This window comes from Enterobacter sp. DSM 30060, from assembly GCF_013375955.1.
In the GTDB taxonomy this organism is placed as follows: domain Bacteria; phylum Pseudomonadota; class Gammaproteobacteria; order Enterobacterales; family Enterobacteriaceae; genus Enterobacter; species Enterobacter intestinihominis.
Genome location: NZ_CP056118.1, coordinates 3,723,916 through 3,779,544 on the forward strand (window position 1 = coordinate 3,723,916; position 55,629 = coordinate 3,779,544).

The 55,629-nt window shown below is 54.6% G+C and carries 60 protein-coding genes, 2 tRNA genes and 5 pseudogenes (2 of these 67 cut by a window edge); 26 read left to right on the plus strand and 41 right to left on the minus strand.

What is annotated here, in order from left to right; all coding sequences use genetic code 11:
• The 11 genes and pseudogenes from HWQ15_RS17705 to HWQ15_RS17750 form a co-directional block, all read left to right on the plus strand.
• Positions 1-1,458 (plus strand): annotated as a pseudogene (locus HWQ15_RS17705) (ImcF-related family protein); it begins 1,775 nt to the left of the window's first position.
• 37 nt (positions 1,459-1,495) lie between these two features.
• Positions 1,496-1,676, plus strand: a pseudogene (locus tag HWQ15_RS23260) (type VI secretion system protein TssA); the annotation flags it as partial.
• Positions 1,677-1,733: 57 nt separating this feature from the next.
• Positions 1,734-2,021: a hypothetical protein gene (locus tag HWQ15_RS17710; RefSeq protein WP_139153402.1), complete on the plus strand. Its 288-nt coding sequence runs from the start codon at positions 1,734-1,736 to the stop codon at positions 2,019-2,021.
• On the plus strand, positions 1,963-2,475 hold the full coding sequence (locus HWQ15_RS17715) for a hypothetical protein (protein ID WP_139153403.1): 513 nt from the start codon (positions 1,963-1,965) through the stop codon (positions 2,473-2,475). Before HWQ15_RS17710 ends, HWQ15_RS17715 begins: the two co-directional genes overlap by 59 nt.
• A 13-nt stretch (positions 2,476-2,488) precedes the next feature.
• Positions 2,489-4,252 (plus strand): type VI secretion system baseplate subunit TssF, encoded by a 1,764-nt coding sequence (gene tssF / locus HWQ15_RS17720; protein ID WP_063149317.1) that lies wholly within the window; start codon positions 2,489-2,491, stop codon positions 4,250-4,252.
• Positions 4,207-5,301 (plus strand): type VI secretion system baseplate subunit TssG, encoded by a 1,095-nt coding sequence (gene tssG / locus HWQ15_RS17725; protein WP_074143609.1) that lies wholly within the window; start codon positions 4,207-4,209, stop codon positions 5,299-5,301. The genes tssF and tssG overlap by 46 nt, the downstream gene beginning before the upstream one ends.
• Positions 5,282-5,806 (plus strand): type VI secretion system lipoprotein TssJ, encoded by a 525-nt coding sequence (gene tssJ / locus HWQ15_RS17730; RefSeq protein ID WP_176587439.1) that lies wholly within the window; start codon positions 5,282-5,284, stop codon positions 5,804-5,806. The genes tssG and tssJ overlap by 20 nt, the downstream gene beginning before the upstream one ends.
• Entirely contained in the window at positions 5,806-6,249 is a 444-nt protein-coding gene (tssE, locus tag HWQ15_RS17735; RefSeq protein WP_038417027.1) for a type VI secretion system baseplate subunit TssE, read from the plus strand. The genes tssJ and tssE overlap by 1 nt, the downstream gene beginning before the upstream one ends.
• Before the next feature lie 334 nt (positions 6,250-6,583).
• Positions 6,584-6,979: a hypothetical protein gene (locus tag HWQ15_RS17740; RefSeq protein WP_063928376.1), complete on the plus strand. Its 396-nt coding sequence runs from the start codon at positions 6,584-6,586 to the stop codon at positions 6,977-6,979.
• Between the two features lie 84 nt (positions 6,980-7,063).
• Positions 7,064-7,183 (plus strand): annotated as a pseudogene (locus tag HWQ15_RS17745) (glycogen synthesis protein GlgS); the annotation flags it as partial.
• A 172-nt stretch (positions 7,184-7,355) separates the two neighbouring features.
• A complete protein-coding gene (locus HWQ15_RS17750; RefSeq protein ID WP_026080712.1) occupies positions 7,356-7,826 on the plus strand; it encodes an Hsp20 family protein in 471 nt (156 codons plus the stop codon).
• 304 nt (positions 7,827-8,130) lie between these two features.
• Here the strand turns inward: HWQ15_RS17750 and HWQ15_RS17755 are convergent.
• From HWQ15_RS17755 to mdtK, 3 genes are all read right to left on the minus strand, one after another.
• Positions 8,131-8,207, minus strand: a tRNA-Val gene (locus tag HWQ15_RS17755).
• A 4-nt stretch (positions 8,208-8,211) separates the two neighbouring features.
• Positions 8,212-8,288, minus strand: a tRNA-Val gene (locus HWQ15_RS17760).
• Positions 8,289-8,441: 153 nt separating this feature from the next.
• Positions 8,442-9,815 (minus strand): MdtK family multidrug efflux MATE transporter, encoded by a 1,374-nt coding sequence (gene mdtK / locus HWQ15_RS17765; protein ID WP_032622176.1) that lies wholly within the window; start codon positions 9,813-9,815, stop codon positions 8,442-8,444.
• A gap of 225 nt (positions 9,816-10,040) precedes the next feature.
• On the opposite strand from mdtK, the gene HWQ15_RS17770 reads away from it, so the two are divergent.
• A complete protein-coding gene (locus HWQ15_RS17770; RefSeq protein ID WP_063216403.1) occupies positions 10,041-10,682 on the plus strand; it encodes a riboflavin synthase in 642 nt (213 codons plus the stop codon).
• Positions 10,683-10,712: 30 nt separating this feature from the next.
• Here HWQ15_RS17770 and cfa read toward each other — a convergent pair whose 3' ends face one another.
• Positions 10,713-11,861, minus strand: coding sequence for a cyclopropane fatty acyl phospholipid synthase (cfa, locus tag HWQ15_RS17775; RefSeq protein WP_022647893.1), 1,149 nt, complete (start codon positions 11,859-11,861; stop codon positions 10,713-10,715).
• Positions 11,862-12,159: 298 nt separating this feature from the next.
• Complete coding sequence (punC, locus tag HWQ15_RS17780) at positions 12,160-13,359, minus strand: purine nucleoside transporter PunC (protein ID WP_023306000.1); 1,200 nt, start codon at positions 13,357-13,359, stop codon at positions 12,160-12,162.
• Between the two features lie 112 nt (positions 13,360-13,471).
• Here punC and punR point away from each other — a divergent pair, with 112 nt between their 5' ends.
• Positions 13,472-14,383: a DNA-binding transcriptional activator PunR gene (gene punR, locus HWQ15_RS17785; RefSeq protein ID WP_022647895.1), complete on the plus strand. Its 912-nt coding sequence runs from the start codon at positions 13,472-13,474 to the stop codon at positions 14,381-14,383.
• A gap of 17 nt (positions 14,384-14,400) precedes the next feature.
• Here punR and purR read toward each other — a convergent pair whose 3' ends face one another.
• Complete coding sequence (gene purR, locus HWQ15_RS17790; RefSeq protein ID WP_006809011.1) at positions 14,401-15,426, minus strand: HTH-type transcriptional repressor PurR; 1,026 nt, start codon at positions 15,424-15,426, stop codon at positions 14,401-14,403.
• 297 nt (positions 15,427-15,723) lie between these two features.
• On the opposite strand from purR, the gene HWQ15_RS17795 reads away from it, so the two are divergent.
• Positions 15,724-15,813 (plus strand): YnhF family membrane protein, encoded by a 90-nt coding sequence (locus tag HWQ15_RS17795; RefSeq protein WP_003857632.1) that lies wholly within the window; start codon positions 15,724-15,726, stop codon positions 15,811-15,813.
• A 160-nt stretch (positions 15,814-15,973) separates the two neighbouring features.
• Complete coding sequence (locus HWQ15_RS17800) at positions 15,974-17,140, plus strand: MFS transporter (protein ID WP_045622824.1); 1,167 nt, start codon at positions 15,974-15,976, stop codon at positions 17,138-17,140.
• Between the two features lie 37 nt (positions 17,141-17,177).
• Here HWQ15_RS17800 and sodB read toward each other — a convergent pair whose 3' ends face one another.
• Together sodB and HWQ15_RS17810 are read right to left on the minus strand one after the other, a co-directional pair.
• Entirely contained in the window at positions 17,178-17,759 is a 582-nt protein-coding gene (sodB, locus tag HWQ15_RS17805) for a superoxide dismutase [Fe] (RefSeq protein WP_017693553.1), read from the minus strand.
• A gap of 122 nt (positions 17,760-17,881) precedes the next feature.
• Positions 17,882-18,640 (minus strand): C40 family peptidase, encoded by a 759-nt coding sequence (locus HWQ15_RS17810; RefSeq protein ID WP_023299947.1) that lies wholly within the window; start codon positions 18,638-18,640, stop codon positions 17,882-17,884.
• A gap of 338 nt (positions 18,641-18,978) precedes the next feature.
• Here HWQ15_RS17810 and grxD point away from each other — a divergent pair, with 338 nt between their 5' ends.
• Positions 18,979-19,326 (plus strand): monothiol glutaredoxin 4, encoded by a 348-nt coding sequence (gene grxD, locus HWQ15_RS17815; protein ID WP_003832760.1) that lies wholly within the window; start codon positions 18,979-18,981, stop codon positions 19,324-19,326.
• Between the two features lie 78 nt (positions 19,327-19,404).
• On the opposite strand, the gene rnt is transcribed toward grxD, so the two are convergent.
• The 5 genes from rnt to eptA form a co-directional block, all read right to left on the minus strand.
• Complete coding sequence (rnt, locus tag HWQ15_RS17820) at positions 19,405-20,064, minus strand: ribonuclease T (RefSeq protein WP_003857625.1); 660 nt, start codon at positions 20,062-20,064, stop codon at positions 19,405-19,407.
• Between the two features lie 96 nt (positions 20,065-20,160).
• A complete protein-coding gene (gene gloA, locus HWQ15_RS17825; RefSeq protein ID WP_022647898.1) occupies positions 20,161-20,568 on the minus strand; it encodes a lactoylglutathione lyase in 408 nt (135 codons plus the stop codon).
• Positions 20,569-20,667: 99 nt separating this feature from the next.
• Positions 20,668-21,765, minus strand: coding sequence for an alkene reductase (locus HWQ15_RS17830; RefSeq protein WP_063149320.1), 1,098 nt, complete (start codon positions 21,763-21,765; stop codon positions 20,668-20,670).
• A gap of 53 nt (positions 21,766-21,818) precedes the next feature.
• Complete coding sequence (locus HWQ15_RS17835) at positions 21,819-22,418, minus strand: TetR/AcrR family transcriptional regulator (protein ID WP_063149321.1); 600 nt, start codon at positions 22,416-22,418, stop codon at positions 21,819-21,821.
• A 41-nt stretch (positions 22,419-22,459) separates the two neighbouring features.
• Positions 22,460-24,085, minus strand: a complete 1,626-nt coding sequence (gene eptA, locus HWQ15_RS17840; protein ID WP_063149322.1) for a phosphoethanolamine transferase EptA — start codon at positions 24,083-24,085, stop codon at positions 22,460-22,462.
• Positions 24,086-24,233: 148 nt separating this feature from the next.
• Here eptA and HWQ15_RS17845 point away from each other — a divergent pair, with 148 nt between their 5' ends.
• The 3 genes from HWQ15_RS17845 to sodC all read left to right on the plus strand — a co-directional run bounded on the left by HWQ15_RS17845 (position 24,234) and on the right by sodC (position 26,017).
• Entirely contained in the window at positions 24,234-24,473 is a 240-nt protein-coding gene (locus tag HWQ15_RS17845; RefSeq protein WP_023299951.1) for a DUF1289 domain-containing protein, read from the plus strand.
• 48 nt (positions 24,474-24,521) lie between these two features.
• The gene (locus tag HWQ15_RS17850) at positions 24,522-25,418 is read left to right on the plus strand and encodes an aldo/keto reductase family oxidoreductase (RefSeq protein WP_023299952.1); all 897 of its coding nucleotides are present in this window, start codon (positions 24,522-24,524) and stop codon (positions 25,416-25,418) included.
• Positions 25,419-25,498: 80 nt separating this feature from the next.
• Entirely contained in the window at positions 25,499-26,017 is a 519-nt protein-coding gene (gene sodC / locus HWQ15_RS17855; protein ID WP_022647904.1) for a superoxide dismutase [Cu-Zn] SodC, read from the plus strand.
• On the opposite strand, the gene HWQ15_RS17860 is transcribed toward sodC, so the two are convergent.
• Genes HWQ15_RS17860 through HWQ15_RS17870 form a run of 3 tightly spaced genes read right to left on the minus strand, consistent with a single transcriptional unit; the run spans position 25,996 to position 29,128 of the window.
• The gene (locus tag HWQ15_RS17860; protein ID WP_032677351.1) at positions 25,996-28,029 is read right to left on the minus strand and encodes an FUSC family protein; all 2,034 of its coding nucleotides are present in this window, start codon (positions 28,027-28,029) and stop codon (positions 25,996-25,998) included. The two genes, sodC and HWQ15_RS17860, sit on opposite strands and share 22 nt — an antisense overlap.
• Entirely contained in the window at positions 28,029-28,889 is an 861-nt protein-coding gene (locus tag HWQ15_RS17865; RefSeq protein WP_038417029.1) for an HlyD family secretion protein, read from the minus strand. The genes HWQ15_RS17860 and HWQ15_RS17865 overlap by 1 nt, the downstream gene beginning before the upstream one ends.
• Positions 28,890-28,891: 2 nt before the next feature.
• The gene (locus HWQ15_RS17870; RefSeq protein ID WP_022647907.1) at positions 28,892-29,128 is read right to left on the minus strand and encodes a DUF1656 domain-containing protein; all 237 of its coding nucleotides are present in this window, start codon (positions 29,126-29,128) and stop codon (positions 28,892-28,894) included.
• Between the two features lie 196 nt (positions 29,129-29,324).
• On the opposite strand from HWQ15_RS17870, the gene slyA reads away from it, so the two are divergent.
• The gene (gene slyA / locus HWQ15_RS17875) at positions 29,325-29,765 is read left to right on the plus strand and encodes a transcriptional regulator SlyA (protein WP_032623345.1); all 441 of its coding nucleotides are present in this window, start codon (positions 29,325-29,327) and stop codon (positions 29,763-29,765) included.
• 38 nt (positions 29,766-29,803) lie between these two features.
• Here slyA and HWQ15_RS17880 read toward each other — a convergent pair whose 3' ends face one another.
• Both HWQ15_RS17880 and slyB read right to left on the minus strand, forming a co-directional pair.
• The gene (locus HWQ15_RS17880) at positions 29,804-31,165 is read right to left on the minus strand and encodes a GGDEF domain-containing protein (protein WP_038415948.1); all 1,362 of its coding nucleotides are present in this window, start codon (positions 31,163-31,165) and stop codon (positions 29,804-29,806) included.
• A gap of 196 nt (positions 31,166-31,361) precedes the next feature.
• The gene (gene slyB, locus HWQ15_RS17885; protein ID WP_022647910.1) at positions 31,362-31,829 is read right to left on the minus strand and encodes an outer membrane lipoprotein SlyB; all 468 of its coding nucleotides are present in this window, start codon (positions 31,827-31,829) and stop codon (positions 31,362-31,364) included.
• Positions 31,830-32,084: 255 nt separating this feature from the next.
• On the opposite strand from slyB, the gene anmK reads away from it, so the two are divergent.
• The 5 genes from anmK to pdxY all read left to right on the plus strand — a co-directional run bounded on the left by anmK (position 32,085) and on the right by pdxY (position 36,667).
• A complete protein-coding gene (gene anmK / locus HWQ15_RS17890) occupies positions 32,085-33,209 on the plus strand; it encodes an anhydro-N-acetylmuramic acid kinase (protein WP_032624364.1) in 1,125 nt (374 codons plus the stop codon).
• A 93-nt stretch (positions 33,210-33,302) separates the two neighbouring features.
• Positions 33,303-33,626 carry a C-type lysozyme inhibitor gene (gene mliC, locus HWQ15_RS17895; protein WP_022647912.1) on the plus strand — a complete coding sequence of 108 codons (324 nt, stop codon included), beginning with the start codon at positions 33,303-33,305 and terminating at the stop codon, positions 33,624-33,626.
• Positions 33,627-33,683: 57 nt separating this feature from the next.
• A complete protein-coding gene (gene pdxH / locus HWQ15_RS17900; protein ID WP_023299958.1) occupies positions 33,684-34,340 on the plus strand; it encodes a pyridoxamine 5'-phosphate oxidase in 657 nt (218 codons plus the stop codon).
• A gap of 125 nt (positions 34,341-34,465) precedes the next feature.
• Entirely contained in the window at positions 34,466-35,740 is a 1,275-nt protein-coding gene (gene tyrS, locus HWQ15_RS17905) for a tyrosine--tRNA ligase (protein WP_022647913.1), read from the plus strand.
• A gap of 66 nt (positions 35,741-35,806) precedes the next feature.
• On the plus strand, positions 35,807-36,667 hold the full coding sequence (gene pdxY, locus HWQ15_RS17910; protein ID WP_063149324.1) for a pyridoxal kinase PdxY: 861 nt from the start codon (positions 35,807-35,809) through the stop codon (positions 36,665-36,667).
• A 60-nt stretch (positions 36,668-36,727) separates the two neighbouring features.
• On the opposite strand, the gene gstA is transcribed toward pdxY, so the two are convergent.
• The 12 genes from gstA to blr all read right to left on the minus strand — a co-directional run bounded on the left by gstA (position 36,728) and on the right by blr (position 46,907).
• On the minus strand, positions 36,728-37,333 hold the full coding sequence (gstA, locus tag HWQ15_RS17915) for a glutathione transferase GstA (protein WP_045308481.1): 606 nt from the start codon (positions 37,331-37,333) through the stop codon (positions 36,728-36,730).
• 105 nt (positions 37,334-37,438) lie between these two features.
• Complete coding sequence (dtpA, locus tag HWQ15_RS17920) at positions 37,439-38,947, minus strand: dipeptide/tripeptide permease DtpA (protein ID WP_023299961.1); 1,509 nt, start codon at positions 38,945-38,947, stop codon at positions 37,439-37,441.
• Positions 38,948-39,555: 608 nt separating this feature from the next.
• Positions 39,556-40,191 carry an endonuclease III gene (gene nth / locus HWQ15_RS17925; protein WP_023306010.1) on the minus strand — a complete coding sequence of 212 codons (636 nt, stop codon included), beginning with the start codon at positions 40,189-40,191 and terminating at the stop codon, positions 39,556-39,558.
• Entirely contained in the window at positions 40,188-40,874 is a 687-nt protein-coding gene (locus HWQ15_RS17930) for an electron transport complex subunit E (RefSeq protein ID WP_003857592.1), read from the minus strand. The genes nth and HWQ15_RS17930 overlap by 4 nt, the downstream gene beginning before the upstream one ends.
• Before the next feature lie 2 nt (positions 40,875-40,876).
• Positions 40,877-41,497, minus strand: coding sequence for an electron transport complex subunit RsxG (gene rsxG, locus HWQ15_RS17935; protein ID WP_038415952.1), 621 nt, complete (start codon positions 41,495-41,497; stop codon positions 40,877-40,879).
• A 10-nt stretch (positions 41,498-41,507) separates the two neighbouring features.
• On the minus strand, positions 41,508-42,560 hold the full coding sequence (gene rsxD, locus HWQ15_RS17940) for an electron transport complex subunit RsxD (protein ID WP_063149325.1): 1,053 nt from the start codon (positions 42,558-42,560) through the stop codon (positions 41,508-41,510).
• A complete protein-coding gene (gene rsxC, locus HWQ15_RS17945) occupies positions 42,561-44,582 on the minus strand; it encodes an electron transport complex subunit RsxC (RefSeq protein WP_023299963.1) in 2,022 nt (673 codons plus the stop codon). It abuts the gene before it with no gap.
• A complete protein-coding gene (gene rsxB / locus HWQ15_RS17950; protein ID WP_015570664.1) occupies positions 44,575-45,153 on the minus strand; it encodes an electron transport complex subunit RsxB in 579 nt (192 codons plus the stop codon). Before rsxB ends, rsxC begins: the two co-directional genes overlap by 8 nt.
• Positions 45,153-45,734, minus strand: coding sequence for an electron transport complex subunit RsxA (rsxA, locus tag HWQ15_RS17955; protein ID WP_022647920.1), 582 nt, complete (start codon positions 45,732-45,734; stop codon positions 45,153-45,155). The genes rsxB and rsxA overlap by 1 nt, the downstream gene beginning before the upstream one ends.
• A 76-nt stretch (positions 45,735-45,810) precedes the next feature.
• Entirely contained in the window at positions 45,811-46,251 is a 441-nt protein-coding gene (locus tag HWQ15_RS17960) for a DUF2569 domain-containing protein (protein ID WP_063149327.1), read from the minus strand.
• An 85-nt stretch (positions 46,252-46,336) separates the two neighbouring features.
• Positions 46,337-46,552 (minus strand): transcription modulator YdgT, encoded by a 216-nt coding sequence (gene ydgT / locus HWQ15_RS17965; protein WP_000217941.1) that lies wholly within the window; start codon positions 46,550-46,552, stop codon positions 46,337-46,339.
• 229 nt (positions 46,553-46,781) lie between these two features.
• Positions 46,782-46,907, minus strand: a complete 126-nt coding sequence (gene blr, locus HWQ15_RS17970) for a division septum protein Blr (protein ID WP_151884424.1) — start codon at positions 46,905-46,907, stop codon at positions 46,782-46,784.
• Between the two features lie 239 nt (positions 46,908-47,146).
• Here blr and HWQ15_RS17975 point away from each other — a divergent pair, with 239 nt between their 5' ends.
• A complete protein-coding gene (locus HWQ15_RS17975; protein WP_023306015.1) occupies positions 47,147-48,187 on the plus strand; it encodes an oxidoreductase in 1,041 nt (346 codons plus the stop codon).
• 56 nt (positions 48,188-48,243) lie between these two features.
• Here HWQ15_RS17975 and add read toward each other — a convergent pair whose 3' ends face one another.
• From add to HWQ15_RS23265, 11 genes and pseudogenes are all read right to left on the minus strand, one after another.
• Positions 48,244-49,242, minus strand: coding sequence for an adenosine deaminase (gene add / locus HWQ15_RS17980; protein WP_022647922.1), 999 nt, complete (start codon positions 49,240-49,242; stop codon positions 48,244-48,246).
• A gap of 96 nt (positions 49,243-49,338) precedes the next feature.
• The gene (locus tag HWQ15_RS17985; protein ID WP_063149328.1) at positions 49,339-50,511 is read right to left on the minus strand and encodes a MalY/PatB family protein; all 1,173 of its coding nucleotides are present in this window, start codon (positions 50,509-50,511) and stop codon (positions 49,339-49,341) included.
• A gap of 49 nt (positions 50,512-50,560) precedes the next feature.
• A pseudogene (gene malX / locus HWQ15_RS17990) lies at positions 50,561-51,967 on the minus strand (maltose/glucose-specific PTS transporter subunit IIBC); the annotation flags it as partial.
• Positions 51,968-52,011: 44 nt separating this feature from the next.
• Entirely contained in the window at positions 52,012-53,292 is a 1,281-nt protein-coding gene (locus HWQ15_RS17995; protein ID WP_023332828.1) for a site-specific integrase, read from the minus strand.
• A gap of 32 nt (positions 53,293-53,324) precedes the next feature.
• Positions 53,325-53,573 carry an excisionase family protein gene (locus tag HWQ15_RS18000; protein WP_022650951.1) on the minus strand — a complete coding sequence of 83 codons (249 nt, stop codon included), beginning with the start codon at positions 53,571-53,573 and terminating at the stop codon, positions 53,325-53,327.
• A gap of 114 nt (positions 53,574-53,687) precedes the next feature.
• Positions 53,688-53,960: pseudogene (locus tag HWQ15_RS18005) on the minus strand (DUF550 domain-containing protein); the annotation flags it as partial.
• A gap of 57 nt (positions 53,961-54,017) precedes the next feature.
• A complete protein-coding gene (locus HWQ15_RS18010) occupies positions 54,018-54,257 on the minus strand; it encodes a DUF4222 domain-containing protein (protein ID WP_063940193.1) in 240 nt (79 codons plus the stop codon).
• Positions 54,258-54,272: 15 nt separating this feature from the next.
• Positions 54,273-54,644 (minus strand): hypothetical protein, encoded by a 372-nt coding sequence (locus HWQ15_RS18015; protein WP_063945717.1) that lies wholly within the window; start codon positions 54,642-54,644, stop codon positions 54,273-54,275.
• Positions 54,644-54,862: a TraR/DksA family transcriptional regulator gene (locus tag HWQ15_RS18020; protein ID WP_063940195.1), complete on the minus strand. Its 219-nt coding sequence runs from the start codon at positions 54,860-54,862 to the stop codon at positions 54,644-54,646. Before HWQ15_RS18020 ends, HWQ15_RS18015 begins: the two co-directional genes overlap by 1 nt.
• A gap of 97 nt (positions 54,863-54,959) precedes the next feature.
• The gene (locus HWQ15_RS18025; RefSeq protein WP_063849973.1) at positions 54,960-55,178 is read right to left on the minus strand and encodes a hypothetical protein; all 219 of its coding nucleotides are present in this window, start codon (positions 55,176-55,178) and stop codon (positions 54,960-54,962) included.
• A protein-coding gene (locus HWQ15_RS23265; RefSeq protein WP_223862003.1) for a phage N-6-adenine-methyltransferase crosses the window boundary here: on the minus strand, positions 55,175-55,629 show its 3' portion. 148 nt of this gene lie beyond the right edge of the window; the window shows 455 of its 603 coding nt (coding positions 149-603); the start codon falls outside the window, past its right edge; its stop codon occupies positions 55,175-55,177. The genes HWQ15_RS18025 and HWQ15_RS23265 overlap by 4 nt, the downstream gene beginning before the upstream one ends.

Here is a 55,629-nt window from a genome sequence, read left to right on the forward strand (position 1 = left end):
TCATAAAATGCTCTCACAAGTGTCGAACCAATATGCCGATATGCGCCTGACGGACATGACCGGCGACACCGACGCCGCAAGCCTGTTCAGCACCGATGAGGTGGTGCCGGGGATGTTCACCCGTCAGGCGTGGGAGGAGGCGGTACAGCCTGCCATTGATAAGGTGGTGAATGAACGTCGCGAGGAGATGGACTGGGTGCTGAGCGACAGCAGACAGCCCGCCACGCAGCAGACCTCGCCGGAAGCCCTGAAGCAGCGACTCACCGCACGTTATTTTGCCGACTTCAGTACCGCCTGGCTCGATTTTCTCAACAGTCTGCGCTGGCAACGGGCAGTGACCCTGTCCGACGCCATTGACCAGCTCACCCTGATGGCGGATGTGCGCCAGTCACCGCTGGTGGCACTGATGAACACCCTGAATATCCAGGGGCGTACCGGTGAGACCGGCGAGGCGATATCCGATTCGCTGGTGAAATCGGCAAAAAATCTGCTCGGTGGCGATAAACAGCCGGCCATTGACCAGAGCGGCGGCGCGCGCGGTCCGCTGGAGGCGACCTTCGGCCCGGCACTGGCGTTGATTAACAGCCAGCAGAAAGGCGGCGGAAATACCGACCTGAGCCTGCAGACGTATCTGACCCGCGTCACCCAGGTGCGCCTGCGGCTACAGCAGGTGACCAACGCCGCTGATCCGCAGGCCATGACCCGGCTGCTTGCGCAGACGGTGTTTCAGGGAAAGGCGGTAGACTTAACCGAGACCCGCGACTACGGCAGTCTGGTGGCAGCGAGGTCTCCCTGCCGTTGCTGGCCAGATACCTCAATGCCGATTCCGGGCGCATCACCCGGTTTCTGCAGACTCGTCTTAACGGCGTGCTGCACAGGGAGGGGAGTCACTGGGTGCCGGACAGCATCAACGCCCAGGGGCTGACTTTCAATCCGGCTTTCCTCAGGGCGGTTGATACCCTGAGCCATATTTCAGATGTGGTGTTCACACGTGGAGAGGCGGGATTGTTCTTTGAACTGCGCCCGGGAACGGCGGATGGCATCATGGAGACGCGGCTGGTTATCGACAGCCAGAAGCTGACTTATATGAACCAGATGCCTGCCTGGAAGCGTTTTAACTGGCCTGCGGACACCGAAGCGCCGGGTGCGGCATTAAGCTGGATAAGCACTCAGGCCGGCACCCGGCAGTATGCAGATATGTCCGGGACATGGGGATGGATAAGGTTGCTGGACAAGGCGTCAGTCAGCGCTTACCCCGGCACGGGCAGCAGTTACAGTCTCACGTGGCAGGCGCAGGATGGCAGACCGCTAAACTACACCCTGCGCACTGAGGCGGGAGAGGGCCCGCTGGCCCTGCTGAAGCTGCGAAACTTCAACCTGCCGTTGCAGATATTCACCGTCAGCGAGCCTGCCGCTGACCCCCTGGCTGATGACCCCGACCCCACGGAAACGTACTGATGGCATCCGTTCATACACTGATTACAGCCTGCCAGGCCGCGCCATCACGCTCACGCAGTGGGCGCCAGAACTGCTGTTTGAGGTCAAAGCCCACCGCCTGAAGCTGCTCCGTATGAAGGGCCGGACGTAATAATACATATAAAGCACGCCTGAATCCGGAGATGGAACATCTGCTGGCGGGGCTGATTGCAACTGACGCTGCCAGAGCTACCGTGTAGTGCGGATAATTAAACAAACGTAACAAAAAAAATTATTATTAGGGATATACAACAATCATGCATTTGATTATGAAAATAATATTGTCGGTTATATTTATTCAGCTTTCAGGCTGTACAGCAATTCTTTGGGGAGAAAACAGTGTTGCTGACACAAAGATAAAAGAACGTACTTTGATTTCAGACGAGGTTACCGCTGCGTTTTATTATGAAAATCTCTCTGCTTCGGCTATTCAGGGAAAGACACAGGTCAGGGTAGAAATACCTCGGGATGGTGTCGCTTTCAAGGGTGAAAAAAAACATCTATATATTAACGACAGGGGCAAAAGAGTTACTTGCGCTGGATAAACTATCCACACAGGTAACGCTGGTTACCGGTTATGAGAAATTTGATGGTTTAAGGCTAAAACTGGATATGCCGCATGGAAATGACCTTGTCATGCATTTTTCCGATGCGCTTGTACTGCAGGTTAATGAAAGCGACAGCAACCTTACCACTCAGGATATTGATGACCTTAAAAAAACGGGGTTCTGGAATGAGGGTGGAAGGTATGTTAAGCAAATACGCCTGGAAGGGGTAATTATTCCCAGAGATAAGAACGACAGTCTGTTTAATAATAGCGAGAAATTGGTTAAAAAACATAATGTGGAATTTTATTCTACAGAAGACTCAACTCACTTTCATCCTCTGCGACTGGCAACAAACATCGTGTTAACACCCTTCACGGCCGTTGCGGATATTGTATTTTTCCCAATATCACTGCGTGTATTAGGGCTCATCACCCATCCTCCTGTACATTAATAGCCGGAAAATTATGGAAGATTTAACCCTGCGTTATTTTGACGCTGAAATGCGCTACCTGCGCGAGGCGGCGAAAGAGTTCGCGCAGACGCACCCCGACCGGGCGGCAATGCTCGACCTGGACAAGGCGGGCACACCTGACCCGTATGTTGAACGGCTGTTTGAGGGCTTCGCCTTCTCCATGGGACGTCTGCGCGAAAAGATAGATGACGACCTGCCGGAGTTGACCGAAAGTCTGGTGAGCATGCTGTGGCCGCACTACCTGCGTACCATCCCGTCCCTGTCGGTGGTGGTGCTGTCGCCGGATGTGCCGGCGATGAAAATGGCGGAAACGTTGTCCGCCGGGCTGGAAATCAGCTCCCGCCCGGTCGGTCCTAAAAACACTGTCTGCCGCTACCGCACCACCCGGGATCTGACGCTTAATCCGCTCGCGGTGGAGAAGGTCATTATGACCACGGAGCCTGACGGGCGTTCGCTCCTGCGGGTGCGTTTTGCCTGTAGTACGCAGGCGGACTGGCCGCAGACTGACCTCCGGCATCTGCCGTTGTATCTTGGCGAAGATAGGGTGACGGGCAGCAGCCTGCACCTCTGGCTGACAAAACGTCAGGCGGCGCTGTACATTCGCCTGCCGGGGCAGACGGAGCGGATCGCACTGGATGGTTATTTCTCGCCGGGCGGTTTTGCTGAGGAAGACCGGCTGTGGCCGAAGGGCGACAGCGCCTTCAGCGGTTACCAGTTGCTGCTGGAGTATTTCACCTTTCGCGAAAAGTTTATGTTCGTCCATCTTAACGGGCTGGAAAATATCACGCTCCCGGCGGGTACGGCGTACTTCGATATCGAGGTGGTGTTCAGCCAGGTATGGCAGAGCGATTTACCGGTAACAGACAGCAGCCTGCGCCTGCACTGCGTGCCGGTGATAAACCTGTTCACCCTGGAAGCTGACCCGCTGACCATTAGCGGGCTGGAGAGTGAATATCTGCTGCGCCCGAAACGTCTTCAGGACGGGCATACCGAGATTTACTCGGTGGACAGCGTCAACGGCTCCGGGCGTACCGGCGAAGCGCACTATGTGCCGTTCGCCAGTTTTCGCCATCAGGGCGGCATGATGCGTCGTCACGCACCGGAACGGTATTACCACACCCGCGTGAAGCGGGGCGTAACAGGTATGCACGATACCTGGCTGATACTGAGCGGCCAGCAGTGGGAAGCTGACCGGATGCTGGAGCGGGAAACGGTCTCGCTGCGCATCACTGGCACCAACGGCCAGTTACCGCGTCGGGCGTTGCAGAGCACGCTGCTGGACCGCTGTGAACAGGTCTATGACTCGCCCCTCACCGTGCGTAATCTGTGCAAGCCGACGCTGCCCGCATACCCGCCTGCGGAGGATCGCTTCCACTGGCGGGTGATGAGCCATCTGGGCTCCCGGTTTCTCAATATGATGAGCAGCGCTGAGGTGCTGCGCCGCACACTCTCGCTCTATAACTGGCGGGACGACGAGATGAACAACCGTCGCCTCGATGCCATCCTGGATGTCAGGCACCATCGCACTCAGCGCTTTGAGGACGGTTTTTTGCTGCGCGGGCTGGACGTGGAGGTGACGCTCGACAGCAATGGATTTACCGGAGAGGGCGATATCCATCTGTTTGGCGAACTGCTCAACCGTTTTTTTGCCCTGTATGCCGATATGAACCAGTTTAACCAGCTCACGCTGATTGTTCAGCCAGAAGGGAAATGTATCCGTTGGAAAGAGAATCACAGTCCGCGCCTGCCCGGCTGATGGCGCAGGTACGGCACCAGCTGCCGTATATGAATTTTTACCGCTTCTGCCAGCTGCTGGAACAGAGCCAGCCGGAGATGCCGGTGCCCGGCAGCGACTGGCGGGTGCGGCAGGAGCCGGTGCGTTTTCGCCCGCATCCGGGGATGGGGTTTCCGGCCGGTGAAATCCGGGGGATGGAAGACCCGGAACATCCGCACTTGCCGCCGTCGGTGCGCGTCACCTTTATGGGGCTGTACGGCGTGGAGTCGCCGCTGCCGACCCACTACACCGACGATATCGCTCAGCGACGGGAAGGGCACGACGCGACGCAGGATTTTCTGGATATTTTCAGTCACCGGCTGATTACCCAGTATTACCGCATCTGGCGAAAGTATTCGTACCCGGCCACCTTTCAGGCCGGAGGCGCTGACAACACGTCACAATACCTGCTGGGGCTGGCGGGGCTGGGGATACCCGGCTGCGCTCAGACAGCCGGTACGCCGCTGTCGCGATTTCTGGCGCTGCTGCCGGTGATGATGCTGCCGGGACGGACGGCGGAGGGGATGGCAGCTCTGGTGCGGCTGCTGGCGCCGGATACCCGCGCAACGGTGTACCACCACGACCGCTGCCGTATCCCGCTGAAGCAGCCGGTTGCGATGAGTACATGCCAGCTGGTCAGCCTGAAGCACCGACCGGTGATGGGCACGCACGCCACGGATGTGAACGGCCAGGTGCTGCTGCGTCTCTCCACCGACAACCCTGAAGAGGTCCGGGGCTGGCTGCCGGGCGGTGACCTGCATGCCGATCTGATGGCGCTGCTACACGTGTGGCTGGGCGCGCACCTGGATGTACGGATGCAGTTATGCGTTGCCCGACATTTGCTGCCGGATGCGCGGCTGTCCTGCAATGCGGAACAGACCGCGCAGGTCGGGCGCACGGCGGTGCTGCGTCCACTTAATGCGCAACAGAACAGAAACAACATTATCACCATTCACCTGGGACGCTTTCAGCGCGTCCGGGAAAACATTCAGCGAAGGAAGAACGATGAAGATGGCGATTACCGCTGGTAAGACTCTGGCTCTCACGCTGGCGACCCTGTTAACCGGCTGCGGGCTGACGCAGAAAGTGACGGACGGCACCGTCGCCGTCACGAAGTCCATTTTTTACAGACAGGTGAAAACCCTGCATCTGGATATTCAGACGCGCGAAGGGGTGAACAACAACGCGAAAGGGGCGTCGCTGGCAACGGTGGTGCGTATTTACCAGCTTAAAGAGCGTAAGGCGTTTGACAGTACTGATTATCCGTCACTGTTCGCCAGTGACAGTCAGGCTATTAAAGCCGACCTGGTGGCGGAAAAGGATATTCGCCTGCGCCCTGGCGAATCGGTGACGCTGGATATGCCGATGGAAGAGAGCGCGCAGGTTGTGGCGGTGGCGGGGATGTTTATGGCACCGGATCAGGTAAACGATACCTGGCGTATTACCCTGACCCGTGACGACCTTGACCCGGATAAGGCGCGGGTTATTGAAGTCAGTAATAACCGCCTGACGCTGAAACCGCTGGAGGGGGAATGATGCCGCGTCCGTCCCTGTATGACATGCTGTACGGCAACTTCGCCGGCGGGCTTGACCTGCACAGCGTAAGCGAGGAGAACCAGCTGATTATGTCGGTGCTGGATAACATGCAGCGTATCCTCAACTGTCGCGCCGGTACGCTGACCCACCTGCCGGACTACGGCCTGCCGGATATGACAAAAATCCTCCAGGGAATGCCCGGGACCGCCCACCAGCTGATTACCACACTGTCGGCCGTGCTGCTGAAATATGAGCCGCGCCTGAGCCGGATTAACGTGGTGATGCAGGAACAGATTCAGCCCGGAGAACTCCGCTACGCCATTGATGCGGAGCTGAAGGGGGTGGGGCTGGTGCGCTACGGCACGGAATTTATGCCCGAGGGCAGGGTATTAATCCGTCATCTGAAACAACAGCAGTATCTGGATAATACCGCCAGAGTGTGAGCCAATTTTGAAATTCAGCACGCATAACCACCTCCGCATCTTTTACCGACATCGCAAGGATGCCTATTGCAGAGTTTCGCCTGCGAAAATATCCACTTCAGGTAAATTGGGCGGGCAGGCAACATGAACGACCGGACATTTATTTTATCCTGGTCAGAAAAGATACATTAAAGAGTTATTTTTCAGTGGATTGATTTAGCACTTGTGCTGTGGCGGGTACTGAAATATTAATAATTTATTTCTTAGCCGTGAATCATTACATTTTATCTGGCAAAAAGGTCAATGGCTGAGGGGATATACCCTGAGTATGATGACGTCAATCATGGATACAGATATGAAAATGAAAATTTTCCTTCTTACGGTCAGTGTACTTTTTAACATGCAGGCTGATGCCGCCCGTGGAAGACAGCCCTGCTCTGGCTCAAAAGGTGGCATAGCACACTGTACATCGGATGGCCGTTTTGTCTGCAATGACGGAAGTCTGAGTCAGTCGAAGCGATTCTGTTCAGGTTATGGTGCCTCCGAACTGCCGCGGCAGGTAAAACCCTCGCCCTCCGCCAGGAAAGTGCAGACGAAAAAGAGAATAGCCGTGAAAGGCCAGGAGCAGCGTGTTGTAGATAACAATGCGCAGTTCGATACACAACCGCGGCAACCTACATGCGCCCCTCTCTATATGGCCAACAAGCCCGGATTCACCCATTTACCCATTTGTTCAGGAAATCAGTATTAATCCGCCAGTGAAAACGTTCTTTGTCTGTTATTCGAACTGATAAGACGCTTGCAGGTGGAAACCCACCTGAACGCGCTGGGCCAGCCAGTTGATATCGATGCCGTGACCGGCAATATGAGTTATGAACAGCAGGCATGGTTCCGGGAGCGATACGACCACTACCGAAAGCAGGCTGAGCGGGCGAGAGTAATAGAACTGCGATGATGTAACGAACAACGGGCTTAACGGCCCGTTGCGTTTTTTAGGTTCCAGCTACATTTTGCAGGCTCCTGAGGTTGAAATATTGTGCGGTAACCTCATATAGAAAGCGGGTAAGGAATACCTGCCCGTAAGACATGAACTTTTTGAATATTCTTTTTTACTGTTCAGGAGGTACATGATGACTCTAAGAGCTTTTCCCATGTTGAACGATCTCTCCGACTCTCTGTTTGCGGACCGTTTTAACCGTATCGATCGCCTTTTTAGCCAGCTAACCGGCAGTACGCCGTTGCCCTCCACGCCTTCTTACAATATCCGGCGGGTGGGTGATAACCGCTATGAACTGACGCTCAGCGTGCCGGGCTGGAAAGAGAGCGAACTGGAAATTGAAACCGTTGGCGGTCAGCTGAATATCAGCGGTAAACGTGAAGAGGAGAAAACCGAAAACGGTGAAGAAGGGTGGATCCATCGGGGTATCAGCCGCAGCGACTTCCGGGCCAGCTATAGTCTGCCGGAACATGTGAAAGTAACCGGCGCTTCGCTGGAAAACGGCTTGCTGGCGATTGAATTACACCAGGATATTCCGGAAGAAGAGAAACCGCAGCGAATCGCCATCAACAACAACCCGGCGATTGAACATAAGCCGTAATCGTTGACTGATGTTGTTTTCACGCCCGGCAAACGCCGGGCGTTTTGCTAACCTGATGGGGCGCTTTTCTGGCTACTGGCTATTTAAGTCGCGAATGCTGTAACGGTTTCTTGCTGCTGCACCAGGACCGCCTCCAGCTCCATTTTTTGAAGTCGTCAATGCTTTGCCTGGACGGATAAAAAATGTCTTATGCCATTCCGCTCTTTCGCGGCACGCGCGGGCTGGAGGTCACTTTCGATGTGCTTAAAAGGTTTGCTGCCCCTGCACGAGGCTGAACGGGAATGAAATGTGCGAGGAAACTGATTGGTGCGTCTGAATGGACTCGAACCATCGACCCCCACCATGTCAAGGTGGTGCTCTAACCAACTGAGCTACAGACGCATAATGGTGCGTTCAATTGGACTCGAACCAACGACCCCCACCATGTCAAGGTGGTGCTCTAACCAACTGAGCTATGAACGCATTGTGTTGTCGGTGACAACGGGGACGAATATTAGCGGCACAGCCCCAAGGTGGCAAGAGGGAAAATGCATTTTTCTCTCTGATTTCACGCGATTGCTTCATTACCGCGCAAAGTGAAGAGAAAGTAGCCGCCAGCCGGCGGCTACTGTGTCATTAACGCGCAGCGCGTTGCAAAATTACCGCAGACGACTGACGTTGCAGGAAGCGCATGCGCAGCATCATCATAATGGCTGCAGACGTTAAGCCGATGATAAAGCCCATCCAGAATCCGGCTGGCCCCATGCGATCCACCACCAGATCCGTGAGCGCCAGAATATACCCACTCGGCAGGCCCAGAACCCAGTAAGCGATAAAGGTGATAAAGAAGATGGAACGCGTATCTTTATACCCACGCAGCACGCCGCTGCCAATTACCTGGATGGAGTCAGAGATCTGGTAAATGGCCGCCAGCAGCATCAGGTGCGAGGCCAGAGTCACTACTTCCGGGTTGTCGTTATAGAGCAGGGCAATTTGCTCACGCAACAGCACGGTAAAGAGCGCGGTACAGACTGCCATGCAGACGCCGACGCCCAGCCCGGTGCGGGCTGCCGTTTGCGCATCCAGCGTCGAGCCTTGCCCCAGACGGAAGCCCACACGAATCGTCACCGCAGCAGCAAGGGACATCGGCAGGACGAACATCAAAGAGCTGAAGTTCAGGGCGATCTGGTGGCCTGCCACGTCAATAATCCCTAACGGCGAGACCAGCAGGGCGACAACGGCAAACAGCGTCACTTCAAAGAACAGCGCCAGCGCAATGGGCAGACCCAGTTGGGTAAGGCGGCTCATCATCGACCAGTCAGGCGTGCTAAAGGCGGTGTCGTTACGAATGTCGCGCATGGATCGCGCATGTTTAACGTAGGTGAGCATACAGCCGAACATCACCCAGTACACCGCAGCCGTCGCCACGCCACAACCCACGCCGCCGAGTTCCGGCATGCCAAAATGACCGTAGATGAAGATGTAGTTCACGGGAATGTTCACCAGCAAGCCGATAAAGCCCATCACCATGCCCGGCTTGGTTTTTGCCAGCCCTTCACACTGGTTACGAGCCACCTGGAAGAAGAGATAACCGGGCGCGCCCCAGAGCAAGGCGCGCAGATAACCGACTGCTTTATCTGCCAGCGCCGGGTCGATATTATGCATGGCGCGAATAATATACCCGGCGTTCCACAGGACGATCATAATCAGGACGGAGACACCCCCGGCCAGCCAGAAGCCCTGGCGCACCTGATGGGCTACGCGGTCGCGTCGACCGGAGCCGTTAAGCTGCGCGATAACGGGCGTCAGCGCCAGCAGCAGGCCGTGACCAAACAGAATGGCCGGGAGCCAGATTGAGGTTCCGATCGCCACGGCGGCCATATCGGTGGCGCTGTAACCACCGGCCATTACCGTATCCACAAATCCCATTGCGGTTTGGGCTACCTGCGCGACGATCACCGGTATGGCCAGTGCCAATAACTGACGCGCTTCGATCATATACTTCTGCACGTGTACACCTTTGTATTGTAGTTATTTGAGAGACTAAAAAGGCCGCCGTTACTGGCAGCAAGAAGAAAAAACAGAGGGATGCCAGCTATTGTAGCGGGGTTTAACTAATTATCTAGTGAAAAAATCGCCAGAAATTGCGCATCACTGGCAACCTGTTTTTTCAACTGTTATTGTGGTGGGATTATACGGTGTCATCGCCGTTCGGAATGAACAGGAGCTGTAAGCATGTTTACTGGTATTGTGCAGGGCACTGCCAAAGTGGTGTCCATTGATGAAAAACCGAATTTCCGCACTCACGTAGTTGAGCTGCCTGAATATATGCTCGACGGCATTGAAACCGGGGCGTCGATAGCGCATAACGGCTGCTGCCTGACGGTGACCGAAATTAACGGTAACCAGATAAGCTTTGATTTAATGAAAGAGACGCTGCGCATCACTAACCTGGGTGAGCTGGTGGTGGGGGATACCGTCAACGTTGAACGTGCGGCGAAATTCAGCGATGAGATTGGCGGGCATCTGATGTCCGGCCATATTATGACCACTGCAGAAGTGGCGAAAATCGTGACCTCGGAAAATAACCGTCAAATCTGGTTTAAGGTGCAGGATCCGTCATTAATGAAATACATCCTTTATAGAGGATTTATTGGCATCGATGGGATTAGTCTGACCGTCGGTGAAGTGACGCCAACGCGTTTTTGCGTGCATTTAATTCCTGAAACGCTGCAACGTACTACGCTTGGCGCAAAAAAACTGGGGCAGCGCGTAAATATCGAAATTGATCCGCAGACCCAGGCGGTCGTGGATACCGTTGAGCGCGTGCTGGCGGCGAAAGAGGCGGCGATAATAAAGGCCGTGGAAGAAGAATAAAAAATAACCCCGGTTACCCGGGGTTATTTTTCAGCGGGCCACGCGCAGGCCGTGCTCAATCCCACGACTAAACACCACCTGCCACAGCTGTATATCCCGCGCGCGGAACGCACCCGCGCAGGCATTCAGATAATAGCTAAACATCCGTTTGAATCGTTCCGAATAGTTGTCGGCGATTTCAGGCCATGCAGCCTGGAAACGTTCATGCCAGGCCATCAGCGTGGTGTCGTAATCTGCGCCGAAGTTATGCCAGTCTTCCACAATAAAATGCGGTTCGCTGGCGTTCGCTATCTGGCGAACAGAGGGTAAACAACCATTCGGGAAGATATATTTGTTGATCCAGGGATCCACATTGTTATCGGTGCGTTTAGAGCCGATGGTGTGTAGCAGGAAAATTCCGTCAGGCTTCAGGTTATGGTCGGCGACGTCGAAATAAGTCTTGTAGTTCTTTGGCCCCACGTGCTCGAACATACCCACGGAAACAATCCGATCGAACTGCTCATTCAGGTCGCGGTAATCCTGAAGCCGAATATCGACATCCAGACCCAGACACCGTTCCTGTGCCATCTTCTGCTGTTCAGCTGAAATCGTGACGCCGACTACGCTGACACCGTAATGTTTCGCCATAAACCAGGCAAGGCCGCCCCAACCACAGCCGATGTCCAGCACGCGCATGCCGGGCTGCAACTGCAACTTATCGCAAATCAGCTGTAGCTTATCCTGCTGCGCCTCTTCCAGGGTTGTCGCTTTTTTCCAGTATCCGCAGGAGTACTGCATTAACGGGTCGAGCATACGGCTGAACAGATCGTTGCCCAGGTCATAATGCTCTTTACCGACGATCCACGCGCGCTTTTTACTTTGCAGATTGAACAGGCGGGCGGAAGCGATACGTAACGTATCTTTGAAATGACGAGGGAGCTGATTTTCAAGACCGGCGCGTAAAACGCTGGAGAAGAACATATCCAGCCGCTCACACTCCCACCAGCCGTCCATATAGCTTTCACCCAGCCCTAACGATCCCTCCTGTAACACGCGTTTGAAAAAATCGGGATGTTTAATCTGGGGATCGGAGGGGGATGAGCCATTAATCGTAATGCCCGCACGTCCCAACAGTTCACTGACGATCCGGGACCAGTTATCGTCCGGAACGCTGACTTCTTCTATACACGATGAACTCATAGCTTCTCCATCACCTTGCTGTGATCAGAACCTTAAAACAGCGTAGACGCTTTTTTGGTTTGTGAGAAATCTCACGGTAAATGCCCGCGAGGCTAATATCCGACGTAGAACAGAGGAAGGGAGATAACCCTTGCCGAAATGCCTTCCATGGTAAAACGGGAGCGCTCCGGCTCCCGTTAACACTTAATATTTATCGTATTTAATCGAACCAAATTCAGTATAGGCCGCAAAATTTGGTGATTCAACAGAAAATTGTTAGCAACCTAATCACTGGTTTTTAACATAGTTTCCCGCGTAATCAGGCGTGCGACGTTTCTGTCTGCGCGTTTTCACTCTGCTCGCGATGGGCGGAGGACTGCATGCGATAACCCAATCCTGCCAGCACAACGGTGACCAGCATCACGCTGGTGGTGGTGAGCAGCGGGGTTGCAATCAACGCAGAGACCACGAGACTTGCCAGGAAGCACAGGCCAAGTTGCAGGGTATTTTGCAGCGCGGCAGCGCGGCCTGTCGCCTGCGGGAATGGACGCAGCGCCTGGGCTACAACGATAGGGTAGATGGCCCCGTTAGCGATCGCCATGACGCAGAACGGAATCAAAATTTCTGCAAGCCCGGCGCCGGGAATAAAGCCGACAGCCCAGGTCGCAATCACGCTTAGCGCATACAGCACCAGCAGCCAGGGCAGCATCTGCTGGCCTTCCCATTTTTGCAGCGCGGCGCGACAGCCATAGCCACCCACCAGGAAGGCGATGGTCTGTGGTATATAGCTCAGGCCGATAGCCGCCGGGCTGTAGCCCATGTCATGCAAAATGAACGGCGAACCGGTCAGCCAGGCAAAGAAGCTGGCAGAGCAGGCGGCATAAATCAGCACGTTACCGCGATAGGCTTTCGACCGCAGTAAAGAGGTAAAGGTGATGGGCTTCGCGTCCGGATGCGTCTCTTTTTTATGCGCAGGTTTAAGCCCGAACGCGGGCAGCATCAGGACCAGCGTGATCGCAAAGAGCGTGGCGAAAATGGCCTGCCAGTCGAAATGCGCCAGGATCCAGCTGCCCAGTAACGGGGCGAGTGCCGGAGACAGGCCGACCAGCGGCATGATGGTGGCGAAAATGCGGTTAGTGCGTGAGGCGGAGTAGTAATCGGTCACCAGCGCCTGCCAGGTGACCGCTGCGGCACAGACGCCGACCGCCTGAATAAAGCGCAACACCAATAACCAGGCGGCATCGCGGACCCACAGCATGCCCAGACAGCCTACGGCAAAAATCGCCAGTCCCAGCAACAGAACGGGCTTACGGCCAAAACGATCAGAGAGCGGTCCCCAGAGTAGTTGCGCAAAAGCAAAACCTGCAAGGAATAAACTCAAACTGGCGCTGATGGCGGCGGCAGGAGTTTGCAAATCTTCCTGCATCGCGGCGAAGGCGGGCAGATACATGTCGGTCGCCAAAAAGCCCAGCACGCTTAAGCCGCCGAGCCAGACTAAAAATCCTTTCCTGGGTTGCACTTTTTTTCTCCTGAGGAGGCAGGTGTACGTTGGCGCAGAGTGTAGGGAGTGCAAAGCGGCTTGTGAAACGCTAATATTTGGTGGGTGCATTCAAAAAATTTGCAGGCTAAAGATGTGGTCAGATTATTCCCTTGAAGTGGTTGATGCCGTGGCGCGTAACGGCAGCTTTACTGGTGCCGCCCAGGAGTTGCACCGCGTTCCCTCGGCTATCAGCTATACGGTGCGCCAGCTGGAAGCGTGGCTGGCAGTCCCGCTGTTCGAGCGGCGTCATCGCGACGTGGAGCTCACGCCTGCCGGCGCGTGGTTTTTGAAGGAAGGCCGGTCTGTTATCAAAAAAATGCAGATCACCCGTGAGCAGTGCCAGCAGATCGCCAACGGCTGGCGCGGACATCTCGCTATCGCGGTGGATAACATCGTTAAGCCGGAGCGGACCCGGCAGATGATCGTCGATTTCTATCGTCATTTTTCCGACGTCGAACTGCGTGTGTCGCAGGAAGTGTTCAACGGCGTATGGGATGCGCTGGCGGACGGCAGGGCGGAGATGGCGATTGGTGCAACCCAGGCGATCCCGGTTGGCGGGCGCTACGCGTTTCGCGACATGGGCATGCTGAGCTGGACCTGCGTGGTCGCGCGCGATCACCCGCTGGCGGCGCTGGACGGGCCGCTGAGTGATGACACCTTACGCAACTGGCCCTCGCTGGTGCTGGAAGATACCTCCCGCTCGCTGCCCAAGCGCATTACCTGGCTGCTGGATAATCAGCGCCGCGTGGTTGCGCCGGACTGGGAGTCGTCAGCCACCTGTCTGAGCGCGGGGCTGTGCGTTGGCATGGTGCCGGTGCATTTTGCGCGCCCGCGCATCGACGCGGGAGAGTGGGTGGCTCTGACGCTGGAAAACCCTTTCCCGGATGCTGCATGCTGTCTGACGTGGCAGCAAAACGACGTCTCGCCCGCCATGGCCTGGCTGCTGGATTATCTGGGAGACAGCGAAACGCTGAACCGGGAGTGGTTGCGGGGACCAGCGTAGCTGGCCCCATAAAGAGATTAACGTCGGTAGTCGCGGAACGGACCGTCGGCAACGGAACGGCGTTCAATCAGGCGCGGGTGGACCTCAATGGACTGGGACTGTTCTCGCTTGTTGACGATCCTGTCCATCAGCATATTGAAGGCCGTTTCACCCAGCGAATCTTTCGGCTGGTGAATGGTGGTCAGCGCCGGGGTAAAGAAACGGGCGTTGCGAACGTTATCATAGCCGATCACCGAGATGTCCTGCGGAACGCGCAGGCCGAGTTCATCCGCCGCGCAGAGCGCGCCCATTGCCATGATATCGCCGCCGCAGAACACAGCGGTAGGGCGATGCGGCTGGGAGACGATCTGCTGCATGGCGCGATAGCCCGACTCCGGCTCGAAGTCGCCCTGAACAATCCAGTTTTCCGGCACGGTGATCAGCGCCTCTTCCATCGCTTTCATGAAACCGGCCAGACGGCCAGCACCGGTGTTACGCTCCAGCGGGCCCGGGATCACGCCAATTTCACGATGCCCGCGTTCTACCAGATAACGCCCGGCCATGTAGCCGCCTTCAAAGGCGTTATCAATAACAGAGTCGGTGAAGTCTGCGCGCGCCTCGCCCCAGTCCATCACTACCATCGGAATGTGGCGATACTCTTCCAGCATGGAAAGCACCGACTCAGGGTATTCAGAACACATGACCAGCAGGCCGTCGACGCGCTTTTGCGCCATCATCGACAGGTAAGCGCGCTGTTTTTCAATGTTGTTCCACGCGTTGCCCAGAATCAGGGTATAGCCTTTCTGAAAGCAGTTTTTTTCAACGGCTTCGATGATTTCAGCAAAGTAAGCCGCTTCACTGCTGGTGGCCAGCAGGCCAATCGATTTGGTGTGATTAACCTTCAGGCTACGGGCGACCGCACTTGGCGAGTAGTGCAGTTCTTTGATTGCCGCCCAAACGGCATTACGCGTCTCTTCTGCGACGAAACGCGTTTTGTTAATAACATGTGATACGGTTGTAGTGGAAACGTTTGCGCGTTTTGCTACGTCTTTAATTGTTGCCATTAAATGTCACTCCAGACCATATCCTAAGCTCCTGAAAAAAATGAAGGTAAACGTTTGCCTTCTCTCACCCTTATTACGCAAACATGAGTTGCGACACGCCGGGAAAACGACACAGGACGTCAGGAGGGGGTCAGTGGCCGGTACGCTAATAAATTTAGCGTGGAATTTTGTCCTATCTTGATGAAAAGGGGAAGAGGTAAAGTGGATATCCGTTTAAATCCTGGAAGATTTTTGACCTGAACTGTGTAAAAATGAGCAAGCTCACTTTTCGTAGGGTGAATAAAAGGAGAAAAATTGATGAGTACCGATCTGAAGTTTTCGCTGTTTACCACCATTGTTGTTCTTGCCCTGATTGTTGCGGGTGGTTTAACCGCTGCGCTGCACTGATTTAGGTGGAGGGAGAGTCTTCTCCCTCCCTTGCCGCTATTGTTACCTCTCCGGCAAAAATCTTTTGCCAAAATGTTAACTTCTCATTTTTTGTGATTGATGTCATGCTTTTGCCTTCTTAGTCTGTGCCGGGTAACGGCACGGTATCCGGAGTCTTTTCATGAAAATCAATTTTCCCCTGCTGGCCCTGGCGATTGGCGCTTTTGGGATTGGCACCACTGAATTCTCCCCGATGGGGTTATTGCCTGTTATCGCCCGGGGTGTGGACGTCTCTATCCCTGCGGCCGGTATGTTGATTAGCGCCTATGCGATCGGCGTGATGGTGGGCGCACCGCTGATGACGCTGCTGCTTTCGCACCGCGCGCGACGCAATGCGCTGATTTTCCTGATGGCAATTTTTACTCTCGGAAATGTGCTTTCCGCGATTTCGCCGGATTACACCACGCTGATGCTTTCCCGTATTCTGACCAGCCTGAACCACGGCGCTTTCTTCGGGCTGGGCTCGGTTGTTGCAGCAAGCGTAGTGCCAAAACATAAGCAGGCCAGCGCGGTAGCCACTATGTTTATGGGCCTCACCATCGCTAATATCGGCGGCGTTCCCGCTGCCACCTGGCTGGGAGAAGCCATCGGCTGGCGTATGTCTTTCCTCGCAACCGCCGGACTGGGCGTGGTCGCGATGGTCGCGCTGTTCTTCTCGCTGCCCAAAGGGAGTGCCGGTGAGCGTCCGGAAGTACGTAAAGAGCTGGCGGTGCTGATGCGTCCTCAGGTGTTGTCCGCGCTGCTCACCACGGTGCTGGGGGCAGGGGCGATGTTTACGCTCTACACCTATATCTCCCCGGTGCTGCACGACATTACCCACGCAACGCCACTCTTTGTTACCGCGATGCTGGTGCTGATTGGTGTCGGGTTCTCGATTGGCAACTATCTCGGCGGGAAATTTGCCGACCGCTCCGTCAGCGGGACGCTGAAAGGTTTTTTAACGCTGCTGATTGTCATCATGGTGGCGATCCCGTGGCTGGCGCGTAACGAAGTGGGCGCCGCGGTTGCCATGGTGGTGTGGGGCGCCGCAACCTTTGCCGTGGTGCCGCCGTTGCAGATGCGCGTGATGCGTGTTGCGCATGAGGCGCCGGGGCTCTCATCATCCGTGAATATCGGTGCGTTTAACCTGGGAAATGCGCTGGGAGCCGCAGCGGGCGGGGCGGTGATTTCCGGTGGTTTAGGTTACAGCTTTGTGCCGGTGATGGGGGCGATCATCGCCGCACTCGGCTTGCTGCTGGTGTTGATGTCCGGGCGTAAACAGCCAGAAGCGGTGTGTACGGCGGAATAAATAAAAACGCAGAAGGGTTGCCCCTTCTGCGTGTCCCTTATGCGGCGAAGTTCTTCGCAACAAATTCCCAGTTAACCAGTGCCCAGAAATGTTCCAGGTAGTTCGGGCGCGCATTACGGTAATCAATGTAATAGGCGTGTTCCCATACGTCCACGGTCATCAGCGGCGTTGCGCTGGTGGTCAGAGGGGTACCCGCATTAGAAGTGGAAACGATAGCCAGTTTGCCATCAGCCTCTTTTACCAGCCAGGTCCAGCCGGAGCCAAAGTTTTTAACGGCTGCGTCAGTAAATTTAGCTTTGAAATCCGCGAAACTGCCGAACGCGGCGTTAATCGCTGCGGCCAGCTCACCGGTAGGTTCTCCGCCTGCATTTGGAGCCAGGCAGTGCCAGTAGAAGGTGTGGTTCCACACCTGAGCGGCGTTGTTGAATACGCCACCGTCTGAACTGCGCACAATCTCTTCCAGCGTTTTGCCTTCAAAATCGGTGCCCTTGATCAGGTTATTCAGGTTGGTGACATAGGTCTGGTGATGCTTGCCGTAATGGTACTCCAGGGTTTCCGCAGAAATGTGCGGAGCCAGGGCGTCTTTTGCATACGGTAGTGCAGGTAATTCGAACGACATTGCTACTCTCCTTATAGTTTTATACGTTGCCAATAACCCTACAGACAACAAGGACAGAATAGCAAATTGAAAGGGTATGCAAAAGAGGAACTTACCCCGCCACGGAGGCGGCAGGGCAGGGTCTAGCGAATGGTTTTTGGCGTCATCACTCGGCGCGCACCCACATAGTGGCGCACCCAGTAATCTTCACTGAGGGAGGTGATCTGAATGTCCTGACCGCTGCGCGGTGACTGGATAAATTTACCGTTACCCACATACACCCCAACGTGATCGGCCGTGCCGCGTCCCTGGGTGCGGAAGAACACCAGGTCGCCATTTTGCAGTTCGCCACGGTTTACAGGCGCGGCGTCGCGCAGATGGTACATCTCATTGGCGGTGCGTGGAATGCGAAACTTCACCAGATCTTTATAGGCATAATAAACCAGCCCACTACAGTCAAAACCGGTGCGCGGAGAGGTGCCACCCCAGCGATATGGTTTACCTATTTGCCCCATCAGTTTATTCATCGCCGTTTTTTGCGCTTTCTGCATACGCGCTTTATGCACGTCAGCCAGCTTCGTCACTTTGGCGCATTTCGTTTTATGGCCTTTGCGCACGGTGCATTTATCATTCACCAGGCTGGCGGTCGTGCGGGTGGTTTTGTGCGTGCCGGAACGGAGAGTTTTGGTTTTACTGGAGGCGGTCTTTTTGGTGTGAGCGGTGGTTTTCTTCTTTACTGTTTTGCTGGTGGTTTTTTTCTTACGTTCTGTGGTTTTTGCCAGATGCGTTTTTTGTACAGCAGAATGCCGCGCCTGTTCGGAGGCGTTCGCCGCTGGCGTAAATGAGAGTGTGGTAAACAGTAAAGCACAGAGCGTCATCGAGATTTTAGTTATCCGCGCCACTGGGCAGTCCCCTGATAAGTGCGAGCCAAAATACATACCCGCATGAGATTTACAAAACCAGTCGATTCTAATCCATAAAATCGGAATAAGTTAATAGCATTTTTCATTCAAAAAATGTGTTTCGTTAGCAAGTGCAAAAAAATTCACCATTCTGTCGCACTCTTGTTCGCTCCTTAAGCAAAACCGCACGGCGCGCAGCCTTAAACGTCATTATCAATGCAACTTTACGCGATAGCGGATAAAATAATGAGACGTGACAAAAATGTTATTTTCCGATGTCGGCCTGACCCGCTACAATGTCAGACTGATGCCGTAACAGAAGTTAAAGGAAGCAAGACATGAGCACCACTATTGAAAAAATTCAGCGCCAGATCGCTGAAAACCCGATTCTCCTGTACATGAAAGGTTCTCCGAAGCTGCCAAGCTGCGGCTTCTCCGCGCAAGCGGTTCAGGCGCTGTCCGCCTGTGGTGAGCGTTTTGCTTACGTTGATATCCTGCAAAACCCGGACATCCGCGCTGAGCTGCCAAAATACGCAAACTGGCCGACCTTCCCACAGCTGTGGGTTGACGGTGAACTGGTTGGCGGCTGTGATATTCTGATTGAAATGTATCAGCGCGGCGAACTGCAACAGCTGATCAAAGAGACTGCGGCGAAGTATAAAACCGAAGAGCCGGACGCAGAATAAGTTTTCTGCGGATATAAAAAAGCGACCACATTATGTTGGTCGCTTTTTTTTGTCCTGTGGGGCTGTTGATTACCCAGTCTACGATTGAAGATCGGCCTCGTCGCCCATCGGCAGCGGCCAGCCACCCAGACGTTTCCAGCGGTTGACGATCTCACAGAACAGCTCCGCCGTACGCTCGGTATCGTATAACGCGGAATGCGCCTGAGTGCCGTCAAACGCAATACCCGCCGTGATGCAGGCTTTAGAGAGCACGGTTTGCCCCAGCGCCAGGCCGCTCAGCGCGGCGGTGTCGAAGGTCACAAACGGATGGAATGGATTACGCTTTAGCGAGGCGCGCTCGGCGGCAGCCATGGTGAAGCTGTGATCGAACGTAGCGTTGTGGGCCACCATGATGGCGCGGCTACAGTCATTCTCTTTCATGCCTTTGCGCACCATTTTGAAAATGGCGTGCAGCGCCTCGTATTCGCTTACCGCCCCGCGCAGCGGGTTTGTCGGATCGATACCGTTAAAGGCCAGCGCCTCTGGCTGTAAGTTTGCGCCTTCAAAGGGTTCAACGTGGAAATGCAGCGTGGTGTCCGGTACAAGCCAGCCCTGTTCATCCATCTTCAGCGTGATGGCGGCAATTTCAAGCAGCGCATCGGTTTTAGCGTTAAATCCGGCTGTTTCTACATCAATGACAACGGGATAAAAACCACGAAAACGGTCGCACAGACCGGTAAATTGAGCGTTATCGGACATCAGGGTCTCTTACAAGGGGGAAAAAGCAGTGCGCATTATGGCAAATTTTGAGAGGGGATGCAGCAAAACAACGGGCGCATAGTGCGCCCTGCGGGATCAATTGCCCAGACCGCGACCAGCGTCTTTAGCTTCGATCAGTTCGATTTTATACCCGTCCGGATCTTCAACAAACGCAATCACGGTGGTGCCGCCTTTAACCGGACCGGCTTCACGGGTGACGTTACCGCCATTGCTGCGGATACGTTCGCAGGCTTCAGCCGCATTATCCACTTCCAGCGCGATGTGGCCGTAAGCCGTACCCAGCTCGTAGCTGTCCACGCCCCAGTTGTAGGTCAGCTCGATGACCGCTTCTTCAGATTCCGGGCCGTAACCGACAAACGCCAGAGAGTATTTATATTCCGGATTTTCGCTGGTGCGCAGCAGCTTCATGCCCAGAACGTTAGTGTAGAAATCGATGGAACGTTGCAGGTCGCCAACGCGCAGCATGGTGTGAAGTAGGCGCATAATTTCCTCATTAACCAGTGGAATGGATTATCTTTTTGAACAGAAACGATGTTTTAGTATAGCGGCGAAAGGTCGCCGCTATCAATGTACAAAGCGGGATTACAGTGAAGGGTAGTCGGTATAACCTTCCGCGCCGCCGCCATAGAAGCTTTCAGGGCGCTGCGGGTTCAGTTCGGCTTTCTTCTGCAAACGGGCAACCAGATCCGGGTTCGCAATGTAATCGCGGCCAAAGGCCACGGCGTCGATTAAACCTTTACCGATCAGATCCTCGGCTTTCTCTGCCGTATAAGCGCCCGCCCCGATAATCACGCCGTGGAAGCGCTCGCGAACTTTCTGTCGGAAGGCTTCGCTGTAGGGTTTGCCGCCTGCCCAGTCCGGCTCGGACATGTGCAGATACGCGATACCGCGTTTAGCCAGCTCTTCAATCAGATACAGCGCATCCGCTTCTTCGTTCGGACCGTTGTCGACGTTCTGGAAGGTACCAATTGGGGAAACTCGAATACCAATGCGATCTGCGCTCCACTCATTACACACGGCATCTACCACTTCAAGCACCAGACGCGCGCGGTTTTCAACGCTGCCGCCGTACTGGTCGGTACGCTGATTGGAAGACGGTGACAGGAACTGGTGCAGCAGGTAGCCGTGCGCAGAGTGCAGCTCAACCAGGTCGAAGCCCGCTTCACGGGCGTTGGCGACGGCCTGACGGAAATCATTCACGATACCCGGGATCTCGTCCAGCTCAAGCGCGCGTGGCGTGGTGGTGTCGACGCGAATAGCATTACCGTTTTCATCGCGCAGGGAAGTGCGGGTATTCGCATTCAGGGCAGAGGCAGAAACGGGCGCCTGACCGCCAGGCTGGATGCTGCTGTGCGAGATACGACCGGTGTGCCACAGCTGAACCGCAATACGGCCATCTTCAGCATGAACGCCTGCGGTGATTTTTTTCCACGCGGCGATCTGTTCCGGGCTGTGCAGACCCGGCGCACCGGCGTAGCCTTTAGCCTGGGCAGAAACCTGCGTGGCTTCGGAAATAATCAGGCCCGAGCTGGCGCGCTGACGGTAATACTCACCCATCAATGGCGTTGGGATATCTCCCGGCTCGATGCTGCGCAGACGGGTAAGTGGGGCCATAAACACGCGGTTTGGGGCAGTAACGGCACCCACTTTCAGTGGGGTAAATAGCTTTTCAGCGGACATAATGGCTCCTGAGTAGACCAGTCGACTAGTAAAAGGGTAAATAAAAACGCCGGCTACACGCCAGGCGCGGTAATACAGTTTTTCACATGCGCCAGCGCGCTTTCGAGCGGCACGGCGCTGCGAGACATTTTTGCCTGCAGGTTGGCGCCTAACCAGAGGGAATAGAGCACCTGCGCCTGCGTGAGCGGTTCACCGGAGAAGGAGAGCGTTGTTTCATCGCGGCCTTTTTCCAGCGCCTGAGCCAGCAGAGCGATTACGCCGCTGGCCCCTTTATCCATGGCGGTGCGCATATCTTCGGAGAGATCGCACACTTCGGCAGACAGTTTTACCGTCAGGCACCCGCTGATGATGCCCTGCTGACAGAACTGCGTCAGCGTTTCCTGATAGTAGTTCAGAACACGATCCCGGTAGTCACCTTCGCCGCTGGCGAAGTGGGCTGCCAGGCGCTGATGGTAGCTGGCGTAGTGCCGCTCCAGCATGGCTACGCCAAACGCCTCTTTGGATCGAAAATAGTGATAAAACGATCCCTTAGGCACTTCAGCGGTTTTTAATAACTCGCTCAGCCCCATACCGATAAACCCGCGATGCATGCAAAGGCGCTCGCCGGTAGCCAGCAAATGTTCTCGTGTATCGTGTTCTGTATGTCTGCTCATGCCCTTACTCTAATAGACCGTTCGGTCTAATGCAAGCCCGCTTAGCGACGACATTGCGACAAAATATCCAGCTGCGGCTGATAAACCACTGATTTCACGTCCATCATGCCCAGAACCGTGGCAAACAAATTGTCCTGTGAAACTGCCTCTTTTGCAGCATGGTTACGCAGGCAATCCGTGTTTACGCCGAAGTTTTTCGCATAGTCCGGGGAGAGCCAGAACATAAACGGAATATGCGTTTGCTGCTCCGGGGCCAGCATATACGGCGTACCGTGCAGGTAAATTCCGCTTTCGCCCAGCGATTCGCCGTGATCGGAGAGGTAAATGAGCGCTGTGTTCATACTGGCCTTCCGGGCTTTTAGCGCGTCGATGGTTCGGCTGAGCACGCTATCGGTATACAGAATCGAGTTGTCATAGGTATTGATCAGCGACTGATGATCGCAATCCTGAATTTCATTGGTATCGCAGGTTGGGGTGAATTTCCGGAAGCGGTCCGGGTAACGGTTGTAATAAGCCGGACCGTGGCTGCCCATCAGGTGTATCACCAGTACGGTATCCTGCTTTATTCCGTCCAGCACGTTGTCCAGGCGGTACAGGTTGACGTCATCGATACAGGATTTGTCCTTACAGAACTGATCCAGTTTCCACTGGGTCATATCCGTGTGCGGCACGCGGTCGCAGGCACCTTTACACCCGCCGTCATTGTCGCGCCACAGCAGGTTGAACCCGGCGTGGTTAAGCACATCGAGCAGTCCTTCCTGATGATGGGCGAGGTCCGCGTCATATTTTTTTCGCGTCATGCCGGAGAACATGCAGGGGACGGAAACGGCGGTTTCCGTGCCACAGGAGGAGGCCTGTGGGAAGTTGATGACATCCCGCTTTTTCAGCTCGGGGTTGGTTTCACGGGGGTAACCATTTAACGAATAGTTTGCAGCGCGGGAGGCTTCGCCCACCACCAAAACCAGCACGGTTTTCTTACGTTGGCCGGAAATCAGCGCCCCTTTATGGGCATCCTCGCCAATGCGGACCAGCGTCTGGTCGCCGGCAAACCAGCGCATTTTGCTGTACTTCACAACGGCGCTCACGTAGTTCGCCGGAGTGACCATTTTGACGATGCTTTTGTTATTGCGGAACAGCGAAGCATAGTCTTTATAGAACACTGCCGCGACGAGAATGATCACCAGCAGCGCACCGAGTATAGCGGCGAAACGTGTTAGCAGGGCATACCACCATTTTCCGGTTCGAATGCGCGTCAGGGCTAAGATGACGGAAGGGACCAGACCCGCGACGGCCAGCCACAGGATCAGCTGCGGCGTTACCAGGGCTGTCGCTTCCTGGGAGTTAGTCTCAAACACGTTCACAATCATGTTCTGATCGATAACCGCGCCATAGGTGTACATAAACCAGGTCGCGGCGGCGCATCCTATGGTCAGGGCAATCATGAGCGGCTTGCGAATAAAGGGAATATTCAGCAGGCTAAAAACAATGACCCAGCCGCAGAACAGAACCAGCGGCACACTGGCGGCAAAAAGCACGTCGTGCAGACGGGCAGGTGCGATGATTGACCAGCTGCGCTGGATAAACAGCGCATTGAACACGGTGAAGAAAAGCGCACAGGCGAGGGTAAATTTCGTATCGTTACAGTGTAACTTTTTAGTGAGCCACATGATGACCAGACCATTCGTTATATCAATGCGGCGAGTATAAGAAGGGAAGATTAGCGAAACCTTAATGCCCTGTTTGTGACGGACACTCCTTGCATGCAGGCCATTTAGGGTCTTCACTGTAGGGAATAATGACGTTCTGGAGGTAGGTGTGGCAGAGCAACTGGAATTTTTCCCTGTCCAGAGCCCGTGCCGGGGTATTTGCCAGGTTGATGAACGAGGATACTGCCGTGGCTGCATGCGCACACGCGATGAACGTTTTAACTGGCAAAATTTCAGCGACGCGCAAAAGCAGGAGGTCTTACGGCTCTGCCGACAACGTCTGCTGCGCAAAATTCGTGCAAACAAAGCGGTTGAAACCGAAGAACCTCAGCAACCTTCACTGTTTTAGCAGGGTAATTGCGTATACTGGTGACATGACTTCCTTGAGGAAAATGTTATGGTTCAGCGTATTACCCTTGCCCCGCAGGGCCCGGAATTCTCCCGATTCGTTATGGGCTACTGGCGCCTTATGGACTGGAATATGTCTCCGGTCCAGCTGGCGGACTTTATAGAAGAGCATCTCGATCTCGGGATCACCACCGTCGATCACGCTGATATTTATGGTGGCTATCAGTGCGAGGCCGCTTTTGGCGAAGCGCTGAAGCGTGCGCCAGCGCTGCGTGAACGTATGGAGATTGTGACCAAATGCGGTATTGCCACCACAGCAAAACCGGAGCATGCACTTGGGCATTACATCACTGACAGCGCGCATATCGTTAAAAGCGCTGAGCAGTCACTGGTCAACCTGGCCACCGATCGTATCGACCTGCTGCTGATCCACCGTCCCGATCCATTGATGGATGCGGATGAGGTTGCGGAAGCGTTCCTGACGCTACACCAGAGCGGCAAAGTGCGTCATTTTGGCGTGTCTAACTTCACCCCGGCACAGTTTGCGCTATTGCAGTCTCGCCTGCCGTTTACGCTGGCGACGAATCAGGTGGAGATTTCGCCTGTTCATCAGCCGCTGCTGCTGGATGGCACGCTCGACCAATTGCAACAGCTGCGCATCCGTCCAATGGCATGGTCCTGCCTGGGAGGCGGCCGCCTGTTTAACGATGAGGCCTTCCAGCCGCTGCGTAACGAGCTTGAAACGGTGGCCCGCGAACTGAATGCGGAGAGTATTGAGCAGGTGGTTTACGCCTGGATCCTGCGCCTGCCGTCTAAACCGCTGCCGATTATCGGCTCCGGCAAAATTGAGCGCGTCCGCGCTGCGCTGGTGGCTGAAGAGCTGGATATGTCGCGTCAGCAGTGGTTCCGCATCCGCAAGGCGGCTCTGGGCTACGACGTACCCTGAGTGCGTGGAGTCTGACTTTCCGGTGAAATCTGCGCCTCTGGTATAGACTTAAGGTGCAAAAAATAACCCGTGGAGGTCATATGAAGCGTTTTGCTCTGGCAGTGGTCACGCTGGTTGTTTGCGCAGGAGCGCAGGCAGCCAGCGAAGAAGTTGAAATGAATCTCGTCACTTCTCAGGGAGTAGGCCAGTCCATCGGGACGGTGAAAATCACCGAAACCGATAAAGGGCTGGAATTTGCTCCCGATCTCAAGGCCCTTCCACCCGGTGAACATGGTTTTCACGTTCATGCCAAAGGCAGCTGTCAACCTGCAATGAAAGAGGGGAAACCTTCAGCCGCTGAGGCCGCTGGGGGGCATCTGGATCCGCACAACTCTGGTAAGCATGAAGGCCCGGAAGGTATGGGGCACCTCGGCGATCTGCCGGTGCTGGTGGTGAATAACGACGGTAAAGCCACCGATCCGGTTGTTGCGCCCCGGCTGAAAAAGATTGACGAGGTCAAAGGCAAGGCGCTGATGGTCCATGTGGGCGGCGATAACATGTCCGATCAACCTAAACCGCTTGGCGGCGGCGGGGCGCGCTATGCCTGCGGCGTGATCTGATCGCCAATTGTTCCGGGTGGCGGCGCCTGTTCAAGCTGTGACAGGGAGCAGTGCAGCCGCCAGATAATGGACGCCAGATCGCGGGCCGCAGGCTGATGGTGGTGCGCCAGAGCGTCGCAAATACGCTGAAGCTCGGCGAGCGTGACGCTCAGGGGGCGTTGCTGAACTCCGCGCTCGCTCATCACATCGCGAAGCATGGAAATACAATTATCGCGGACCTGCGAAAGCGGGTCGGAACGCGTCTCCCAGGCACGCAGCTGCCACACCACGTGCGAACAGTTCAGCAGCACCACGCCCCAGCGCAGTAGCCAGCGACGGGAGAGGGAATCCTGGCTGTTGTTCAGCTGGCTGACATGATGGTAAACCAGCGATTCATACTCGCTTTCACGCAGATGCGGGCTGCGACTCAGTTGATCGACAAAACCCCTGCGCAGCTCACGAATATGCCTGCGGCTTTTACGCGCATCCGAGCCCGGGCGTAGCACGGCGAAAGCCAGCCACGCCAGCCCCACGCCGAGGATCTTCGCCAGGTTATCGTTGAGAAAATCAGCGTAATCGTAAACCGGAGGATTCGTTACAGAGATAAATGAGCCCATAAAAACAATCAACTGCCCCCACAGACCGGCCAGTTTTGGCATTTGCAGTTTGAGCAACTGCATGGTGGTTAACAGCGGGAAGAGAAACAGCAGAAATTGCCAGAGGTCGGTTATCTGCACCATCAAACCAAATTTCACCACGAAGCTGAACAGCGACAGCAGTACCAGCGTACGCAGCAGAAGCGTCAGGGAATTAAACGGGGAAGCGGCGACGGAATAGAGCACGCAGCTGATTGCCGCAAGCGTCAGGGCTGCACTGCCCGCATCCCATTGGGTGGTGATGGCCCATGCGCCCACGGCCGTCAACGCGCAAAACGTACGAAAACCGCTCCACAGCGCCTCCATTGCGTCGGTATGGCGCGCCAGAGCTGGGCTACCGGGAACGGAAAATTCGGTGACGGGCGTGGCATTTTCGACGGCTTTTAACCAGCGGCTGCTGCGCAGATACAGGCGGCAGAAATAGTTCAGACGCTGCCAGAAGGCGCGGTGCCGGTAATCATATTCATCCGTTGGGGCGAGCGGCGCGATAATGCGGGCCACGGTATAGATATCGGCATCCGGACGCGCAAGGGCGGCGAGCAGCGCCTCGATAACTTCCCGGGTATGGGCTGGCGGCGCAGGCCAGTTCAGCAACATCCGGCGAAGGCTCGAGATCGCACTCGTCATCCGCAATTGCTGGTGCAGTAAATAGTTCAGGAGCGTGTTCTGGCGACGAAAACGGTAGTGGCTCCAGAATGCCTGGATGCGTAACAGGTTCATGGTCAGGATCTGGCCGATGACCTTTTCGTGTGCTAGACGGATGTTATCGCTGCTATCAGGCTGCCAGAGCAGGCTGGCATGTTCCAGCAAACGCGCGTGCATCGTTTTAAGGGCGGTGATAAGCGTAGTGCCATCCGAGGTGCTGGGCAGGATCATCATCATGACGCCGCCGCACAGAATGCCGACCATCACTTCACATACGCGTGCCTGGGCGATGTCCCATAGCTCGGTGGTATCCAGCACGTTGACGACCGGAAAGGCGATAATGGCTGCGGTGTAACCTGCCAGTTGAAACGCGTACGCAACGTTGTTGGTAAAATGGGCGCAGGCCCAGGTGCACAGCCCCAGCCATGCCGACATGCTTAACAGAAAGAGCCAGGGATCGTTCAGGGTATGGCCGGCAAGAAGCAGTGCAGCGGTCGCACCCAGCAGGCTACCCGCCACGCGCCCGAGGCTTTTACTGATAACGCCCCCGACGGTAGGGAAGCTGACGACCGCCGCAGAGGTCATCGCCCAGTAAGGCTCATCCAGATTCAGATAATAGGCAACCGTAAGCGCAAGGCACATGGCGATGCCGTTACGCAGCGCGTAACGCCACTGCGGCCGTGTCGCTTTTATCCACGGCGTATTGCGCCAGGAGAAAGCTCCCAGGTTCATCATCGCGATCCGATGGCGACGGTGCAGGTTGTGCCAGAGACCAGAGTAATGTCTTTCGGCAGTTGCTCTAACTCGACGCGAACAGGCACCCGCTGAGCCAGACGCACCCACGGTACGTTGGGTTTGATGTCAGGCACCAGACCAGAATCGGTTTCCACGCTCTGATCGTAAATTGCCCGACCTATGCTACTAACGTGACCCTGTAACTTTTCTGCACCGCTGTAAAGCGTGATCCGGGCAGGCGCACCCTCGCGGATATGCCGCAGCTTGGTCTCTTCAAAATAACCTACAACATAGAAAGAGTGGCTATCTACCAGGGCAAAGACCGGCTGGCCTGTGGTGGCGTAATCCCCCACACGGGTCGACAGGCTCGTGATCCATCCATCCACCGGAGCTTTGACAACGGTCTGGGTCAGTTGCCACTCGGCCTGTTTCAGCGTTGCCTCTGCAACCTTCAGGCTGGCCTGCATGGCTTTTACATTGATATTGGCGGTATCGAGATCTTCCGCAGAGATGTAATTCCTCGACAGATGTCGGCGACGTTCGGCTTCGTTATTGGCTTTTGCCAGATCTGATTGAGCTTTTGCGAGCTGCGCCTGGGCATTGAGCACCGCAATGTGGAAAGGGGTCTCATCGATGCGGAATAACACATCGCCCGCATGAACGAACTGGTTGTCCTTCACCAGCAGCGCGCTGATACTGCCGGACACCTGTGGCGTGATGCTGACCTGTTCTGCGCGGATCTTGCCGTCACGCGTCCAGGGCGACTGCATGTAATAATTCCAGAGCCACCAGCCGGCCATAAGCGCCAGCGCTAAAACGAAAAGAGTGGAAAAATATTTTAACGTTTTCAATGCTATTCTCACCACACGGTTAACACGGCAAGGCCAAGACAGACGGAAAGGGTAAACAGGGAGAGATCCATTAACATCGGGTGCCAGATTTCACCGGAATACATCCAGTCGCGCAGCAGACGATGCGCAATGAGCCAGATCACAAAACCGACCATCACGGCTTTAAACAGTGGCGGAAAGTAGACCGATGCGCCGACAATCAGATCCTGGAGGGGCAACCCTGCGGAGAGGGAAAAGAACGTCACAAGCAGTGATCCTTTGCAGTGGGGTGAGGGCCACAATGGCATATTTCAATGCGATGGCGCATTACCGTTCAGTGTAAATCATCCTTTCAGGAATGATGAATACCGTGATTGCATTTGTTTTGGCAATACAAATACTGCAAACTATTCTAAAATCACTAAAATCACTATAATCACTTAGCAAGCTAATTATAAGGAGATGAAATTGGAATCGCCATTAGGTTCTGATCTGGCAAGGTTGGTACGCATCTGGCGTGCTCTGATTGACCATCGCCTGAAACCTCTGGAACTCACGCAGACGCACTGGGTTACGCTGCATAACATTCATCAGCTCCCGCCCGACCAGTCACAGATCCAACTGGCAAAAGCGATTGGCATTGAGCAGCCGTCACTGGTGCGCACTCTTGACCAACTGGAAGAGAAGGGACTTATCTCCCGACAAACCTGCGCCAGCGACCGTCGCGCCAAGCGGATCAAATTGACGGAAAAAGCGGCGCCGATTATTACTGAGATGGAAGCCGTCATCAGTAAAACGCGTGGGGAGATCCTTGAAGGTATTTCCCCCGCTGAGCTGGAGATGCTGATAGGACTCATCGCCCGTCTTGAGCAGAACATCCACGATCTGCAGTCTCGCGACTGACCGAACGTAAAGGCCTTGCGAAATCAAGGCCTTTCTTATTATCTGAACACCACCACCCGGTTGCGCCCTGTCTCTTTTGCCTCATACATGGCTTTATCCGCGCTCTCCACGCAGGTTTCCGCACTGGTTTCCGGCGAGGTTGCGGTGAATACGCCCATGCTGATGGTAATGGGTTCCGGCAGATGACCGCCGCTGCTGGCTTTATCAAACCCGCTCAGCTTGAGGCGAATGCGCTCGGCCACCTGCCGCGCGGCGTCTGAAGGGGTATTTGTCAGCATCAACACAAACTCTTCACCACCGATTCGGGCCGCGATATCCTGGGGGCGCACGGAATCAGTCAGCAGATTAGAGACGAACTGTAATACCTTATCGCCCTGCAAATGCCCGTAACAGTCGTTGATACGTTTGAAACGGTCAAGGTCGCTTACTACCACCGATACCGGGTGTGCCTCCGTTGCAGTGCTGAGGGCGTAGTTTAATGAATCATAAAAATAGCTGCGATTATAAAGACGGGTAAGCGGGTCGCGGATTGAATTTTGATATGACTGCTGGTATTTGACGTGCGAGTCACGATACAAATTAAAGACGTCGGAAAGCAAAATGAAAATAATCATTAATGTCGCGACAGTTTCGAATAACCGGGCGCGGTACCATGATACATCTTCTACGTATCCACCTAACAACAGCATTAACAGCGTGACGACATAACAGACGCATAAAAAATTGCCGCCCGCCCAGAACAAATTTCTTATCCGGGTCACGACCATCAGGGTGATTAATGTGACGACCCAAAGAATGACCAAAATGATGTTGATGGTCTGGCTCCAGAGAATCATGAACTGCCGGGTTTCATTATCCACAAGATCCAGGGTTAACGTCGTGGAATGGCTGGAATAGAACCACGCCAGCCAAAGCATGCAGCCCGTAAAGAGAGCCGATCCGACAACAATACCGATGTGGGTGCTTCGTGAAAGGGGGGAAACGCGAAGCGTATAAAGTAAGGCTGAGGCCATCATGAGCACCGCCATTAAGAGGTGTCGGAACATATAAAAGATCATCGCGTCATTATAGTTCGCCTCGTTGAACTGATAGAGATCCAGCCAACCTGGAAAACTGGATAGCGTACCCACCATCAGCAGTGCTGAACCGGCAAAGGCTGACGCAATCGGAACGAGATATAGCCGTTTTTTATCACACCAGTATTTCATTGCCATAAAACAGGCGATAAACAGATGGAATACCAGAAGAAAAATAGTGAGCGTAGGGAAAAATAGCGGAGAGAATGAAGGAACCCATTCAACAAGTTTTATAAAACAACCTTGTAACACGGCAATGATAAAAATGCACCCAAGTGCAAAGGCCACAAAGCGGTTCATTACAAATCGACAGTTCGCAAGCATAGAATGTTAAAAAATTAAAAAGAGGAAAAAGAGAATCAGACGAGTCTAAAGGAGGGAAATAAAAAATACTTTGAGCAGGAACAATATCAGAGGGAATTAATTATACGCCGTGTGAATGTATTTTTATAAATACATTTTTTAAAATGATAGTTTTTGTAAATGGATGCGGCCCGAAAGGACCGCATCCGTCGGGATATTAACGCGGGGAGACGGTGACCTGGCTACCGTTGCTTGCCAGTACAACACGCTGGCCTGCAGAGAAGCGAGTATTACCCTGTTTCTGCACAACCATAATGGTGCTGCCATCGTCTTTACGGATTTCCAGCTCAACGCCCTGAGTTTTGTTCATCGCACCCTGAACGCCCTGACCCGCTACGCCGCCTGCAACTGCGCCTGCTGCGGTAGCCAGAGAGCGACCGGTGCCGCCACCAATGGTGTTACCCAGGAAACCACCCAGCACAGCACCACCGATTGCGCCCACGACGTTCGTGTCATCACCACCCTGAATCTGAACAGGACGGGCATTAACGATAGTACCGTAGGTCACGTTCTGTACCTGTTTAGCTTCAGAAGCACTATATACGTCGCCGGAGAGTGAATTGTCGTTCACACAACCCGCCAGTGTTAAACCAATCAGCGAAACGCCCAGTACACGTAAAATCATTTGACTCTCCTGTTCACCAAAAAACGCCCGGTTGGGGCATCCGTTATGGCTAAATTATATGGCATTCCTGACCACAGTTCATATCTTTGCATGCCGAATAGATAAATTTTACCTGAACGGGGCTTAACGGGACATAAACAAAAACCGTCTGTGCTACAGGTCTGAGATTGTTAAAAAATATTATCACCGGATAGCAAAGCAGCGTTATTTATGATGGAGTGGTTGCACTTAGCCCATGTAACGTAAGGAAAGCGCATGAAATCGGGTCGCTATATCGGTGTGATGTCTGGTACCAGTCTTGACGGTGTGGATGTCGTTCTGGCCGCCATTGATGAAAACATGGTGGCGCAGCAGGCAAGCCTGACCTGGCCTATTCCGGTCTCGTTAAAAGAAGAGATCCTGAGCATCTGCCAGGGGCAACAGCTGACGCTTTCCCAACTGGGCCAACTGGATGTGCGTCTGGGGGCGCTGTTTGCTGATGCGGTATTGGCCCTGATGCAGCAAGAAAGACTTCATCCGCAGGATGTCGTGGCAATAGGCTGCCATGGGCAGACCGTCTGGCATGAACCTGTCGGCGAGGCGCCGCACACGATGCAAATTGGCGATAATAACCAGATTGTGGCAAAAACCGGCGTGACGGTGGTGGGGGATTTCCGTCGTCGCGATATGGCCCTCGGCGGGCAGGGGGCGCCGCTGGTTCCGGCATTTCATCAGGCGCTGCTGGCGCACCCGGTGGAGCGCAGAATGGTTCTGAACATTGGCGGGATTGCCAACCTGTCGATGCTCATTCCCGGGCAGCCCGTGCGTGGATACGATACCGGGCCCGGTAATATGCTGATGGATGCCTGGATCTGGCGTCAGAACGGTAAACCCTACGACAAAGACGCGCAGTGGGCCAGCCAGGGGAAAGTGATCCTTCCCTTGCTGCAAGCCCTTTTAAGCGATCCATTCTTTGCCCTGCCAGCGCCGAAAAGCACGGGGCGAGAGTATTTCAACTACGGCTGGCTTGAACGTCATCTGGCACGCTTCCCCGGCCTTGCGCCTCAGGATGTGCAGGCTACGCTGACTGAGCTTACCGCCGTGTCGATTTCTGAACAGGTGTTGCTCAGCGGCGGGTGCGAGCGTCTGCTGGTATGCGGAGGCGGAAGCCGCAACCCCCTCCTGATGGCACGCCTCGCCGCCCTGCTGCCGGGCACCGAAGTCACGACCACTGACGAAGCCGGGATCAGCGGAGACGACATGGAAGCGCTGGCCTTCGCCTGGCTTGCCTGGCGTACGGTTGCCGGTCTGCCCGGGAATTTACCCTCCGTAACCGGTGCGCGAGAGGCGAGCGTCCTCGGTGCTATTTTCCCGGCAAATCCGCGCCATAATCAGAGTTAACTGAAATTCAGCGGGAAGCATAACCCGTAAAATCGGGAAAAACAGGAGGGCGGTTAGGCCCTCCAGGACCAGGATAGTCTTCGGAATCTGCCCATGAAAAAACTTCTTCTCATTGCTGTACCTTTTCTTATGACCGGATGCAGCGTCTATAACCAGTTTGTTGAGCGTATGCAAACCGATACGCTGGAATATCGTTGTGATGAAAAACCGCTGACGGTGAAGCTGAACAACACTCGCCAGGAAGCCAGCTTTGTTTATGACAATAAGTTGTTGACGCTGAAGCAGGGGATGTCCGCCTCCGGGGCGCGTTACACGGATGGGATCTACGTCTTCTGGTCAAAAGGTGACAGCGCCACCGTCTATAAGCGAGACCGCATTGTGCTGAACAATTGTCAGCTGGAAAATCCGAAGCGTTGAGATTTTTGAAGGGGGCGCGCACAATAGCGCCACCCAACCTCACTTTCAGCTAACGCCATGTCAGAAAACGACGAACTACAGCAAATTGCGCATCTGCGCCGTGAATACACCAAAGGCGGTCTGCGCCGCCAGGATCTTCCCGCCGAACCGCTGGTGCTTTTTGAACGCTGGCTGAAACAGGCCTGCGAAGCGAAACTGGCCGACCCGACGGCGATGGTCGTTGCCACGGTTGATGAAAACGGTCAGCCGTATCAACGCATCGTTCTTCTTAAGCATTATGACGAGAAAGGGCTGGTGTTCTACACCAACCTTGGTAGTCGTAAAGCGCATCACCTGGAAAATAATCCGCGTATTAGCCTGCTCTTCCCGTGGCATATGCTTGAGCGCCAGGTGATGGTTACCGGCAAGGCAGAGCGCCTCTCTACGCTCGAAGTGGTGAAATATTTCCACAGCCGACCGCGCGACAGTCAGATTGGCGCCTGGGTTTCTAAACAGTCCAGCCGAATCTCGGCCCGCGGCGTACTTGAAAGTAAATTCCTCGAACTCAAACAGAAGTTTCAGCAGGGTGAAGTGCCGCTGCCGAGTTTCTGGGGCGGGTTCCGCATCCCCATTGAGCAGATGGAATTCTGGCAGGGCGGTGAGCACCGCCTGCACGACCGCTTTTTATACCAGCGCGACAACGGTGGCTGGAAAATAGACCGACTGGCACCGTAATCCCCAAAATTTGTTGATTTAAGCGCTAGCGCACACCGCGCTGGCGCTTTATTCTATGGTCCTTTCGCATCAGGCGAAAAGTCGTGTACCGGCAAAGGTGCAGTCGTTTATACATGGAGAATTTGATGGCAAGCAGTAACTTGATTAAACAATTGCAAGAGCGGGGCCTGGTGGCCCAGGTGACGGACGAGGAAGCGTTAGCAGAGCGACTGGCGCAAGGCCCGATCGCGCTCTATTGCGGCTTCGATCCCACCGCTGACAGCTTGCATTTGGGGCATCTTGTTCCATTGTTATGCCTGAAACGCTTCCAGATGGCGGGTCATAAGCCTGTTGCCCTGGTTGGCGGTGCGACTGGTCTGATTGGCGACCCAAGTTTCAAAGCCGCTGAGCGTAAGCTGAATACCGAAGACACCGTGCAGGAGTGGGTGGATAAGATCCGTAAACAGGTTGCACCGTTCCTGGATTTCAACTGTGGTGACAACGCTGCGATTGCGGCGAACAACTACGACTGGTTTGGTGGCATGAACGTGCTGACGTTCCTGCGTGACATCGGCAAACACTTCTCTGTTAACCAGATGATTAACAAAGAAGCGGTCAAGCAGCGTCTTAACCGTGACGATCAGGGTATCTCTTTCACCGAGTTCTCCTACAACCTGTTGCAGGGGTATGACTTCGCCTGCCTGAACAAGCTGCACGGCGTGTCGCTGCAAATTGGCGGTTCTGATCAGTGGGGTAACATCACCTCCGGTATCGATCTGACCCGTCGCCTTCACCAGAATCAGGTGTTTGGTCTGACCGTGCCGCTGATCACCAAAGCAGACGGTACCAAGTTTGGTAAAACCGAAGGCGGCGCAGTATGGCTTGATCCGAAGAAAACCAGCCCGTACAAATTCTACCAGTTCTGGATCAACACGGCGGATGCCGACGTTTATCGCTTCCTGAAATTCTTCACCTTTATGGATATCGAAGAAATCAATGCGCTGGAAGAAGAAGACAAGAACAGCGGTAAAGCACCGCGCGCCCAGTATGTGCTGGCCGACGAAGTGACCAAACTGGTTCACGGTGAAGAAGGTTTGGCAGCGGCGAAACGCATTACGGCGAGCCTGTTCAACGGGACCCTGAGCGATTTAAGCGAAGCGGATTTCGAACAGCTGGCGCAGGATGGCGTGCCGATGGTGGAGATGGAAAAAGGCGCCGATCTGATGCAGGCGCTGGTCGACTCCGAGCTCCAGCCGTCTCGCGGTCAGGCGCGTAAAACCATCGCCTCTAACGCGATCACCATTAATGGCGAAAAACAGGCCGATCCGGAATACACCTTTACCGAGAACGACCGTCTCTATGGTCGCTACACGCTGCTGCGTCGCGGTAAGAAAAATTACTGTCTGGTCTGCTGGAAGTAATTAAAAGTACGCAGGGGCGTGGGAAACCACGCCCCTTTTGTTTTGACAGGGTTTGGTAAGTACAACATGAAGAACATCCTCGCCATTCAGTCCCACGTTGTTTTTGGACATGCTGGCAACAGCGCTGCGGAATTCCCGATGCGCCGCCTCGGGGCCAACGTCTGGCCCCTCAATACCGTCCAGTTCTCGAATCACACCCAGTACGGTAAATGGACCGGCTGCGTGATGCCGCCGTCGCATCTGACGGAGATCGTTCAGGGGATTGCGGATATCGACCAGCTTAAACGCTGCGATGCCGTACTGAGCGGTTATCTGGGTTCGGCGGAGCAGGGGGAGCATATCCTGGGCATTGTGCGCCAGGTGAAAGCGGCAAACCCCGCGGCGAAATATTTCTGCGATCCGGTGATGGGGCATCCGGAAAAAGGCTGCATCGTCGCGCCGGGCGTTGCGGAGTTTCATGTCCGTCATGCATTGCCTGCCAGCGATATTATTGCGCCAAATCTGATTGAACTTGAGATCCTGTGCGAGCATCCGGTCAACAGCGTAGAAGAGGCTGTAAGCGCTTCTCGCGAGCTAATTGCTCAGGGGCCTGAGATTGTCCTGGTGAAGCACCTGGCACGCGCAGGGTTGAGCCAGGACCGTTTTGAAATGCTGTTGGTGACGAAGGATGAAGCCTGGCACATCAGTCGACCGCTGGTGGATTTCGGTACACGTCAGCCTGTCGGGGTTGGGGATGTGACCAGCGGTTTGCTGCTGGTGAAGCTATTGCAGGGCGCAAGCCTGCGCGATGCGCTGGAGCACGTAACCGCAGCCGTTTATGAAATCATGATTGCGACGAAGACGATGCAGGAATATGAGCTCCAGGTGGTCGCGGCGCAGGATCGCATCGCGAAGCCCGAGCATTATTTCAGCGCAACCCAATTGTAAGAGCAGGGATAGTGTAGGCCGGGTAAGCGCAGCGCCACCCGGCAATACAGCGCGCTCGGATTAATTCAACCCTTCTGCCTTCAGCGCCGCTGCAACCGCAGGGCGTGCCGCTACGCGTTCCATATACGACGCAATATGATCTAATCCTTCCAGGTTCAGCTTCACCGCGCGCGCCCAGCGCAGAACGGTAAACAGATACGCATCAGCAATGGTGAAACGCGCACCGCAGATCCACTGATCGTCTTTCAGTGATTCATTAATGTACTGCATCTTTTTCTCAAGTAACGCACGTACGGTCGGTTTGTACTCTTCCGGAGTATCCGGGCGGAACAGCGGCGTAAAGCCTTTGTGCAGCTCGGTCGCGATGTAGTTAAGCCACTCAAGGGTTTTATAGCGAGAGATACTGCCTGTTGGTGCCAGCAGCTGACGATCAGGCACGTTGTCGGCCAGGTACTGCATTATCGCCACGCCTTCGGTCAGCAGCGTACCATCATCCAGCAGCAGGGCCGGAACCTGCCCTTTTGGGTTAATCGCAAAAAAGTCACCCCCGTTTTCCAGGCGCTTTTTCATCAGGTCAACGCCGTCCAGCGTGAAATCCTTACCGCTCTCGCGAAGGGTGATATGCGAAGCAAGAGAGCAGGCGCCCGGTTTATAGAACAGTTTCATCGGTAACTCCTTTTTGCTGAGGTTCCCGCTATGTTAGTGCGCGTTCAGATAAAAAAAAAGCCGCTAATCAATTAGCGGCTTCTGTTCAGTCGTTTCCCGATGACATTACGCGTTCGCGGTGTTGGTCGCTTTAGCGGATTTGTCGTCGTCCTGCGTCATACGATTGAGTTTTGGTGCGGTGAGCAGCATCAGCACGGCAATTACGGCTGTCGCGATACCAATTTGCATGAACACGGTGCCGTAGACGTTCAGGGAGACCAGCGGGTCGGTAACGTTGTCCGGTACCGCCATCAGGTTCGCAATCTTACCTGCAATGATGGCTGCGCCAGCGGTCGTCAGGAACCAGCTACCCATGATGAAGCCCATCAGACGCTGAGGGACCAGCTGTGCAACCATCGCCAGGCCCAGACCGGAGATCATCAGTTCACCGATGGATTGCAGCGCATAGCTCAGGATCAGCCAGTTAACAGACACGATACCCGCGTCGGTCGCGAATTTCGTCCCCAGCGGCAGCACCAGGAATGCGCCAGAGCACAGCACCATACCGATCGCGAACTTGTGCGGCATCGGCAGACGGTCGCCCATCTTGTTATAGATAGCGGCCAGAATCGGGCTACCAATCATGATCCAGAACGGGTTCAGTGCCTGGTACTGCTCCGGCTCGAACGCGATACCCAGGATGGAGTGCTCAACGTTGCGGATTGCGAAGAAGTTCAGGGACGTTGGCATCTGGCTGTACAGGACGAAGAAGATAATCGCTTCCAGCATCAGGATGAACGCCACAATCATCTTACGACGTGCCGCACCCTGCATCGCGAAGGCTTCTTTAGCGAAGATAATCACGATACCCAGCGCAACCACGGCCAGTACGGCACGTGCAATACCCTGGTTGTGCAGCAGCCAAGTCGCGACAGCGGCCAGGATCACAATGCCGACGATGGTTGCCAGCAGTTTGCCCATATGCACGGGTTCGAAGTCTGGTTTAGAACCATAATCTTTAACCCAGCTGCGACAGAACAGGAAGTTCACAACGGTGATCAGCATACCCACGAAGCTCAGCGCAAACGCTACGCTCCAGCCGAATTTCGCGGCCAGCCATGGGGTTGCCAGCATAGAGAAGAATGAACCGATGTTGATGGACATGTAGTACATGGTAAATGCACCGTCCAGACGCGGATCATCTTTGTTGTAGCAAGTAGAAAGCAGGGAGGACGGGTTAGCCTTAAAGAGGCCGTTACCTACCGCGATGGTAGCCATGCCCATGTATACCACGCCCGCATCGTGCCCGGACCATGCAACCAGACCATAGCCAATCGCCAGAACCACGGCGCCCAGCATAATGACACGTTTCGTACCGAGGACTTTATCGCCTAACCAGCCGCCGATGGCGACCAGGCCATAGACCAGAGCGCTGAAGGACGAGAACAGCGTGATGGAATCGGCTTCGGACATACCCAGTTGCTTAACCAGGTAAACGGCCATAATCCCTTGCAGGCCGTAGTAGCCAAAACGCTCCCATAATTCGATAGAGAAAATGAGATAGAACGCTTTAGGCTGTTTGAAAGCGTTAAGACTTACGCTCTCATCTGTTGGTTTATTGTTTGCAGTAGACACATATACCTCTTTTTTTACATCCCATATTAACGGGGGTGTTCATAGCGTGATGACCGTAGTCCATCCGCTTTATAGTTATATTGGGAGGGGAAACGGCGGGTAATGTTCACTATCCAGCCCCATCTGGCAATACGTTTGTAATAATCTGTTACATATAACTGTGGCGGTATAATCATCGGTTCACGCAAATGTTATGCAGCGTTAAATTTCATCCGTTGAGAATTGGTGGTTTTTTTCACTGTAAATGACCCTGGTGAATGGCTGTATGGCGATATGTTCTGCTATTTTGGGTGAAAGGCAGTGATATAGCCCATATTATGAAAAATGACTGGTCTTATATGCGGTGAGTAATGGATGAGATCTTGTCTGGCAAAGGCGTGGAGAGGGTTTTAACAACAAAAATCCAACATCAAGTTATCAGAGTGATCGCGATCACAGATGTATAGAAATTTTTGGTGATGAAAAAACTATTAACCTGTTTGAGTGTTAAATATCCGCAGAATCGACAACACTTTATGGACAATGAGAGGGAAAATTACGGCCAAGGGAGAAGATATCAGAGCCCTTGTTTAATCTAAGGGCTTGAACAGTAACAAGTGGATGTACCTTCAGGGATAAACTTTTTCTTTGTATTCACAGAGATCTTCGATAATGCAGGAGCCGCAGCGTGGCTTACGTGCAATACAGGTATAGCGCCCGTGAAGGATTAGCCAGTGATGGCAATCCACCTTAAATTCCGCAGGGACCACTTTTAATAGCTTTTCTTCCACCTCTTCCACGTTTTTACCCGGCGCGAACCGGGTGCGATTAGAAACGCGGAAGATGTGAGTGTCCACGGCGATCGTCGGCCAGCCAAACGCCGTGTTGAGCACGACATTTGCCGTTTTACGCCCGACGCCTGGCAACGCTTCCAGCGCTGCGCGATCTTCCGGGACTTCACCGCCGTGCTGCTCAAGCAGGATCCGGCAGGTCTTAATGACGTTTTCGGCCTTACTGTTAAACAGGCCGATGGTCTTGATATAGGATTTTACCCCTTCAACCCCCAGCCCCAGCATGGCCTGCGGCGTATTGGCGACAGGGTAGAGCAGGGCCGTGGCTTTGTTGACGCTCACGTCAGTGGCCTGCGCAGAGAGCAGCACCGCGATCAACAGTTCAAACGGCGAGTTAAAATTCAGCTCTGTCGTTGGATGAGGATTCTCATCGCGCAGGCGCGTCAGGATCGCAATGCGTTTCTCTTTATTCATACTGCTTTCTCGGGGATCCCTTCCTGTACGCTGCGTTCAGCGGCGCGGCGTTTACGTTTTTCGTCAATCAGGTATTTTAACGCCAGCATCATTCCAAGGCCAATGAATGCGCCTGGCGGTAGCATGGCCAGCAGGAACGGGGTGTCCGTATGGAACACCTCGATACGCAGCGATTTCGCCCAGCCGCCAAGCAGCGCGTCCGCACCGTCGAAGAGCGTACCGTTGCCCAGAATTTCACGCAGAGAGCCGAGGACGAACATGGCGGCAGTCGCGCCCATGCCGATGGAAAACCCATCCAGCGCGGAAATTGCCGGGTTGTTTTTCACCGCGAAGGCTTCAGCGCGTCCCACGACAATACAGTTAGTCACGATAAGCGGAATGAAGATCCCGAGCGACTGGTACAGGCCAAATGCGTAGGCGTTAATCAGCATTTGCACGACGCTGACCACCGATGCAATGATCATGACATAAATCGGAATACGGATTTCCGATGGCGTCCAGCGGCGCAAAACAGAAATGGAGAAGTTGGTCAGGGTCAGCACCAGCGTGGTCGCCAGCCCCAGCCCGAGCGCGTTGGTGGCGGTAGACGTCACCGCCAGCAGCGGGCACAATCCCAACAGCTGTACCAATGCCGAGTTGTTCTTCCAGAGTCCCTGGACGATAACCTCTTTAACCTGGCTCATGGTCACTCCTCACAGGCGGAAAGATGATTGATCTGCGCGGGCAGCGTTTCGGCATACAGACCGGCGCGTTTGACGGCGTTGACGACCGCGCGGGGCGTAATCGTGGCGCCCGTGAACTGGTCAAACTCACCGCCATCTTTTTTCACCGCGAAAGCAGGATCGTCCTCGCCATGAATCATCTTACCGGCAAAGTGTAAAATCCAGTCGCTCAGGCGTGTTTCAATTTTGTCGCCAAGGCCCGGCGTTTCGTGATGTTCCGTCACGCGCGTACCCAGCACGGTGCCGGAAAAATCGCTGCCTACCAGCAGCTGAATTGCGCCAGAGTAACCGTCCGGCGCGGTGGCTTCCATGATGGCACCCACCGGGTTCTCGCCCTTACGGGCAATATAAACGCGGTGTGTTCCTTTACCGAGCTGCGGGGCCTGCACGACAAAGCAGCTTTTTTGCAGGTTATTATCATAGAAGTCTGATGGGATCACCTGATCGAACAACGCCTTTTGCTGCTTCATTGCCTGCTCTTCAATGGTGCTTTTCGTCAGTTCATTTACCAGCGCGGTCAGCCCGGTGAGGGCGGCGGCGAAGATCGCCAGCGTGACGCCGTGTTTTTGCATAGTCTTTAGCATGGCGTAACCCTTAGCGATGACCGTACACGCGTGGACGCGTGTAGTAGTCGATGAGCGGAACGGTGATGTTAGCCAGCAGTACGGCAAATGCCACGCCGTCCGGATAGCCACCAAAGCTGCGAATAAGCCAGACCAGCAAGCCCGCCAGCGCGCCGAAAATCAGACGACCTCGGTTGGTGGTAGAGGCGGTGACCGGATCGGTCAGAATAAAGAATGCCCCGAGCATGGTCGCGCCGGAGAGCAGATGGAGCTGCGGGCTGGCCAGTGACTCAGGTGAGATGACCCAGCCGAGCATTGAACAGACGGCCAGCGTCACCAGGAAGCTCACCGGAATATGCCAGCGGATCGCTTTTTGTTGCAGCAGGAAGGCACCGCCCAACAGGTAGGCCAGATTGACCCACTGCCAGCCCGCACCCGCCAGTACGCCGCTGTAAATAGACGATTTCATCACCTGCTCGACGCTGTGGCCGGCACGCAGGGAGGTTTTGAAGGTATCGAGCGGGGTGGCCTGGCTGATGCCATCCACGCCCATGCGAAGCGCGTTCATATCCGCGCCCATCGCGGTGTGGCCAGTAAAGATAACGTTCAGGGCATCCATAAAGCCGGGCACCGTGGCGGCGATCTCATGCGGCGGCAGCCAGCTGGTCATCTGTACCGGGAAGGAGATCAGTAGCACCACGTAACCAATCATTGCCGGGTTAAACGGGTTATGGCCCAGCCCACCGTACAGCTGCTTGGCGATGATCACCGCAAATACCGTACCCAATACTACCATCCACCACGGGGCGAACGGGGGAATGCTGATGGCAAGCAACAGGCCGGTCAACAGGGCGGAGTTATCGCTCAGGATGCGAGTCACCTCCATTTTGCGCAGCTTCAGGATCGCTGCTTCCGCTGCGACGGCACTGGCGCAACCCAGAACTAACTGGAAAAGCGTACCCCAGCCGAAAAACCAACACTGTACGGCAATACCTGGCAACGCGGCCAGGCACACCAGCATCATAATACGCGATGTCTGGCGCTGGTTATGGGTATAAGGGGAACTTGCAATTCTGAAAACCATTTAATCCTCGTTAACGGCTTGCTGCGCGGCTTTCTTTGCCTGAACACGCGCAATCGCGGCGGCGACTGCGGCTTTGCGTGGATCGTCGTTGGCGGCCGCAGGCCGTTCGTCCTGCTGTGCCGCTTTTCGTGCTTTGGCACGGGCGATGGCCGCTTCAACGGCGGCTTTACGTGGGTCGACAGGCGCTTCACTCTCTTCGGCAGGCTGAAGCTGTGCCGCTTTACGTGCTTTGGCGCGGGCGATAGCGGCTTCAACGGCCGCCTTGCGCGGATCGGTCGCTTCCTGTTCAACCACCACTGTCTGCTGACCGGCTTTACGGGCTTTTGCCCTGGCGATAGCCGCTTCCACCGCCGCTTTACGCGGGTCTGTGTCGGCTTCCGGTTTGGCGTTTTGCGCCTTCTCCGCCTGACGTGCACGCGCTTCGGCTTTACGCGCTTCGCGGGCGGCAATCGCTTCGCTATTGTCCGGCTTTTGGCCAGCCACGATCGCTACCGGCTGAGCGGCAGTCGCGTTCTTCTCCCGCACACGGGCGAGGGCAGCGTTAATCGCATCCTGATCTTTCGCCGCAGGCTGCACGGCAGCCTGCTTATGGCGTTCCTGACGGGCTTGTTTCTCGCGCTCCAGTCGCGCCTGGCGCGCTTCAAAGCGGGCCTTCGCCTCAGCGGCACGTTTTTCTTCCATGGAGATAGCGTAGATTTCGGCTTTCTCCTGACGGAAGTACTGCACCAGCGGAATATTGCTTGGGCAGACCCAGGCACAGGCACCGCATTCAATACAGTCAGCCAGGTTATGCGCCTGGGCTTTATCGTGCAGCTGGCCTTTGCTGTACCAGTACAACTGCTGCGGCAGCAAGTCTGCCGGACACGCATCCGCGCAGGCGCTACAGCGTATACAACCTTTCTCTTCCTGCGTTTCGCCCATCTCCGTTGGGGAAGGGGCGAGCAGGCAGTTGGTAATCTTCACCACTGGCACATCCAGCCACGGCAGGGTAAAGCCCATCAGCGGGCCGCCCATAATGACCATCTGCTCGCTCCCCGGGCAGAAGCCAGCCTGTTCCAGCAGATGATGCACCGGCGTACCCAGACGCGCCCAGACGTTGCCGGGACGGGAGACGGACTCGCCGGTCAGCGTGACGACGCGTTCGGTCAATGGCTCTCCGTCAATCACCGCACGTTTCACCGCGTAGGCAGTACCCACGTTTTGCATCAGCACGCCGATATCGGACGAACGGCCCCCGTGGGGGACCTGTTTTCCGGTCAGGATCTGCGTCAGCTGCTTCGCCCCGCCGGACGGGTATTTGGTCGGGATCACGCGCAGGGCGATATCATGGCTGTCCGCCAGTACCGCACGTAGCATTGAAATGGCCTGCGGTTTATTGTCCTCAATACCGATCAGCACTTCGCGGGGTTGCAGGATATGCGCAAGAATGCGAATACCTTCCACCACCTGCGCGGCACAGTCCTGCATCAGACGATCATCGGCGGTGATGTACGGTTCGCACTCGGCGGCGTTAATAATCAGCGTTTCGATTTTATCGCCGCCGCCGTGAAGCTTGGCGCCGGTCGGGAAGCCAGCGCCTCCAAGACCTGCTACGCCAAACTGATGAATGCGTTCAATCAGCGCTTCACGGCTGCGGGAACGGTAGTCGCTCCAGCCGTCACGATCGATCCAGCGATCTTCCCCGTCGGCTTCAATGATGACGCTCAGCTCAGACAACGCCGAGGGATGGGCAACGGTATGGGGGGCAACAGCCACCACCTTGCCCGAAGTCGGGGCATGTATCGGCAACATACGTCCACGACCAAAGGTCAGCGGCTGGCCGCGAAGGACGGTATCGCCTTCTTTCACGCACAGCTCGCCTTCCGCGCCGATGTGCTGTTTCAATGGCATCACGTAGCGGGTCGCCAGCGGAATTTGACGCAGCGGCGTACCGTTTGACTGGGTTTTCATTTCCGGGGGATGGATACCGCCGTCGAAGTCCCAGATCTTCTCTTTTCTGAAAGCAGAAAATAACTTAAGCATGTTGTTCCACAGGAATATTGCGAACCGGAATGGTCTGAAGATCCCATTTCCAGCTTTCGGTCGTCGTTTCAACCGGGCGGAGTTCTATACACTGCGTCGGGCAGGGGGCCACGCAGAGGTTACAGCCGGTGCACAGGTCCGCCACAACGGTGTGCATGGCGCGGGTTGCGCCTACAATGGCGTCGACAGGGCACGCCTGAATACATTTGGTGCAGCCGATGCAGTTGGCTTCGTCGATAACAGCAAGGGCACGAACGGGCTCCTGCGCCTGTTCATCGCCGTCGACAGGCTGCGGATCGACGTTCAGCAGGGCAGCTATTTTAAGCATGACCGCTTCGCCACCCGGCGCGCAGCGGTTGATCTTTTCTCCCTGCACGCCCACCGCCTCAGCGTAAGGACGGCAGCCAGGGTAGCCGCACTGCCCACACTGGCTCTGCGGCAAAAGCTCATCAATTTTTTCAACCACCGGATCGTCCTCTACCGCAAACCGGCGGGAGGCATAACCCAGAATGATGCCAAAGACGAGTCCCAGTACGCTGATGGACGCGATGGCAATCCAGATAGCACTCATTACAACTTCACCAGACCACTAAAGCCCATAAAGGCCAGAGACATTAAACCTGCGGTCACCAGAGCGATGGCGTTACCGCGAAACGGCGCGGGAATATCCGCCGCTGCCAGACGCTCGCGAATCGACGCGAATAGGACCATAACAAAAGAGAAACCGACCGCCGCGGAAAAACCGTACAGCGCCGACTGCATGAAATTATGCCCAAGGTTGATGTTGAGCAGCGCCACGCCCAGCACAGCACAGTTGGTGGTGATGAGGGGCAGAAAAATACCCAACAGGCGATACAGGGCAGGGCTGGTTTTACGCACTACCATTTCGGTAAATTGCACCACCACCGCAATGACCAGAATAAAGGACAAGGTGCGCAGGTAGAGCATGTCCAGCGGGATCAGGATCCAGGTATCAATCAGCCATGCGCAAATGGAGGCCATCGTCATCACGAAGGTGGTGGCCAGCCCCATGCCCATTGCCGTCTCCAGCTTTTTGGAGACCCCCATAAACGGGCACAGGCCAAGGAACTTCACCAGTACGAAGTTATTAACCAGCACAGTTCCGACAAAGAGCAGTAAGTAATCGGTCATTATTTAGCCTGAAATAAAAGAGCCGCCTATTATCGGATAAACGACAACAGGCCACAACAGGTTAACTGTAAGGTTATTACGGGTTAACGAAGGTCTTCTTAACGCGCGTCGACCGCTTGAAATAGGGCACCAGAAGCGCCGTCGCAAGCAACGGAAAGAGTAGCTGGCGAACCGCCAGTGCGTCAGAAACTGGCGAAAAAGCGAACGCTTTGACGGCAAGCAGCACGGAGACCAGCAGCCAGATAATGTAATGTTTCGGCACGCTTCTGCGGCGTTTGAAGAAGGCGATGGTCAGCCAAAGCGTGTAGTACCACATCGCGAGTGCGAAAACGAACGACACAAACCACGTCGCAATATTGAGCGCGCTCTGAGACATCAGTGTCTGGATAGCATGAGGAGTAACCAGTGCAGTGGTGTAAAGCAACAGCGCCAGCGAAGCGCTTAATAAAGCCACCAGCAGCCATGCCAGCGGGGCGATTAACCAGCCCCCAATTCTCTCTCCAGGCAATGCGGTCATACGCTCTCCCATAGTCTGCGCGAAATGTTATACAGAAATTTGCAGGGCGGAGAGTATATAACATTTCACGCCGAAGGCTACTTTCTTATACAACGTAACGCCAGACAGATTTAGGTACTTCCCCCACGTTGAACAGACGACCGCCAGAGACGAGTTCGGCGCGACGATGGTCAGCCGCGCGGTACATATTGATGATGTCCTGATTATCCGACAGCGTGTAGTTCAGATGGTCAAACAGTTTTTCCAGGCTTTCGAGGGAATTGATCTTGCGAAATTTTAATAAATAGTCCTGAACTGTCATATTAATAAGTTTCCATATAAAAGGGTAATACCCATAAAGGTAATGCGTTCGAATAATAAACGGATTAATAAAGACGTAAACTGTCCACTCGGGTAACGCGACGAAATTAGGAGTTTTCTTTGCGAAGATTCAGGCATCAGCAGATGCCTGGAAGAGAAGGGTAACCCCGTTCATTACGGCTGGCAATACGTTCCATGACGTAATGTGTCACGCTTTATGACGATGCGGCTTACTTTTGTTGAGCAACAGTAACAGGCTCCGGCGGCTGGTAGTTATCGATATGGCTGGCAATGCCGAGCAACACGACTGAAACGCCAAGGACAATCCATCCCGCTAATTCAATGATTCGATTAATTATTGATGACATATTTTGTGTTTGTAATTTATCCATAAATACAGATTACAAATGTTACAGCGGCCTTTTCGACAGAGCAAGCGCTTTGGGAACGATTCCCGGGCCCCATATACACACTTTAAAGCGAGGTAACAAAAAAAGCTGTCGCGAGATGCTATTTTAACTCACAGGGCACATTATTAATCTGTGCGTTAAGCACAAGGCCAGTGATAAATAAGCGCACAGCGAGGGGGCATACGATGAGTGAAAACATCCGCGTCGGTCTTATTGGCTACGGGTACGCAAGCAAAACCTTTCATGCGCCGCTGGTTGCCGGCACGCCGGGAATGGAACTGGCGGCTATCACAAGCAGCGATGAAACCAAAGTCCATGCCGACTGGCCAGCCGTGCCGGTGGTAACGGAGCCTAAGCATCTGTTTAACGATCCTAATATTGACCTTATTGTCATTCCCACCCCTAACGACACCCATTTCCCCCTGGCGAAAGCGGCGCTGGAGGCTGGCAAACATGTCGTTGTCGATAAGCCTTTTACCGTGACGTTGTCACAGGCGCGCGAGCTGGATGCGCTGGCGCGAAGCCTGGGTCGGTTATTGTCGGTCTTTCACAACCGGCGCTGGGATAGTGATTTCCTGACGATCAAAGCGCTGATAAACGAAGGCACGCTCGGCGAAATTGCTTTTTTTGAGTCTCACTTCGATCGTTATCGTCCGCAGGTGCGAGATCGCTGGCGCGAGCAGGCGGGACCGGGCAGCGGCATCTGGTATGACTTAGCGCCGCATCTTCTCGATCAGGCCGTTCATCTGTTTGGTCTGCCCGTAAGCATGACGGTCGATTTAGCGCAGCTCAGGCCGGGGGCGCAGACCACCGACTATTTCCACGCCGTTTTGAGTTATCCGCAGCGGCGCATTGTGCTGCACGGGACAATGCTTGCGGCGGCGGAATCGGCCCGCTATATCCTTCACGGGGCGCGCGGCAGCTATGTGAAGTTCGGCCTGGATCCGCAGGAAGAGCGCCTCAAAAATGGCGAACGCTTACCGCAGGAGGACTGGGGCTACGACATGCGGGACGGGGTGGTGACGCGTGCGGAGGGTGAGGTACTGGTTGAAGAGACGGTGTTGACCCAGCCTGGGAACTATCCGGCGTATTACGCCGCAATTCGTGACGCGCTGAACGGTTCAGGTGAAAATCCGGTTCCGGCGAGCCAGGCAATCCAGATTATGGAGCTCATCGAGCTGGGGATCGAATCCGCCAAACATCGCGCAACGCTCTGTCTGGCATAAGTGCCAAACGCTTTCGTAGGCCGGGTAAGCGCAGCGCCACCCGGCAGTAAAGAGGACTACTGAGCAACTTTATCGCGCAGCGCCTGTTTCTCTTCAGGCGTCAGGAAGGCGATCTCCAGCCCGTTGATTTGCGCCTGACGGATCTGCTCGCGGCTCAGCCCGGCCTGCGGCGCGGCGATGTTGTATTCGTGAATAATATCTACGCCCTGAACCGCCGGATCGTCCGTGTTCAGTGAAGCCAGCACCCCGTGTTCAAGGAAGGTTTTCAGCGGGTGTTGCGCCAGCGACGCCACTGTACTGGTCTGAATATTTGAGGTCAGGCAGGATTCGATTCCAATACGTTGTTCAGCGAGGAAATCCATCAGCGCGCGATCTTCAATGGCTTTCACACCGTGACCAATACGTTCCGCACCCAGTTCACGAATGGCCTGCCAGATGCTTTCCGGCCCCGCGGCTTCGCCAGCATGAACGGTAATATGCCATCCTGCATCACGTGCGCGGTTGAAATGAGACAGGAACAGGCTGCCCGGGAAGCCCAACTCATCACCGGCCAGGTCGATGGCGGTGATCTGGTCGCGATGCGCCAGTAACGCTTCCAGCTCCTGAAGACAGGCCGCTTCACCGAAGGTACGGCTCATAATGCCGATCAAACGCGCCTGAACGTCAAAGGTTTTGCAACCTTCACGCACGCCCTCAATGACCGCTTCAACCACGCCCGCTACGGGGAGACTGTGGGTCATCGCCATATAACCCGGAGAGAAACGCAGTTCGACATAGTGCAGGCCGTTGCGAGCGGCATCTTCGATGTTTTCAAAGGCGACACGGCGACAGGCATCGAGCGAGGCCAGCATTTTCACGCCCCAGTCAAGCTTGCTCAGAAAACTTACCAGATCCGGCTCGTTCGACGTCACCTGGACATGGGGGATCAGGGTTTCAAGCGTTTCGGCAGGAAGCGTTAAATTGAACTGGCGACCAAGATCGAGAATAGTTTGGGCACGAATGTTCCCGTCGAGGTGGCGGTGAATATCAGTTAAAGGCAGGCGTGTATCAATCATGGTCGCACTCTTTGCTGGTTAAAGTGCGCCATATTATAAAAACAAAACGGGGGAAAAAGCTATTTGCGCAAGGGAATATTCCGTTGCGCAAATTATTTACAGTAGAGTGTTGATGCCAGCGATAAGGCGCTGAACGCCCTGTTCAAGCTTACTACGCGGACAACCAGCGTTCAGTCGCACATAGCCTTTTCCTTCATCCCCATAAGTATATCCCGGCATGATGGCCACTTTTTGCTGTTCAATCAGCACGTTTTGCAGCGTATTGTCATCAATACCGAGTGGGCTGAGATCAATCCAGGCCAGATAGGTGGCCTCTGGCGGTTGCCAGTTGAGTGTCGGAAATGCAGCATTCAGTTCGTCAGCAATGTAGCACAGGTTTTCTTCGAGATAGGTCCGCAGCGCGTCCAGCCAGGGTTCGCCCTGCCGGTAAGCAGCAATGTGCGCGGTCAGCGCCAGCACGGAAGGGGAAGAGAGTCCGTCCCGCCCTTTTAAGGCATTCAGATAGGCGTTACGGCTGTCGTCATCGGCGATAAGCCCCCAGGCGCCCGTCAGTGCCGGAATATTGAAGCTTTTGGAACCCGAGGTCAGCAGCGCCCATTTACCGCGTGCAACCTCATTCCACGGGGTATGGCGATGCGTGCCCCATACCATGTCCATATGAATTTCGTCGCTGATTACCGCCACATCATGACGGCTGCAAAGCGTTGCAATAGTGGCCAGCTCTTCCCGCGTCCAGACTTTGCCGGTTGGATTTTGCGGGCTACACAGCAGCAGAACCGTGTTTTCCGGTTTTGCCAGCGCCGCTTCCAGCGCGGCCATATTGCCGTCCCAGCCACGCGCCGTTTTCTGCATCGGCACGGAAACAACGGTACGCTGGTTGCCTTCAATGGCTTTATAAAAGGCATCGTAAGCCGGGGTATGAACCACCACGCCGTCGCCAGGCGCGGACCATATGCGGATCAGCTCCGAGACTATATAAATGACCGACGGCCCATACACTACGGTTTCGGTATCAATCTGACTGTTAAAGCGTTGCCGGAACCAGTGCGCCACGGCAGCCAGAAATTCGTCATTTTTCCAGCGGCTGTAGCCAAACACGCCGTGGTTGATGCGCTGGTGCAGCGCATCGGTAATACAGGGAGCGGTAGCGAAATCCATATCAGAGATGGTGAAGGGCAGCAGGTCGGCAGCCCCAAAACGGTCAGCGACATAATCCCACTGGGTACACCAGGTGCCGTGTCGATCCACGACGGTAGAAAAATCAAACATGACGGTGCTCCGTAAAGTAAAACCCCCTCATGACGAGGGGGGCGAGGCATCAGGCTTCGACGGTTCGCATCAGGGTTGCCAGCTCATCCTTCACTGACTGTACCTGCGGGCCAATGACGACCTGCAAATTGTGTTGATTTAACTGTACCACGCCGATAGCCCGGTTAGCTTTAAGTGCATTGGTATCCACTTTGGACATGTCCGCCACAGACAAACGCAGGCGGGTGATGCAGTTATCCAGAGAGGTAATGTTATCCGCACCGCCCAGCGCCGCCAGAATAGCCGGCGTGTTATATCCGGATTTCCCAACGGTACCGGCCACTGCCTGTTCAACGCTGGTGGCCGTATCGGTATCGCGGCCAGGCGTTTTCAGGTTAAAGCGGGTGATGGCGAAGCGGAAGATCCCGTAGTAAACCGCGAACCAGATGGCGGCCACAACCGGCACCAGGTACCACTTGGTGGACAGGCCGTGCAGGATACCGAATACCACGAAGTCAATCACGTTACCGTCAGTGTTACCGATGGTTACACCGAGCACAGCCATCACGGTGAAGCCCAGGCCTGTCAGTACGGCGTGGATGAGGTACAGCACCGGTGCCACGAACAGGAACAGGAACTCGATAGGTTCTGTCGTACCGCCCACCACGCAGGCAATAACGCCGGAGATCAGCAGGCCTTTAATTTTATGACGATTTTCCGGGCGGGCGCAGTGGTACATCGCCAGCGCAGCGCCCGGCAGGCCGCCGAGGAAGGCAGGCATTTTCCCCTGAGAGAGGAAACGCGTCGCACTTTCAGAGAAGCCGTGCGTGGTCGGGCAGCTCAGCTGGGCCTGGAAGATGGTCAGCGCGCCGCTAACGGAATGACCGCAAACGTCCATAGTGCCGCCTGCTTCAGTAAAACGGATCAGGGCAACCAGGATGTGCTGTAAACCAAATGGCAGCAGCAGACGTTCACCCGTACCGAAAATCATCGGGCCGAAATCACCCGCGCCGTTGATAATGCGGCCAATACCGGTGATCCCCATGGCAAAAACCGGCCAAATCAGAGGGATGAACAGACCAAACAGACCCATCACAACCAGCGTAATGATTGGCACAAAGCGGGTGCCGCCGAAGAAGGCCAGCGCATCGGGCAGGCGGATGTTATGAAAGCGCTCGTGCAGCATCCAGATGATCACTCCCGCGATCACGGCTCCAAGGATCCCGGTATCGATGGACTGAATTCCAATCACGCTCTGAATGTTATTGGCTTTCAGTACCACCGCGTCGGTCGTGGGCAGGATCCCTTTGGCGGTCAGCCAGAAGTTAACCGCAAGGTTCATGACCGCATAGCCAACGAAGCCCGCAAACGCCGCCACGCCTTTGTTTTCGCGCGCCAGACCCAGAGGAATGGCGATACAGAACATTACCGGCAGGAAGCTAAAGGCAAAAGAGCCGACCTTGCTCATCCAGATGAATCATGATTGAAGTGATATTAATATGTTAAATCAGATAGTTAAGGTTATGCGGTTTTTCTATGGGGCATCGGTGGGGCATTTTGAGTAAATGATGCGTTCAAAATGCCCACCTGGTCATGGTTATTCTCGGTCATCCATTTACCGTAAACCGTGAATAGCATTTGCGCTGACGAATGGCCCATCTGGTGCGCAACGAAATTTGGGTTCGCTCCGGCGACCAGTGCCCAGCACGCATATGTGTTCCTGGTTTCATAAGACCGTCTTTGTCGGACGCCTGCACGACGCAGGGCAGTGCGCCAGGCTGAATTAATGGATCCTGGGACGTAGCACATCGTCTTCTTACCGTTCATTGAAGTAATGGACGGCGAGAATATAAAGGTGCATTCATCGGTTCTCTTTTTTTTGTATTCCCGTAGGCTGACGCTTACCTTGTGGGATGCCATCATTCTGGTCAGTGGCATTTGCGCCTTGAGTGCATCAATTGCTGGCTGGGTCAGCTGTATTGTTCGAATCCCGGCGTTGGTTTTTGGCAGGGTGAAGTTTCCCTTCAGGGAATAGTTCCGTGACACTGTAACAGTCCAGTTGACAGTATCCACATCCTCCCAGGATAACGCGCTTAGTTCGCCATGCCTGACGCCTGTATTTACCGCAAAGATAACCATATTCTGAAACTGTAGCGTTGGGCAGGCCGCAACCACTCTCTGATACTCATCAGAAGTAAGAGGATCTGGAATGGGTCTTTCTTTTGCGAGAGGGGTAATACCTGCCATCAGATCGGTTTTCAGGTAGCCACTTTTGAAAGCAAAGCTCAGCATCCCGCCAAGGCATGCCATATAGCTATTGACTGTAGGAACGCTTCTTCCCTTTTTGGGTGGATGATTTAGACCATGTCTGGTCTTCTGCCAGCCGTTCAGTAGCTCCTTCCTGGCACTAAGGATATCTTCAGTGTTCAGGCTGCCGATATACCTGTGCTCACCAATTGTTTCGATAGTGGTTGTGAGGTGGCAATCGTAACGCCTCAACGTCCCGAGGCTAAGCTCCATCTCTTTAAGCCCAAGCCATTTCGATTTCAGTTCAAGTAGTGAGATTTGCTTTCTGACAGTGCTGAATTTCTCTGCGTTCGATGAATCAGGGAATTGCGAGGCATAATTGAATGTGCCTGTCTTTATCGCAAAGCAGACTGAAGCCCGAAGTTCGCCTGCCATTTTCCTGTTTTTTGGCGTGTCAGGAACGCCGAGATTTTCCCTGACACGCTTCCCCTGATATATGAACCATATGCGTAACGATTCGCCATGAACCTCTACGCCTGTTGGGTATGCTGCCATAATCATTCCTCGTTTGATGTGCCAAAGGACATTTAAGCAGATATTCTCCGGCGTTTCGCTGGGCTTTGGTGCTCGATCCAGTGGTTTATCTCATCGCGGTTATACATGATTGGGCTGTTTTGCTTAGGTGCCATATCAGGGGCAACATGGCGATAATGCTTTCCCTCCATCCAGGTAGACCGGCGGGCATGCTGAATCATGTGCTTTGACATGCCGGTTGTCGCAGTTAAAAGTTCCTCTGTGACCCATTTATTCGGTACCAACTGAATAATGTCGCTCATGGTTTTCTCCAGGCAAAAAGAAGCCGCCCGTAGGCGGCAATAACATCAAGGGATGTGAGGCAGTGCTTTCGCACCCAATAGCCAGCTCATAACTGGCTATCAGTTGCGTCATGGTTTGATGTGGAGGCGCGGCTCGCCGTCTTTCGGCTCCGGCCACTGGCGCGCCATATTCACCTTCAGCTTTTCTTCCAGCGCCGCGGTGATTTGCTCATCGGTGATGCCTGCGCGCCGCTGCGCGTCCCAAAGCAGGAACTGCATATCAGCCCACTCGCTGAGGTCGCCAGGAGCGGCGGCAGCTTCCAGCGCTTCTTTCGAAAGGTGTTTCAACGGCCCGATGGGTCCGACATTACCGAAGGTCTTTTCTGACCATTCAGCGTGGCGCCGCCGGATCAGGTTTCTGGTGAACTGTGATTTCTTCGATTCGTAAGGTTTCACGCTCTCTCCTCATGCCGCGCGCTGGGCACGCAGCGATTTAATGTGCTCGCTCGTCTCCAGTTCGGCGCGTATCTGCGCCGCCTCACGGTGATCGAGGTGCTCAAAGTCATTGGTGAATCGGTCGATTGAAGCGGTGTTGATCCGGCCCTGTCGCCAGTAGCGGACTATTTCTGATGTGACTGAATGGATTATTACCGGCCAACCGGAATTGTCAGAGTAAATCTGACCACGTTGAATTAGCTGGAACATTGGTTAATCTACGCATCACTTAACCTTTCGCTCGCGCTCGAACTTCCGCTTCCAGTTGTCTAGATTCCTGCGAGCAATCTCTGTCATGCCGTTTCCGTACTGGTATTTTTGGCGATGGTGCCGGCATCTGAACCATATCCATATGGCTGTAAGCCAAAACGTAAGAGGCCAGATAATCACCCCAACGAGAGCAACAAATAGCACTAAAATCACGAATGGCAGTTCGCGTACCTCTGTGTCTAAAAAATTCTCCGCCACACCGAGAACCGCCAGAAACACGCCGTCATATTGCGCTGCTGTATACGCCATGCAGTCGAAATAATTGAAGTCGTATCCGTCCGCCGCGGCCCATGTCGGGTTATCTAGGAAGTGTTGTAGAGTAAGCATCACATCCTCCCAATCTTCTTACGCAATTCCATATTGCTCTGGCACTCGACGCACATCGTGCATCCCGGATATGCTTTCCGGCGAGCATCCAGTAACTTGTCACCACACTCCTCACAGTGCGTAGCTGATACTGCTGAGTGGTTGAGTCTGTGCATGCTCAGTGCCGCTTCACGCTGTAAATCTTCAAGCGTTGATGCGTTATCGATAATGTCAGCCATAGTCAGTGCTCCATGAACTGTCGGTTAATTCGGTTGAAGGTGAACGCGAGAAAATAAAAAGGCCGCATTAGCGACCTTGTGATTCGTTTGGTTAGCGTCATGATTCCACTCCGTACCGGCCTTGCATCCGGCCGATGCTGCTAACGAATGCCACCAGGCTGATACCAAGCGGAGCAATTTTCTGGTGATGTTTTTTCAGGATCGGAGGCACTACCACATTCCATTTCGGCTTTGGTCTGGCTTTAAGTGCCTGGCGGATTTCATCGACGCATTTACGTCCCTGTGCACGGATGGCATTTTCCTGTTCTGGCGTCATGCGGCCTCCCGGCGGGCGAGAAGTTTCGCCCCGAAAGCCATAAGCTCGTCCCGGTCCACAGTTGCGAAGTGGCAGTGTGTACGCGGGTAAGGTCGCCAGATGATGAGCATCGACCCTTTGTTATTTCCCGATACTGGCTTACCAGTGACCGGGTTGATAAATGCCAGTCGCCCGGCGGTGATAAAGCGAACCTCACTGGCTGTTTGAATAGCCTCCTTAAACCAGCCAACCGAAGTATCAGCGGGTACCAACATGACCGTGCCGATCTGATTGGCGCTCTCGGCTGCAGCCTTCTTAACGAACGGCGTGATGTCGCTATATGGCGGATTAAGCCAGACGTATCCAGGCACATTCAGGTAATCAGCCCAGGGCGTTTCCAGCGTGTTCTGCTCGGCGGTGATAAACTTCCGGCATAGCGCATTATGCGGCGCTGCGGCGGCATCCAACTGAA

What these genes read in the sequence shown, in the direction of transcription:
- HWQ15_RS17710 (WP_139153402.1), top strand. Translation starts at nt 1,734, where the DNA reads ATGCATTTGATTATGAAAATAATATTGTCGGTTATATTTATTCAGCTT.
- tssF (WP_063149317.1), top strand. Translation starts at nt 2,489, where the DNA reads ATGGAAGATTTAACCCTGCGTTATTTTGACGCTGAAATGCGCTACCTG.
- tssG (WP_074143609.1), top strand. Translation starts at nt 4,207, where the DNA reads ATGTATCCGTTGGAAAGAGAATCACAGTCCGCGCCTGCCCGGCTGATG.
- tssJ (WP_176587439.1), top strand. Translation starts at nt 5,282, where the DNA reads ATGGCGATTACCGCTGGTAAGACTCTGGCTCTCACGCTGGCGACCCTG.
- tssE (WP_038417027.1), top strand. Translation starts at nt 5,806, where the DNA reads ATGCCGCGTCCGTCCCTGTATGACATGCTGTACGGCAACTTCGCCGGC.
- HWQ15_RS17740 (WP_063928376.1), top strand. Translation starts at nt 6,584, where the DNA reads ATGAAAATGAAAATTTTCCTTCTTACGGTCAGTGTACTTTTTAACATG.
- HWQ15_RS17750 (WP_026080712.1), top strand. Translation starts at nt 7,356, where the DNA reads ATGATGACTCTAAGAGCTTTTCCCATGTTGAACGATCTCTCCGACTCT.
- HWQ15_RS17770 (WP_063216403.1), top strand. Translation starts at nt 10,041, where the DNA reads ATGTTTACTGGTATTGTGCAGGGCACTGCCAAAGTGGTGTCCATTGAT.
- cfa (WP_022647893.1), bottom strand. Translation starts at nt 11,861, where the DNA reads ATGAGTTCATCGTGTATAGAAGAAGTCAGCGTTCCGGACGATAACTGG.
- punR (WP_022647895.1), top strand. Translation starts at nt 13,472, where the DNA reads ATGTGGTCAGATTATTCCCTTGAAGTGGTTGATGCCGTGGCGCGTAAC.
- purR (WP_006809011.1), bottom strand. Translation starts at nt 15,426, where the DNA reads ATGGCAACAATTAAAGACGTAGCAAAACGCGCAAACGTTTCCACTACA.
- HWQ15_RS17795 (WP_003857632.1), top strand. Translation starts at nt 15,724, where the DNA reads ATGAGTACCGATCTGAAGTTTTCGCTGTTTACCACCATTGTTGTTCTT.
- HWQ15_RS17800 (WP_045622824.1), top strand. Translation starts at nt 15,974, where the DNA reads ATGAAAATCAATTTTCCCCTGCTGGCCCTGGCGATTGGCGCTTTTGGG.
- sodB (WP_017693553.1), bottom strand. Translation starts at nt 17,759, where the DNA reads ATGTCGTTCGAATTACCTGCACTACCGTATGCAAAAGACGCCCTGGCT.
- grxD (WP_003832760.1), top strand. Translation starts at nt 18,979, where the DNA reads ATGAGCACCACTATTGAAAAAATTCAGCGCCAGATCGCTGAAAACCCG.
- rnt (WP_003857625.1), bottom strand. Translation starts at nt 20,064, where the DNA reads ATGTCCGATAACGCTCAATTTACCGGTCTGTGCGACCGTTTTCGTGGT.
- gloA (WP_022647898.1), bottom strand. Translation starts at nt 20,568, where the DNA reads ATGCGCCTACTTCACACCATGCTGCGCGTTGGCGACCTGCAACGTTCC.
- HWQ15_RS17830 (WP_063149320.1), bottom strand. Translation starts at nt 21,765, where the DNA reads ATGTCCGCTGAAAAGCTATTTACCCCACTGAAAGTGGGTGCCGTTACT.
- HWQ15_RS17835 (WP_063149321.1), bottom strand. Translation starts at nt 22,418, where the DNA reads ATGAGCAGACATACAGAACACGATACACGAGAACATTTGCTGGCTACC.
- eptA (WP_063149322.1), bottom strand. Translation starts at nt 24,085, where the DNA reads ATGTGGCTCACTAAAAAGTTACACTGTAACGATACGAAATTTACCCTC.
- HWQ15_RS17850 (WP_023299952.1), top strand. Translation starts at nt 24,522, where the DNA reads ATGGTTCAGCGTATTACCCTTGCCCCGCAGGGCCCGGAATTCTCCCGA.
- sodC (WP_022647904.1), top strand. Translation starts at nt 25,499, where the DNA reads ATGAAGCGTTTTGCTCTGGCAGTGGTCACGCTGGTTGTTTGCGCAGGA.
- HWQ15_RS17860 (WP_032677351.1), bottom strand. Translation starts at nt 28,029, where the DNA reads ATGAACCTGGGAGCTTTCTCCTGGCGCAATACGCCGTGGATAAAAGCG.
- slyA (WP_032623345.1), top strand. Translation starts at nt 29,325, where the DNA reads ATGAAATTGGAATCGCCATTAGGTTCTGATCTGGCAAGGTTGGTACGC.
- HWQ15_RS17880 (WP_038415948.1), bottom strand. Translation starts at nt 31,165, where the DNA reads ATGCTTGCGAACTGTCGATTTGTAATGAACCGCTTTGTGGCCTTTGCA.
- slyB (WP_022647910.1), bottom strand. Translation starts at nt 31,829, where the DNA reads ATGATTTTACGTGTACTGGGCGTTTCGCTGATTGGTTTAACACTGGCG.
- anmK (WP_032624364.1), top strand. Translation starts at nt 32,085, where the DNA reads ATGAAATCGGGTCGCTATATCGGTGTGATGTCTGGTACCAGTCTTGAC.
- mliC (WP_022647912.1), top strand. Translation starts at nt 33,303, where the DNA reads ATGAAAAAACTTCTTCTCATTGCTGTACCTTTTCTTATGACCGGATGC.
- pdxH (WP_023299958.1), top strand. Translation starts at nt 33,684, where the DNA reads ATGTCAGAAAACGACGAACTACAGCAAATTGCGCATCTGCGCCGTGAA.
- tyrS (WP_022647913.1), top strand. Translation starts at nt 34,466, where the DNA reads ATGGCAAGCAGTAACTTGATTAAACAATTGCAAGAGCGGGGCCTGGTG.
- pdxY (WP_063149324.1), top strand. Translation starts at nt 35,807, where the DNA reads ATGAAGAACATCCTCGCCATTCAGTCCCACGTTGTTTTTGGACATGCT.
- gstA (WP_045308481.1), bottom strand. Translation starts at nt 37,333, where the DNA reads ATGAAACTGTTCTATAAACCGGGCGCCTGCTCTCTTGCTTCGCATATC.
- nth (WP_023306010.1), bottom strand. Translation starts at nt 40,191, where the DNA reads ATGAATAAAGAGAAACGCATTGCGATCCTGACGCGCCTGCGCGATGAG.
- HWQ15_RS17930 (WP_003857592.1), bottom strand. Translation starts at nt 40,874, where the DNA reads ATGAGCCAGGTTAAAGAGGTTATCGTCCAGGGACTCTGGAAGAACAAC.
- rsxG (WP_038415952.1), bottom strand. Translation starts at nt 41,497, where the DNA reads ATGCTAAAGACTATGCAAAAACACGGCGTCACGCTGGCGATCTTCGCC.
- rsxD (WP_063149325.1), bottom strand. Translation starts at nt 42,560, where the DNA reads ATGGTTTTCAGAATTGCAAGTTCCCCTTATACCCATAACCAGCGCCAG.
- rsxC (WP_023299963.1), bottom strand. Translation starts at nt 44,582, where the DNA reads ATGCTTAAGTTATTTTCTGCTTTCAGAAAAGAGAAGATCTGGGACTTC.
- rsxB (WP_015570664.1), bottom strand. Translation starts at nt 45,153, where the DNA reads ATGAGTGCTATCTGGATTGCCATCGCGTCCATCAGCGTACTGGGACTC.
- rsxA (WP_022647920.1), bottom strand. Translation starts at nt 45,734, where the DNA reads ATGACCGATTACTTACTGCTCTTTGTCGGAACTGTGCTGGTTAATAAC.
- HWQ15_RS17960 (WP_063149327.1), bottom strand. Translation starts at nt 46,251, where the DNA reads ATGACCGCATTGCCTGGAGAGAGAATTGGGGGCTGGTTAATCGCCCCG.
- ydgT (WP_000217941.1), bottom strand. Translation starts at nt 46,552, where the DNA reads ATGACAGTTCAGGACTATTTATTAAAATTTCGCAAGATCAATTCCCTC.
- HWQ15_RS17975 (WP_023306015.1), top strand. Translation starts at nt 47,147, where the DNA reads ATGAGTGAAAACATCCGCGTCGGTCTTATTGGCTACGGGTACGCAAGC.
- add (WP_022647922.1), bottom strand. Translation starts at nt 49,242, where the DNA reads ATGATTGATACACGCCTGCCTTTAACTGATATTCACCGCCACCTCGAC.
- HWQ15_RS17985 (WP_063149328.1), bottom strand. Translation starts at nt 50,511, where the DNA reads ATGTTTGATTTTTCTACCGTCGTGGATCGACACGGCACCTGGTGTACC.
- HWQ15_RS17995 (WP_023332828.1), bottom strand. Translation starts at nt 53,292, where the DNA reads ATGGCAGCATACCCAACAGGCGTAGAGGTTCATGGCGAATCGTTACGC.
- HWQ15_RS18000 (WP_022650951.1), bottom strand. Translation starts at nt 53,573, where the DNA reads ATGAGCGACATTATTCAGTTGGTACCGAATAAATGGGTCACAGAGGAA.
- HWQ15_RS18010 (WP_063940193.1), bottom strand. Translation starts at nt 54,257, where the DNA reads ATGTTCCAGCTAATTCAACGTGGTCAGATTTACTCTGACAATTCCGGT.
- HWQ15_RS18015 (WP_063945717.1), bottom strand. Translation starts at nt 54,644, where the DNA reads ATGCTTACTCTACAACACTTCCTAGATAACCCGACATGGGCCGCGGCG.
- HWQ15_RS18020 (WP_063940195.1), bottom strand. Translation starts at nt 54,862, where the DNA reads ATGGCTGACATTATCGATAACGCATCAACGCTTGAAGATTTACAGCGT.
- HWQ15_RS18025 (WP_063849973.1), bottom strand. Translation starts at nt 55,178, where the DNA reads ATGACGCCAGAACAGGAAAATGCCATCCGTGCACAGGGACGTAAATGC.